Origin of the sequence: Flagellimonas lutimaris (assembly GCF_003581615.1) — a bacterium.
Taxonomy (GTDB): Bacteria; Bacteroidota; Bacteroidia; order Flavobacteriales; family Flavobacteriaceae; genus Flagellimonas; species Flagellimonas lutimaris.
The window spans coordinates 593,440-651,110 of the sequence record NZ_QXFH01000077.1 but is presented as its reverse complement, the minus strand read 5'-3'; the positions used below and the strand labels follow the sequence as shown (position 1 = coordinate 651,110).

The window sequence follows — 57,671 nt, the reverse complement described above, 5'->3', positions numbered from 1 at the left end:
AGCAAACCCACTAACCCTTCGGATGCAGGATGAGAGGTATTCACCGCAGAATGGGCAATCGCAGCGGAACCAGCACCTGCTTCATTGGAGAATGCCGCTCTTCGAAACCCTTGGACAAGTACCCCTACGAATCCGCCGGTAATGGTGGCTTTCGGGGTAAAGGCTTCCGTAAAAATGAGACCGAAGGCATCATCGACCCATTGAATATTGGAAAAAATGATGAACAAGGATGCACCCACATACAAAATGGCCATGAACGGAACCACTTTTTCCGTAACCTTAGCGATACGTTTTATTCCACCAATAATGACAATTCCCGCCAATAGTGCAAAAATCAACCCAATGATACTACCGGAAGATTCCCCCGAAAGTCCAAAACGCTCAATGATCTGTGCTGCGGCCTGATTGCTCTGAAAGGCATTTCCTCCTCCAAAAGAGGCACCAACACAAAGAATGGCAAAAACAACGGACAAAAACTTGCCCAAATGGGTCAGTCCCATTTCCTTTAATCCTCTGGACAAATAATACATCGGCCCTCCAAAAACATTTCCATCTTTATCAATATCGCGGTATTTTACACCTAAGGTGCATTCCACAAATTTTGAGGACATCCCGAGCAGCCCTGCCAAGATCATCCAAAAAGTGGCTCCTGGCCCTCCAATGGAAATGGCAACGGCTACCATGGCAATATTGCCCAGACCCACCGTCCCCGATACTGCAGTGGCAAGGGCTTGAAAGTGGTTTACTTCCCCTAAGTGACCTTCATCTTTAATGGTATCCATTAGGTCCCCCTCCACTTCATAAACTTGTGCTTTTAAATGGGGTTGATTTTTTTCAAGATCGTCATACTTGCCACGTACCACCTGTATAGCGGTTGGGAAATGTCGAATATTGACAAAACCAAAGTACAGGGTAAAAAAGAGTGCACCCAGTATCAAAATAATCAAGACCAAAGGGATATCATGACCCAAAATGGGAACTTCTGCCAGAATCAAATTTTCCCACCATTCTGCAAATGGCATAAAACCATCATTGATTTTTTCATCCAATCCTTTTTCTGATGATGATGCGAATAGTGAGGTGCTTGAAAGTGATAATAAACTGAATAACAGTAATCTGCCCATAACTTGAAATTTTTGGGAATTTCGATTGCTGATTCGAATTTATGGACGGTTGTCGGAAAGAATCTTGAAATGTCAGTAACCAAAAAACTGACAAATCTGTTGTAACCTATTCATTTTCAATATGAATGTTTTCTTTGGGAAGCTGAAGTCTAATTTTACGTTCCCTGTTTTCCGACATTTCGAACAAAGTGTTTTTAAGCGGTGTAAAATGCTTGTTCTTAGTCCAGTTCTTTTTTCCAAAAAGGCCATTGAGCAAAGCTTCCATCAACCGTTTTAACTCATTATGATCGTTAATGTCATAGTTTTTGGCACCATCGAAGTTTTTGGGTTTGATTTCGAGCCAACCTTCGGTAGTTACCAGTCTTCGCTCTGCAAAAGTTTTAAGCAGCCTATGGAGGGCAGGGGTTAGCTGTACCGTTCTGTCCCCATGACCAGGAAAACCTTTGAGGGTCACTTCGTAATTGCTGGTACCGCTGGATTTGTTACGTTTTCTAAAAAGAAGCTTTAATTGGTATGTTTCCGGAATAACGGTTTCGGTGAGTTCTTTGACCCAGCTCAAGGCTAGCGCAAAAAAGAGCATGATGAGGGATGTCTTAAAAATAGCAGAGAACAATAATAGGTTGATGGTATTGTCCATCAGTTTATATACTTGTGCAATCAAGGTAATCAGCACGGTTATGATGGCCAAAAAACCCAATAGCGGAAGTCGTCGCTTAATAAATGATTCCCAAAGTACAAAACCTAAAAAAATGAGGGTCAACAGTGCATAATAAACATCCAGTTCGTTTATGGCCGATGCCGACCGGCCAAGGAATATTTTGTGTAGGGTAGGAAGTAGTGCAAATACAAAAGGGATACCTATAATGTAGGGCCAAAACTTATTTTTTATCAATCCGGCAAAAGGTTTGGGCAAATATTTGAACCACGGTAGAGCCAATAAAATAAAAAGACTGTTCAACAAAGAAAACACACTTCTAAGACCTTCTTTAACGGGATAACTAGCCTCATTGCCATCCAAATATGTCACCTCTACCAATCCAGAAAATGCCCAACAAAGAATGGAAAGGGCCAACCACACCGGTCCAAAATCTTTCTGTTTTTTCCCAATATGATACCAAATGGACATTAGGGCCATAAAAGCAAATAGGCATACCACAAATTGCCACCATCCATAAAATTTCGAAATCTCCAGTGTGGAAGATATTACTGGGTCTTGGTATGTTAAATGAATTAGAAGCAAGTAATTGATTGTTGAATAGGTTGTCAAGGTATAAATATAGTAATACGATAGAGCAAAGGCATCAGGTATTTGTTATATAAGAGTGGTTTGAAGCCAAGATAACTGAGTTTATGGCTATATTTAATAAACATTCAATATTCCATGGATAAAATCAAAACTCTTGCATTACTAGTAGTAGCCCACCTAGGAATCTTATCAAACGCACAAGACAAAAAGGTATTCCAAAACGTGAATGCATTGGTCAAGGAAACACAGCGTGTTATTTCCATTGAGTCAGGGCAAGTGATTGACACGGCTTATTTGCGAACTTTATTTTTGCCCACGGCTCACTTTAGTATGGTCGGTAAGGAAGATGGAGCGTATAGTCAGGAAACCATGGGTCTCGATGAATTTTTGGAAACGCTGACTGACGAATATTATTCGTTGGGATACCATGAAGAATCCACTGGTGAAATTGTTGATGAATACAACGGCATGGCTCAGGTTATTCAAAGTTTTGAAGGGGAAGACTCCGATAACGAAACAGGAAAAGGGGTTAATAGCTATCAATTGGTATACTCCGAAGGACGTTGGTGGATTGCCAATATGGTTTGGGCCATGAGTTCGGATGATGGCAAGGATATTCCAAAGAAGTATTTGAAGGATGATTAACAGGAAACTTTATCTATTAAATTATAAAGGTTGTAGTATATAATTCAATTATTTTTAGAAAAATCCTACTTTTAATCCGCACAGTAAAATTTAATTAATCCTACTTTTTTAGAGCACATGAAAAACATTGACAAATTATTTTCTATGAGTCATTTATGTGCCTTTAGCTAACCAAAACAATTTATGAAAAGAGCTTTCAGTTTACTTCTGTTATTAACTTTATTTATCTCATGTTCGGAAAGTGAAGAACCTACACCTCCTGAGACACCCGAAACCCCTAATGCAGTAGAACAAGGTGCCCAATCTTTTAGTATTAGTAATAAAGATATCACTGCTAAAAATTCTACCAATCTTGCCGCCAAGGAATTTATACCAGCCTATGTTTTTGTAAGTGTAGAAACCAGTAATGGCAATAAAATTTTGGACAGACAAAAACTTGATGTTATTGAGCAGGAAGGTGATTATGTAACCGATGAAATAATGTTGGACCCCGGAACTTACAAATTAACGGAGTTTATTGTGGTAGATTCTGATGATTTAGTCATTTCCTTGGTACCAAAAGCTATCTCGGCTTTATCTCAGTTTACCGGCACTTCGCTTCCATTTAATTTCACCGTACAAGAAGCGGGTTCAAAGAACACACCCATTGAAAATATTGAGACAGCTGGTTACTCATGGGTAGAATTTGGATATGAGGAAGATGACCTTGTTTTCCCCGAAGCGGAAGATTTTTTTACGTTAACCGTTGATGATTCAGAAAACTTAACAACAAAAGTAATTTCCTTGAAATCGCTGACAGGTTCGACCTATCAAATTGATTGGGGAGATGGCACCGTCGACGAATATGTTTCAATCCTAAGCGATATAAATATAAATAATGAGCTGTCCCATGATTATGTGGAGAACGGTATTTATGAAATTAAAATTATTGGGGCCGTTGAGGTTTTGACTTATGTGATTTTAGGCGGTGTTCAAGAGGATGATTATTACACTAACATAGTATCTGTTGATTTGAATAATTTGATATTGTTAAAGACTTTTGGTGCTTATGGAGGCAAATTAACTTCAATAGATGTTTCTCAAAACAATTTATTGGAGGAACTCTGGATAGCGAGCAATAAGATTTCCAGTGTGGTTGTTACAAATAACGCTAAACTAAAATCATTATATATTGGTCATAATGAATTGACAAATTTGGACGTTTCCCAAAATTCGGATTTGGAGATATTAACTATTTCGGGTAATCAAATTTCCGAATTAGATATTTCAAACAATTCCAAACTAATTACTTTACTTGCTAGTGGTAATGCATTGACCCAAATTGATTTTTCCAATAACCTAGTTCTTGAACAATTAAATTTGGGGAATAATTTACTTTCAAGTATTGACCTTTCTCAAAACTTGAATTTAAAGGAAATAAATGTTGGGAGAAACAATTTGACACAGATAGATCTTTCTAAAAACACCAAATTGGAACGTATAGACCTGTATGAAAATCAAATAAGCTCGATTGACCTTTCTGCAAATCTAAAACTTAGGGATTTATATATCGGTGATAATTTATTGGACAACATAGACTTAAGTGTGCATAGCAGTTTCGAAAGGTTATCCATTCATAACAATAATTTAAGTAGTTTGGATTTATCCAACAACCCCTTGGTATCCCATTTGTATATTGGCAGTAATCAATTCAGTGGAGCCCAATTGGATTTGATAATTTCAGGTGTTTACGATAATGCCGTTTTAAATTCAATCAATCCGGGATATATAGATTTCCAAAACAATCCAGGTACCGATTTGATTGACCAATCTACTATTGCTAAAATCAACGAATTAGCACTGGATTATAATTGGTCATTTAATAATGGTTAATTGATTGCTCATACGACTTAATATAAAATAAGGCGCACCGTTAGGTGCGCCTTTTTACGTTCAATAAAAATATAAACTTACTTTTCAATTCCTGGAACGCCCTCTGGTTTTTTGGTTTGCCAGTGGAAAGGTTCCGCTTCTTTTTCAACAGGTGCTACTTCGTCCAGGGAATCTGCATCGTACACCTTACCGTTTTTAATCACATGAGTCAGTGTATTGGTGTTTCGGATATCATCCAACGGGTTTTCATCCATAATTAAGATGTCCGCCAATTTACCTTCTTCAATACTTCCCAAGTCATTATCAAGTCCCAGAGCTTCGGCACCTAATATGGTAGCTACTTTTAAAGCATCCATATTTTCCATGCCTCCGCTGGCCACGGACCATAGTTCCCAATGGTAACCCAATCCTTGAAGCTGGCCATGGCTTCCAACACCACCAATTCCATTATCTTTCACCAAATCCTTCATGAATTCGGCATGTTTTGGAAATATGTGTTCCTCTGGCATAAACCATGAACCTCTTCTTCGTGATTTTTGTGCCAATTCTTCATATGGGGTAAAATATTGAAGTTTTTTATCGTGGTAGGGTTGTTCGGTGGCATAATAATAGTTTTCTGCCCATGGACCACCGTAGGACACCAAAAGGGTAGGGGTAACCGCCATTTTGGACTCCGCAATGGAATGTACCACATCTTTATAAATGGGATAAATGGGCAACGAGTGCTCATGGCCTGGATATCCGTCCAACATTTGTGTCATATTGAGTTTAAAATCAAGTCCACCTTCGGTAGTTGGCATCAATTCTAATTCTTTGGCTGCCATAATGATCCATTGGCGCATCTGCCGGTTCCCTACCAAATACATTTTGATGCTCTTGGTATTGTAGTACTCACTGTACTGTTTCAACACTTCTTTGGCATGTTCCAAGGATTTGATTTTGTACGCCCAATACCCAACACCAGGTCCAGTGCTATAAACACGGGGACCGTGCATCATACCGGCATCTACCATATCGGAATACGTCAATACATCAGTAGAGGCAGTTTGTGGGTCGCGTGTTGTGGTTACACCGTAAGCTAAATTCGCCGAGTAAATCCAGATCTGATTTTTGTGAATCCCCCAGTTGGGCCACATATGGGCATGGGTATCTACAAAACCAGGTGTAATTGTTTTACCACTGGCATCTATTTCTGTCGTTCCTCTAGGTACATCTAAAGAGCCGGATGTTCCAACAGCTTTGATTCGGTTGTTGTCGATAAGGATGTCACCGTTTTCAATCACCTTATCATCTTTCATGGTAATGATTCTGGCACCTTTAAGCAATATGGTTCCTTCTGGAATATCCTTGGTATAGGTTACTTTTACCTTCAGTTCTTTTGCTGTGTACCCTTTTTCTTCTTCCTTATCCTTTTCTTCCTCTTTTTTATCATCATCTTCTTTATCTTCCTCTTTCTCCTTAAGCTTTTCTGCTTCTTTTTTGGCCGTGGCTACACTATCGGCATAAGCCTCGGCAGCAGGGATGTTATAGATAAAATGACTGGCTCCCAATGACCAGTGTACATCTTTGCTATTACCGGCCCATTCGGGGAATTCTCCTCCCATTACAGTAAGCTTTTTGGCTGGGAATGCTGCTTTTTCCGCATTGGCAACCGAAATCTTAGGGGTTTTTCCAAATTTTGGAATGGTAACCGTGTAAATGTCATTGTTGATTTTGGCCAATGCCGTGGTTCCATCTGGTGATATCTTTATTTCGGATGGGGAAGAGGATTTATCTTCGGGAGCTTGATATTGTTCTGAGCCCGGTAAGATGTTATGTCCTCCATTTTTGTCATGGAAACCAAAAGACGAAGAACCATAAGTGGTGATTCCACTTAATTTTAGATGTTCTTTTTGGTTGGTTCCATCCCATCGAATAGATAATAAGGATTTCCCTTTGCTTAAATAAATTCGGTTGTCCACTTTGGTAAAATGCGGATTGGAACGACCTTCTGCTTTGTCAATTACGGTAATTTTACCACCATTGGTAGAAATCCATGCCAAATCTTCCTGTGCACCACTAGCCCTTGGCCCAATGGCATCTCGGTAGACTTGCGCAGAACCTTTGGTGAACACAATTCTGTTATCATTGTAAGACCATGCAGGGTTATTATAAATGGCAGCTTCTTCCGTTAGTTTTTCTACTCCTCCACGTCCGTTGGCATTCACTTTATATAAGTGCCCCCCGTCTGTTTCCCATGAGGCAAAAACAATGCTTTCCCCATCTGGTGACCAGGTAGGTTGTGCTTCGGTAAAATCGTTTTTGGTCAAACGTTTAGGTGTCCCGTCGGGCAAATCCATAACGTATAATCGGTTCAAGGCTGTAAAGGCAAGCTTGCTACCATCTGGTGAAGGTACTCCATCTCGTATTTGGGTAACCAGCGCCTCTGGGGTATCCTTTATAGGATATTTAAACGAGAGTTGTGGTCCAAGTTCAATGTTCACATCAACCTCAAAGGGAATTTCTGTTGCAGTATTGGAAGTAACATTAATAGTATAGATTTTACCACCATAACTGGCAATTAAGTTTTCACTGTCTGGAGTAAAAGCCATTCCGGGCAATACGCCCAAAGGTGCAATGGATTCTTGTTCGTCACGTTGTACAGGATAGGCTAACCAACGCTCATCACCGTTTTCCAAATTACGAATTACCAGTCCCGTTTCTGTTTCAAATCGGCTACCGAATACCAACCATTTACCATCTGGAGAAAGGGTAGGGGTGAATGCTGACCCGTAACGTGAGGTAATGGTAGAAATTCCTCCATCATCCATGCTATAAGTGCCCAATTGATATTGCGGTAATTGCGCATTATAGTTCCAAGACCTCATTCTTCGGGAAAAATAAATGAGCTTGCCATTGGGGGAGAACTCAGGATCAATGGTTTTTAAATTATCGGGTTTGTCAATAAGCTGGGCTCCACCGCCTCCATCTTTGTGGTACATGTGCAGTTTAATGTTTCTACGACCACGAGCACCAACAATATACTCACCATCCGGGCTCCAATCGGCCGAGAAGAAGTTTTGGTTGTTGTCTTTTGTTATCTGTTTGGTTTCTTCCGATTCCAGCTCCATGGTCCAGATGTTATCGGAACCGCTCTTATCGGAAATAAATACGATGGATTTTCCATCCGGACTGTACCGGGGGTGTACATCATAAGCTAATCCGTCTGTAATTTTTGTTGCTTTCCCTCCCGATATTGGAATAGTGTACAAATCGCCCATCATATCAAAAATGATAGTTTTACCATCTGGACTTACATCGAGGGATAACCATGTGCCTTCTTTGGTTGTAAAGGAAATTGTTCTTTCGGGTTCTAGGGGAAGCTCTTTGGTGGCTTTTTTTGTACTGTCGTTTTCCTGCTTTTTGTCTTGTGCCAAAAGCGTTGAAAATCCAAGGAACAGGAGCAAAGCCAATAGGTAGTAATTTCTTTTCATTTAGTTAGTTTAATGATGACTTAAGCTAACAAGATATGAAAAAATGGAGTTAAGGTTTTATATTCTCAATGAATAATTGGTTTGCAATTAGATTTAATGAAAATGTATATTGAATAAAAAATGATAATTGCACTTAAAACATTCAAGTTTTATAAGATAAATGCAATTAAATCAATAAAATTTTGATTTTATATAATTCAGAAAAACACCATTGGATATTAAATAAAGTGACCATCAACTAATCCATTATATTGATATATGATAAGGCCTTCAAAAGCATTATCCCGGTATTGATTTGGTTACAGTTTTTGTTGGTGGTTTTCATTGATGACCTCTCAAAGTTGCTATTCTTACACAAATTCTCTCCATGTATACATTATAACGGTAGATTTGTGTATTTCATCATGATTGTCATTGTTTTTTGTTAAATTTCGTTAAAATCGAGCTATAGATTTTATTTAATTAACTAAAAATTGAGAACACGATTATGAAAAACCTCATTAAAACACATCGTTATTCCTTATGGCTAGCTGCCGTTATGGGTGTATTTGTATTTAATTCATGCACAGAAGATGCAGCAATGGATGATAATATGAATGCTATCCAGGAAAGCGAACAGCAGCGTTTGTCGCTCGTTTCAAGGACAGGTGACCCTATCATTATTAATGACTTATCAGAGAATGATATTTCTGTGGCGAGAGCTACCGGTGCAGCTGGAAATGATAGAGGACGTTTTAATATAACCCTAAAATTCTTGTTGCCCCCAACTGAAAGACAAGCAGAGGTGTTTGACCAGGCAGCAGCGCGATGGGAAAGAATTATTATAAAAGACGTACCATCTTTCACAGGAACCATTCCATCCTCATTTACAGGATTTCCGCCAGCTGTTGATGGCACTCTTGACGATGTGGTCATTGAAGTGGCATTGGCACCTATTGATGGTCCAGGTGGTATATTGGGACAGGCAGGGCCAAGTTTTGTAAGAACTGAAGATTTTCTCACTTTATCCGGTGTAATGTTTTTTGATGTAGCAGATTTGGACTTTTTGGAATCCTTGGATTTGTTCGAAGATGTTATTGTGCATGAAATGGGTCACGTTTTGGGTATAGGAACTCTTTGGAACACAGTTCCTTTTGGATTTGATAGAACATTACTACAAGGTCCTTTGACCAGTCCTTATTTTGCAGGACGTAAAGCCAATGTGTTCTGGAATGCCGAAGGTGGAACTGGTGAATTGCCTATTGAAAGCGATTTTGGTCCGGGAACGGCCTTTGGTCACTGGAAAGAAACAACCTTGAATAACGAGCTTATGACTGGCTTCTTGAATTTGGGAGAGAATCCATTAAGTAGGATTACTGCTGGTTCCATGGCCGATTTGGGATATGGAGCAGCCAGTGTTGGAGAATCTTATGATTTACCTAAAGGTACTCCAGGAGTTGATTTAAGTACCCTTGACGAAGCAGGTTCTGCCGAAGGCCTAAATATTGGTGCAATGGAAACGCTTTTGATGCCTATCGGTTTTGTTGAAACAAGTAAGAAGTAATAAAATTTAATTTTTATTTATGAGGCTTGTACTTGAAAAGGTACAAGCCTTTTTTATTGAATGGTATTTAACTTTTAGAGGCTGTTTTTCGATTCGAAAAAGTATGGGATTAAAGTAATCCTTTCTCTTCCAAGGTTTCTTTAAGCCTATCATGATTTTCCCAAAATCGGTCCTCGATTTTCTGCATAACAGCTTCGTATTTAGGATTTCTCTCAAGTTTTTGGAGGTTAGGGTCCAATCTCATAAACAACAGAATCCAATACTGAAAATGGTTTTTGTTTGAAAATATTTCCAATTGTTCTATGGCCTGATCTAGCTTGCCTTCATAAGCATATTTTACGGCCATACTTGCTGGTTGATAAATAGATTGGTCGTTTTCACAATACTCGGTATAGGATTTTAATAATTCATTGGCTTCTTTTTGAAATCCCATTTTCTCATATGTAAGACCAATTTTGATATCCTCCTGCGGATAAATATCCAATCCACGGGCCTTTTTTATCTCATTATAAGGCTTGTAATATCGATAAGCACTGTCGTATTCTTTCTGAAAATAATGTAGTTTGGCCACTTCTTGTAAAATGTCAAGTCGAGTGGTATCCTTTCTCAATTCACGTTTTAAGCTGTTCAATGTCTGTTTGATGTCCTTGTTTTTGGCATATCGGATATAAGCTTTTAAATAGGGAGCGTAATAATTGTTGGGATTGATTTCGAGTGATTTGTCGATATAAAATAAGGCTTCATCGGTAAACCCGGATTGAACAAGTGCATTACTAAGATGGAGATAGGTATAGCTTTGCGTAATATTGTTGTCTGCCACATCCAACTGAATACCCTTTAGTGCATATTCCAAATATTTTCCGGTATTGGGGAGGGCATTGGAGTAAATGGAAGATAAAATATTTACTACCCCCGATGAATTGGGGTTGTATTCTAAAGCTTTTTCCAAATGTGGGACTGCTAACCTATAATCTCCAATATGCATATAATACAAGGCCTTTGCAATTAAGCTTTCTGTAAGTTTGGAGTCATGCAGCAAGGCCTTGTCCGCATAATTGTTGATGGTTTCGGTATATTTTTTTTCCTTTTTGTAAAGATCAAGATAATAATAGGCAATGGCCAAATCAGCATAGACCAAGGCAAATTGCGGGTCTTCTTCAATGGCTTTTTCAAATAAAGGTATGGCTTCCAACAGGCCTTCAACAGTTTCTCGATTAAAAGGTTCTTGGGCTTGAAGATAATAATCGTAGGCCACCAGGTTGCCCGTTGGTTTTTTATCAATTTGTTCCAGTTCAGATGGGGTAACCTTGGCTTTGATGGCGTCGGCAATTTTCTTGGCCACTTCGTTCTGAACGGCGAAAATATCGACCACCTCGTGCGTATATTGCTCTCCCCAGATTCTGGTGTCGGTAGCGGCATCAATCAATTGGATATTGAGCATTACTTGGTCGCCAACTTTTTGGCCACTTCCTTCCACTATATAATTCACATCCAGTTCCGAAGCAATTTCACCGATGTTCTGATTGGAATTTCGATATTTTTCCACCGATGTCCGACTTATCACCCTTAGATCTTCAATTTTTTGAAGGTTGCTCAAGGATGCCTCCATCAACCCGTTTACAAAATACAGGTTCGTCGAATCACTACTTTCATTTTTAAACGGAAGTACTGCAATGGATTTTTCCAAGCTTGTTTTTTGTGCAATCTCTGCAGTAGAAGGATAGGAGGGCATTAAGATATATGCGATACCACCACCGATTAAAATCGCTATGGCCACAAAGGCCCATATGTATTTTTTTGGAAAAGATGTTAATGTTTTCTCTTTCTTTTCTTCAAAACCTGGTTTGCCAACTTCTCCTGGTGGGTGGCCATAGTGTTCCCGAAAACATTTGATAAAATAGGAAGTACTTCCAAAGCCTACCTGATAGGAAACTTCAGAAACCGTAAGGCCTGTTTCCTTAAGCAATTCCATGGCTTCCCGTAGTCGTATCTGACGAATAAATTGACTGGCGGAGAGTTGCGTTTGTTTTTTGCATTTCCGAAGCAGATTCGAACGGCTCATATTCATGACATTCGCCAACTCCGATACCCCAAAGTGCTCATCATTGAGATGTTCCAGAATTATAGCTTCTGCTTGTTCCGTAAATTTTAGCCCTTTTGGTTTGTCTAGCATAGTGGTTTGCAGATTAATAGCTACATGGAAGTAACAAAGATAAGCGATTCCTTATCAGGGTAAAAATGCAGGTTTTGCCGCATAATTTATATCCGTGCATCATAATTTTCACCGCCTGTGCAGAGCTTATACACAACGGAGCATAGGTGATTAGTGCTGCATCACGTTTTGGGGAACCTTTGTAGTGTAAAATTTAATGTTCAACAATTAAAACTAAAAGTCATGAAAAATTTTCAATTAAATTCAGTAAAACAATTACGATTAGTACTATTCATTTTAGTCTTAAGTCTATCCGCCTGCGGACAACAGAAACCCAAATCCGACAAGGAAGTTGTTGCAGAAACGGAGGTAAGCACGCCGGATATTACTATGCAAGAAGCGGTGGTTACCGGAAACTTGGATGCGGTAAAACAGCATATTGAAGCTGGAACCAATATTAATGAAAAGGATGCCCTTAGTGGTTCCACTCCTTTGATTACAGCCATTACCTTCGGAAAAAATGACATTGCCCAAACACTTGTGGATGCTGATGCTGATCTGTCCATTAAAAATAATGATGGCGCTACAGCCTTACATGTAGCTGCTTTCTTTGGTAGGGTAGAAGCTGTTCAGATGTTGATGGATGCCGGGGCCGATAAAACCATGAAAAACAACTTTGGGGCTACTCCACGTGAGACGGTTATGGGTCCGTTTGAGGATATAAAACCTATATATGAAATGATGCAGCAACAATTGGCGCCAGTTGGACTTCAGCTTGATTTGGCCGAGGTTGAAAAGACCCGTCCGGTAATCGCTATAATGTTACAATAATCAACAATTAAAAAAACGAAAGTCATGAAAACAGCACGTAGACACGATATTGATTGGTTACGGGTAATTACCATTGCCTTGCTATTGATCTATCATATTGCAATCATTTTTCAGCCATGGGCCATGTTTATTGGCTTTGTTAAGAGTGAACAGCCTTTGGAGGGCTTATGGACGCCAATGACCATGCTTAATGTATGGCGTATACCAATCTTGTTCTTTGTATCGGGTATGGGACTCTTTTTCGCCATGCGAAAACGTAATTGGAAACAATTGATAGGGGAGCGGACACGCCGCATTTTGTTGCCGTTCCTTTTTGGTGTAGTAGCGATAACCCCTTTGCACATGTTTGTTTTCCAAGAATTTTATAAACTTCCGTTGGGGTACTACCCACATGTGGGCCACTTATGGTTTTTAGGAAACATTTTTGTCTACGTGCTGTTGTTTTTACCAGTTTTTTATCTATTGAAAAATAAAGAAGGAGGGAAGTTCAAACAAATTTTGAACAGGCTAATGTCCAACCCAGGCGGACCCTTATTGATCTCCCTCTTTTTTATGCTGGAAGCCATTTTGGTGAAACCACAAATATTTTCCTTATACGCGGAAACCTGGCACGGTTTCTTTTTAGGAGGTTTAGCGTTCTTTTTTGGGTATTTGTTTGTGTACAGTGGTCAACATTTTTGGGACACGGTTAAAAAATGGCGATGGGGCTATTTGGCACTTGCCTTGGTGCTGTATGTTGTTAGGTATTTTGAGTTTCAATTGGAGGCGCCGGGGTATCTCATGGCTTTGGAATCCAATTGTTGGATTTTTGGGGTATTTGGTCTTTCATATCGCTATCTGAACAAACCTAGCCAACTGTTGAGCTATTTGAGCCAAGCGGCATATCCGGTGTACATCATCCATATGTTTGTAATGTATTTTGGAGCGTTGTTGATCTTACCTCTAAATATTAATCCATGGTTACAATTGTTGGGAGTGATCGTATTCACCTTTTCGGTTTGTTATATCTTATATGAGTTTCTTATCCGCAGGGTTTGGTTTCTACGACCTCTGTTTGGTTTAAAGGGAAAGCATAAGAATAGCGTAGCGAAAAAAGTGCTGGTAAGTAAATCCTGATGTCTTTGGGTAGCTTGGTCTGTTATCAAATCACATAAAAAAGTGTAAATAACGTAACAGATTTTAATTCAAGGCGTCAGATTAAACAGAGAAAAGTTATTACTTGTATCAATGAAACTACTGAAAAAGATTTTAAAGATTGTTTTTGCTCTTATTGGGATGCTCATCATAGCCATTCTTGTAATTATTGGGGTCGATGCGCAAAGAACGAAGTACTTGGATATTGACCATGTCGAGAATGGGGATATCAACTCTTATCTTATTACTCATGTGAATGTTATCCCTATGACCCAGGATACTGTCCTCACGGATAAAACGGTGTATATCAAGGATGGTACAATTGAAACTATCGCGGATAATATAAACATCGATGGTGTTGAAGTTATCGATGCGAAAAACAAGTATCTAATGCCCGGTCTAATTGATATGCACGTTCATGTTTGGGATAGATATGAATTGGGACTCTACCTTTCCAATGGGGTTACCGCGGTTCGTAATGTATGGGGAATGCCCATGCATTTGCGAATTAAGGAAGATGTAAATAATGATGAAATAATTTCGCCCATGTTCTTTACTTCTGGACCAAAACTTACAGGACCAGAGTTTATAGGTGATGATAATTTAAATTTGACAACACCAGAAGAAGCAAGGGATAAAGTGGTTTCGTATAAGGAGCGAGGCTACGATTTTGTTAAAACCTATTACGGATTAACCCCCGACTTATTCAATGCTGTTCTAGAACAAGCAAAGATATCCAATGTGGATATTGTGGCCCATCCTTCGCAAAAAGTACCGTATTCCTCTCATTTTGATCCTCAGGTAAAATCCATTGAACATACCGAAGAGTTTGTTCAACAACCGCTGAACTATGAGTTGGATACAGTTAAATTAAAAGAGGTTATTGATCTTTATGCAGAAGCAAAATACAGTGCCCATTGTCCCACGTTGGTTGTTTATAACAATATTTATCAAATGTTGATGGATGACAATATCTTGGAATCCGAGTCAATCCAATATATGAGCCCTTTAATTAAAAAGGTGGATAGCAAGGCACAGTTCGACAGATGGCACAACACCAAATTAGAGGATCCTTCGGTCACCGAGCGGATAAAAAAGCAACATGATTTTCATCTATACATCATAAAAAAATTGCATGAAGCCAATGTGAGGATTATTTGTGGTACAGACGCCGGTATCGGAGTTACAACCCCTGGGTTTTCCATTCACAAAGAATTGGAATTTTATAAAGAAGCTGGTCTTTCGAATTACGAGGTGTTGAAAACAACTACAGTGAATGCCGCCAAAACACATTCCATCATGAATAATATGGGAACGATAGAAGGGGGGAAGCTTGCCAATCTTATATTGACGAACAACAATCCTTTATCGGACCTCTCGGCATTGGAACATCCATCTACCGTTTTTGTAAATGGTAGAAAATTGGATAGAAAAACCCTCGATTACTTTGAGGAAAAGGCCAAAGGCCGCAAAAATCTATTGGCCTCGGGAATACGATATGCAGAAAATCTGATCATTGAAAAATAATGGTGTGAACAGGTAAACATGTGCTCAAAACCCATTTTAGGCCAACTCTTTCGTTTAACCATTTTATACCTCTTATCTTTGCAACGTTTTGATTTTAAAACTGTAAACAAACATTATGAGTAAAGTAAAAGAGAACGATACTGTAAAAGTACACTACACGGGTAAACTTACTGATGGGCAGGTTTTTGACAGCTCATTGCAAAGAGAACCCTTGGAAATAAAGTTAGGCGAAGGTCAATTGATACCTGGATTTGAAAAAGGACTTATTGATATGGCGGTAAACGAAAAGAAAACTATCACCATAGACAAGCAAGATGCTTATGGAGAAGTGAACGAAGCACTTTTTCAAAAAATCTCCAAGACACAATTGCCAGAAGACCTTAAACCAGAAGTTGGAATGGGCTTGGTTGGTGCCAACGCTCAAGGGCAAGAACAACAATTCAGGGTTGCCAAAGTAGAGGAGGAGGACATCATCATAGATGCCAACCATCCTTTGGCCGGACAGGATTTGGTGTTTGACCTTGAAGTGGTTGAGATACTATAATCACCAAGATTTTATAAAACATCTCTTTTAAATAAGAGCAGAAAAGCCACCCTTTGGGTGGTTTTTTTATGGGGAAACTTAAAGCATGCCTCTCCAAATTTCAAAAATCAACTTTTTTTGAATAGCCTGGAAAGTTGGGTCCACTATCGTTATATTTAAAGGTGCAAACCAATTATTAAGTCTAACCCAATTATTGGGATTCCTTAGACTTAAGTAATAACTACCTTTAAAAAATTGAAAATGAAACTTTTATCAACCTTTATCGCCCTAATTACCTTGGGGAGCATGCTACATGCCCAAGACCGATTAACTGGTGAACCCTTTACTACCCGCTCTGAAATTTTGGCACAGAACGGCATGGCAGCGACAAGCCAGCCTTTGGCTACCCAAGTTGCTTTGGATATCTTAAAAAAGGGAGGCAGTGCCATGGATGCTGCAATAGCTGCCAATGCAGTATTAGGACTTGTAGAGCCGGCTAGTTGTGGTATTGGGGGTGATGTCTTTGCCATAGTTTGGTCTGCCGATGAAAATAAATTATACGGTTTAAATGGAAGCGGTAGGGCACCTAAATCATTATCCATTGATTATTTCATGGAAAAAGAACTAAAATATGTTCCCTTATATGGCCCATTGCCAATATCGGTTCCCGGCTGCGTAGATGGCTGGTTCAAATTACATGAGAAATTTGGTCGCTTATCCATGGAAGAAATACTGCAACCCGCCATAGATTATGGCAGCAATGGATTTCCGGTATCCGAAGTGATTGCCTACGAAATGGCATCGAGTTATGAAGGGTTAAAGGATCAACCCGGTTTTGCCCAAACCTATATGCCTGCCGGAAGACCTCCGGTTAAAGGAGAAGTATTTATAAATCAAGATTTGGCCAACACCTACGAACAAATTGCTAAAAATGGTCGCGATGCCTTTTATAAAGGTTCCATTGCAAAGACTATAGATAGCTACATGAAAAAACATGGCGGATTTTTAAGATACGAAGACTTGGCAAGTCATACCTCTAATTGGGTAACTCCCGTTTCTGTGAACTATCGGGGATATGATGTTTGGGAACTCCCACCCAACGGACAGGGTACCGCTGCTTTGCAGATGTTGAATATTTTGGAAGGATATGATATCAGCGAAATGGGTTTTGGCAGTGCCGAATATCTACATGTGCTTACAGAAGCCAAAAAGTTGGCCTACGAAGACCGGGCCAAATTTTATGCAGACCCCGAATTCAACAAGATTCCTTTGGAAACACTCTTGTCCGATGAATACGCTTCGCAGCGCAGACAACTTTTAAGTCTGGATGAAGTTGCAGACAGCTATCCCGCTGGTGATATGGAAATAGAAACAGGGAATACAACCTACTTGACCGTAGCCGATAGGGACGGCAACATGGTTTCGTTCATACAAAGTATTTATTCCGAATTTGCCTCGGGTATGGTACCTGATGGATTGGGTTTTGTGCTTCAAAACCGCGGACAAATGTTCAATGTACAAGATAGGAGCCACGCCAATGCATTAGAGCCTGGTAAACGCCCCTTTCACACCATTATTCCCGCATTTATCACCAAGGATGGAAATCCTTGGGTAAGTTTTGGTCTTATGGGCGGGGCAGTACAGCCTCAGGGGCATGCGCAGATTGTTGTGAACATTGTTGACTTTGGAATGAATTTACAAGAAGCCGGAGATGCACCACGTATGCGACATAGAGGTAGTTCGCAACCCACAGGATCTAAAATGACCAATGGGGGTACTTTGTATCTTGAAAGTGGTTTTGCACCTGAAACCTTAAGGGAATTACGAAAAAAAGGCCATCGTATCGGCTTTGGTGTGGGAATGTACGGTGGTTACCAAGCTATTGGTATTGATTTGGAAAGCAAAGTGTATTCGGGGGCTTCGGAATCCAGAAAGGATGGTCAGGCGGCAGGATATTAAACCCATAGGATAATGTTAAGCTTTAAATCAACAATAGCACTAATGTTCATTGGTCTATTCTTATTATGCTCGTGTAACGGGCAAACGAAGAATAATACGGAGGATTATGTGTATAAGCAAGGAGGCCCAAACGGCATTGGAAAATGGTATATGGGTCGTGAAATAGCCCATGTAATGGGTTTTCAAGGAATGAACTGGTTGGAAAGGCCAGAGCGTGAAGAAGAAGAAAATACCTCTATCCTACTAAAGAACATGTACATAAAGCCTAAGGATATCATTGCCGATATTGGTGCGGGTTCCGGCTATCATGTCTTTAAAATGGCACCTTTGGCAAACAAAGGAACCATTTATGCAGTTGATATTCAGGATGAAATGCTGGAAGCATTACGAGCAAAAAAGGAAGCCCGGAACAATCAAAATATCAAAATAGTAAAGGGTAGCGAAAAAAGTGTAAACCTTCCGGAAAATAGTGTGGACAAGGTATTGATGGTAGACGTCTATCACGAATTCAATTACCCGAAGGAGATGATTGCATCAATAAAAAAAGCCTTAAAACCTAAGGGTAAATTATTTTTAATAGAGTATCGAGGTGAAGATAGGACAGTGCCCATAAAGGAATTACATAAAATGACAGAAGCACAGGCAGTCAAGGAAATGAAAGCCGCTGGATTAACCTTGGAACGGAATGATGATAACCTACCTTGGCAGCATTGTATGGTTTTCATGAAGAAGTAGTAAAACAGATGGTGCGAATTCATCGACTTTTCACTTAAACGCAGAAATATTAAATTAAATCCCAGAATTATACATTTCATATTTTATGACCACCGAACCTCTCATTGAACATATTAAGCAACAGGTAGACCCAAGACCGGAGGATTTACATTTGTTCACTTCAAAATTTAGAGAGGTCGTTGTTACCAAAGGCAAATTTTTATTACAGCCCGATACGCACGTAAAACACGAGTATTTTGTGGTAAAAGGGTGTTTAAGTGCTTATTATCTGGATAAGAAGGGGAACAAAAGTATCGTTCAATTTGCCATAGAGAATTGGTGGCTCGGTGATTTTGACGCCTTTTACAATGGGGTGCCCTCCAAATTATATATTGAAGCCTTGGAAGATTCCACATTATTGGCCATCAATTACAATGATTTACAAACTCTGTTTCAGCAATCTCCCATATTTGAACGTTATTTCAGGATATTGGTCACCAGTGCGTTCATCTCGCTTCGCAAACGTATTCTTTCGTCTTTGGGAAAAAGCATTAAAGAACGGTATTTGGAATTCTGTGAAAGTTATCCGAACATTGAAGGGCGTGTTCCCAACTATCAAATAGCAAGTTATTTGGGAGTTTCCCCAGAGGGGCTCAGCCGTGCCCGAAGAAAAATGAAAGCGTTAAAAAAATCCTAATTGATTTAAGTCAATCATATTGGCACTTCCGAGTTGTATATTTCTTATAAATCAAATTAGATATATGCAAAATTTACTTACTCCGTACAACAAGAATATAAAATTGAAAAATCGTGTCGTAATGGCACCTATGACCCGAAGTAGGGCAGTCAGCGACCAAAAAAAGCCGACGGATGAACTCCACGGCCTGTATTATGAACAGCGTGCTTCTGCAGGTTTAATAATCACCGAAGGTTCTCAAGTATCGGAACGTGCGGTAGGATATGTAAATACCCCAGGGATACATACCAAAGCTCAGGTGGAGGGCTGGAAAAAGGTGACCAAACGAGTTCATGACAAAGGTGGGAAAATCTTCATACAGTTATGGCACGTGGGTAGAATGTCACATCCAGATTTCCATAATGGGGAATTGCCTTTGGCACCTTCAGCGATAAATCCAAACGCACAATCATATACCCCAGATGGCTTTAAAGACACCGTAACTCCCAAGGAAATGACCAAGGAGGATATTAAAACTACGGTGGAAGATTTCAAGAATGCAGCCAAAAATGCGGTTGAAGCCGGGTTTGATGGGATAGAAATCCATTCATCCAACGGCTATCTCTTCCATCAGTTTTTTAATGGCACCTCCAATACAAGAACAGATGAATATGGTGGAAGCCATGAGAACAAAGCGCGGTTCTTTTTTGAAGTACTGGACGCGGTCAAGGAAGTAATCCCGGAAGAAAAAATAGGTACTCGATTCAATCCTTCGTTAAACGGGGTTTTCGGAATGACGATGGATAAAGACACCATACCCACCTTTGAATACATCATCAAAAAATTGAATAATTATAATTTGGCCTATATCCATCTATCCGAACCATTTACGGATGTTTCCGACATACCCTACGCGGTAACGGAAATTGCCAAACATTTTAGACCGTTGTATAATGGTACGTTAATGATCAATGGAGGATTTGACCAAGATTCCGGTAATGAGGTGATTGCCTCAGGAAATGCAGATTTGGTGGCCTACGGTAAACCATACATCTCCAATCCAGATTTGGTGGAGCGCTTTGAGCACGGTATTGAATTGGCCGAGTGGGATAAGGATACATTTTACACTCCCGGCAAAGAAGGATACACAGATTATCCTATGGCAAGTGCCGAACAAAAAGCATAAATAGATTTAATAAAATTAAAAAGACAAAACATGAAGTTTACACGAAACGCACATGCCCAGTGGAAAGGTTCGGGCAAAGAAGGAAAAGGAACATTAAGCACAACCAGTGGAGTATTGGACAGTACGCCCTATTCATTCCATACTCGCTTTGAAGATGGCAAAAAAGGCACCAACCCCGAAGAATTGGTAGGGGCGGCACATGCCGGCTGTTTTGCCATGCAGTTAAGTTTTCTATTGGGCGAAGAAGGTTTTACACCGGATAGTCTGGATACTGCTGCCACTGTAACATTTGAAGATGGAGAGGTTACCTTAATCAATCTGGATTTAAAAGGAAATATACCCAACATAGATGCCGAGCAATTTCAGCAAATTGCACATAAGGCCAAGGAGGTATGCCCAATCTCAAAACTTTTAAAAACGGATATCCAGCTCAAAGTTACCTTAGAAAAATAGTACTACGAATCCGTTGTATTGAAAGATGCTGGCTTTTCGTAAGTCAGTATCTTTTTTAGGACGGACCCTCCAAGAAAAAGAAAAAAGATATTTGTTAACCACTAAAAGCACTATATGCCACATAAAGTAAAAATTCAAGAAATAGGATTTATAACCCACGATGTACTTCAAATTCAGACGGAACGACCTGCCGATTATACTTTTGAGCCAGGTCAGGCTACCGAAGTTGCTTTGGATAAGGAAGGTTGGCGGGACAAAAAGCGCCCGTTTACGTTTACGGGACTTCCGGATGATGGTTTTTTACAGTTTACCATAAAGGTATATCCCGATCATAACGGTGTAACGGATATGCTGCAAACGCTGGAACAAGGCGACCATCTATTGTTGGAAGATGTTTGGGGCGCCATATCCTACCAAGGTCCCGGCATATTTTTGGCCGGTGGGGCAGGGGTGACCCCTTTTATCGCTATTTTTAGGGATTTGGCCCGGAAGCACCAACTGGAAGGCAATCGTTTGTTGTTCGCCAATAAGCGTGAAAAGGATATTATCATGCAGGCAGAATTTGAAAAATGGTTGGGGAAAGACTTTATCAATATCCTTTCGGATGAACAGAGCAGTAAGTATCCTCACGGTTTTATAGACATCCAGTTTTTAAAAGAACATATTACGGATAAGGACGCCAAGTTTTATCTTTGTGGACCGCCACCCATGATGAAGTCGGTACAGCAGGATTTAGAAGAGATCGGTATTTCGAAAGACCAAATGGTTGCCGAGGAGTTGTCCTAAAAGGAAATACCTATTTATGAAGAACAGAAAAGCCAACCTTTAGGTTGGCTTTTTCATATTATTATTTTCTGCTCACTACAAATAGGCCTGTAATACTTGGTTGTGCGAACGTTTTCTCAGCATTCGGATAGCTTTTTCCCTAATTTGCCTTACACGTTCCCTAGTGATATCAAATAATTCACCTATCTCGCCCAGACTTTTTGGGCTCCGTTCTCCAAGACCATAATGAAGACGTATAATTTCGCTCTCACGGTCAGGTAGAGTTTTTAATGCTTGGTTAATATCGGCGCTTAGGGAATCCTTTATCATTTTATCATCCGGACGTGTGGTGTTCTTTGATGCTATAACGTTGTAAAGGTTGGAAGATTCACCAGGCTCAAAAGGTGCATCCATGGACAAGTGCTTTCCCGAGTTTTTCATGGCCAACTTTACCTTGGCTGAACTCATATCAAGTTCATTTGCTATTTCCGTCGCACTTGGAGGTCTTTGATGTGTTTGCTCCAAAGATGAAAACACTTTCTTTATTTTACTGATTTCACCAATCTTATTAAGGGGTAACCGCACCATACGGGAGTTTTGTGAAATTGCCTGTAGTATGGACTGTCTGATCCACCAAACCGCATAGGAAATAAATTTAAATCCCCTTGTTTCATCGAAACGTTTGGCTGCTTTCACCAAACCGATATTTCCTTCATTGATCAGGTCGGAAAGCCTTAGGCCACTTCCTTGGTATTGTTTTGCGGTAGACACCACAAAACGCAGATTGGCATTCACTAATTTATTAAGTGCAGCTTGATCACCTTCCCGAATTCTTCTGGCCAGTTCTACTTCCTCGTCCGCAGTTATCAAATCAATTTTGGAAATTTCTTGAAAGTACTTTTCTAATGATTTAGTATCCCTGTTTGTAATTTGTTTGGTAATCTTTAGTTGCCTCATATATTTATTTTAGTATCACATTCTATCTATATATAACTTAATCATATTTTGCAGAAATCCTAGTAAAATTCGATTTTCTTTGAAAATACTTTATAAAAAAGCATCTTTTCATCCCGTTTTGTGTTGAAAATTTAGATTTTGTCTCATTTTATTGGCAAGAACACTACCTAATATCCTTAAATAATGTAATAGCATGCGGTTTTGCATAACCGGAGCCTGTCCTGAGCGAAGTCGAATAGGAGTGGGGGAGGGTAATGTGTGGAATGGTATTTAATAATTACTTTGGGAAGTCTCTAGTTCAAAATCTTAATAAGGTTGGCTTTATATAATTTGCCAATTGGAATTGTATGGTCTTGGATATGTATTCTATTTCCCTCAATTCTATTAATATATTTTATGGCCACCGCGAATGATTTGTGCACTTGTATAAAATCATCTGATGGTAGTGATTCTAATATATCGGATATTTTTTCGCGTATGGTAATGGTATCGGTTTTAGAAACAATTTTGGTATAATTTCCGGCAGCTTCAATAAATAAAATAGTATCTACTTCTACTTGGATATACGATTTATTCTGACGCAAAAATATACGTTTTGTTGCCCTGTCATTTTCTTCTGAACTCGCATTTTTTAAATTGGTATTTGAGCCCATAACTTTGTTTACGGCCTTTAAAAAGCGCTCTAAACTAAACGGTTTTAATAAGTAATCCGAAACATTAAGCTCATAACCTTCTATGGCAAACTCACTATATGCCGTAGTGACTATAACTTTTGGAGGCGCTGATAATGTTTTTAAAAACTCAAACCCTTTAAGCTTTGGCATATTTATATCTAAAAAGATCAAGTCCACTTGATGTGTATTTAAATACTCAAGAGCTTCCAAAGCGCTATAACAGTTTTTTTGCAACTTCATGTGTGGAAGCATTTCACAATATTCCATTATAATCTTGTGTGCGATATGTTCATCATCTATGATTAGATATCTCATTATTTTAGCTTTAGAGATAGTTTAACATTATAACTATTAGGGTTTACATCAAACGAAAGCGTATGCCTATTTGGGTAGACTAACGCTAATCTTCTTTTTAAGTTTTTTAAACCAATTCCTGATGTATTGGATTCTTGCTGTACTTCAAAATTATTTTCAATTACAAAATTCACTTCATTATCCCCTTCGGTTAAGTCAATATGAATATAGGCACCTTTTTCCAAGTTTTCCAAGCCATGCTTAAAGGCATTCTCGACTAGAATAATAAATAATAAAGGCATTATTTTAGCATCAGGATTCTCAACTTCAGTATTAAACTGAACGTCGGACTTTTTATGATAGCGTATTTCTTGAAGCGCAATATAGTTTTTTAGGTAATCTATTTCTTGTTGAAGGGTAACCCTATCTTTTTGCCCTTCATAAATACTATATCGCATCATGTCGGACAGTTTGAGTACCATTTCCCGCTCCTTGGAATCTTTCTCCATTAATCCATATAAATTGTTGAGTGTATTGAAGAAGAAATGTGGATTCACCTGACTTTTTAAATGCAGTAATTCTGTTTTTTCTTTTTCATTCTTTAAGCGAATAATTGATTTGATTTGTTTAAAAACCCAGTATGCTATTGTTATAAATAAAAGAGTAAAGTACAGGACAATAAACTCTACAAACCCTTCTAACTTGCCAAAAGTGTCATTAAACAATACAATTACCAGACCTATAATTACAAGGGATATTTTATAAATCCTGTTTATGATTTTCTTTCGTCTATCTGATATTTTCAACTTCATACGTCAAGATTAGTTAAATAAAACTCCTTCTACAAATAAGTTGATAAACAACAGATACTGAGGGATAAACACCTACTTAGTGGGGATAAGGTACGTTTGCACCCTTCTTAAGGTCTTGTGTCACAACTACTATGAAGTACATCACTTTTTGTTTTTTACAATTAAGGCTCGCCATAAGTTTGCCTCAATCAATCAAAAAACGAACAGTATGGAACTGAGAATCGACAATCTATCAAAGACGTATTCAAACGGGATTAAGGCTTTACAAAACATTTCACTAGAGATACCAACAGGCATGTTTGGTTTATTAGGTCCTAACGGAGCAGGCAAGTCAACTTTAATGCGAACCATTGCAACGCTACAAGATGCCGATTCCGGTTCCATTGTTCTTGGAGACATCGATGTATTACAACAAAAAAATGAATTGCGACAGGTATTAGGCTACTTACCACAGCAATTTGGCTTGTATCCAAAAATATCTGCGGAGGTATTACTCAATCATTTCGCGGTACTTAAAGGAATCACTAATAAAAATGAACGTAAAGAATTAGTAAAAGCACTTTTGCATAAAACCAATTTATATGAAGTGCGACAACAAAATCTTAAAGGGTTTTCTGGCGGTATGAAGCAGCGTTTTGGTATTGCACAGGCATTACTGAACAATCCTAAGTTGCTAATAGTAGATGAGCCTACAGCTGGACTAGATCCTGTAGAGCGGAATCGGTTTTACAATGTGTTAAGTGAACTTGGAGAACATACCGCAGTTATTCTATCTACGCACATCGTTGATGATGTCAAGGAACTCTGTACGAACATGGCGATTATTAATCAAGGCCAGGTTTGCTTAAAAGGGCAGCCGTTACAAATACTAGAGGGTCTAAAAGACAAAGTCTATCAAAAAACAATCGGAAAAGCAGAATTAAACACTTACAAGGAAAATTATCAGGTGATTAGTGAAAAGTTATTTCTAGGAAAACCAACCATACACATCTTAAGTGATGAGAACCCAGGGGATGGCTTTTCTCTAATAAATGCCGAATTGGAGGATGTATACTTTTCGGAAATATTCAGTAATACTAACGCTAAATCCAACTAGTTATGTGGTATCAAATTTTTAAGTTCGAAATTCAATATCGCATTAAACGACCGGACACGTATGTGTTCTTCCTGTTTCTATTTCTATTTTCTATTGTGGGCGTAGACTTTATTTTTCAAGGTTCAGAAATGGGGCTTATGAAAAAAAATTCACCCCTAGTGATTGCAAAAACAATGGGAGCCATTTCAGGCATATTCATGATTTTAGCTTCCATGATTATGGGCGTTTCTGTATTGAGAGATTTTGAATATAACATAGAGTCACTCGTTTTTTCTGCACCAATCAAGAAAAAAGAGTATTTACTGGGGCGGTTTTTAGGATCGTTTGCTGTTTTACTTTTTGTATTTACCGGTATTCTATTTGGTATGATGCTAGGCGAATTTATGCCTTGGACTACCCCGGATAATCTATTAGCATTTAATGCCTTTATTTATTTGAAGACGTTTTTAATGGTAACGCTGCCAACTTTGTTTTTTGGAGCGGCTTTGTTTTTTGTCACTGGTGCCTTAAGTAGAAACCTAGTAGTGGTATATACCCAAGGCATTATTTTATTTGTGGTTTATATGTTGACCAAAGCTATTTCCAATGAATTTTGGCAAGCCATTTTAGATCCATTTTCACTAACAACAACAACTTTTGCTACAAAATCTTGGACAGCTATAGAAAAGAGTACACAAGAGCTTCCTTTTATAGGAGCATTACTATATAATAAACTGTTTTGGATTTCTTTGGGAATTCTTGCGCTGATCTATGGTTATAAAAAATTCAATTTTAATGTTGTAAAAGAAAAGCGGTCTAAAAGAGAAAAGCAGCAAACAATAGCCAGTAAAACCTCATATGAGGTTAATGATGTGGTTATGCCTGATGTTCAAAAGCATTTTGGTTTACTTTCAAAACTGATACAGTTAAAACAATTTTCTTGGTTTTACTTTATCAGTATTTGCAAACAGTCATCATTCTGGGGTATTGTTATTTGTGGGATGATTATCATTCTTATCAATTCTGTAAATCTTGGGACTGTATATGGTGTAGACAGCTATCCAGCAACATACTTTATTGTGGAAGAACTTCAAGAAACATCCATTTATTTCTTCATTATCCTTTTGGTGTTTTATTCTGGAGAATTGGTATGGAAGGAGCGAAACGCCAAACTCAATTTAATTTATGACGCAACACCCATGTCAAGCTTTATGAAGTTGGCTGGCAAGTACATTGGATTAAACTTAATATATGTTGTATTAATGCTCGCATTAATTATTTCAGGAATTATATTTCAAACTTTGAGCGGTTATTATAACTATGAGTTTCAAGTCTATTTTTATGGTTTCTTTCTAGAGATTTTACCATCTCTAGCCTTATATACCTTCATCGCATTTTTTATCCAATCACTTGTTAACCATAAGTTCGTCGGGGTCATGCTGGTCATTGTATTCTTTATTGCCAATATAGCAATGGGGTTATTTGGGTTTGATCATGATATATACTTTTTCGGAGGTAGCTCCTTAGGGGCTTATTCCGATATGAATGGTTATGGCCACTTTTTAAAACCCTACTTGTTAATTAAATCGTACTGGTTTCTCTTTGGTATGCTGTTATTGATTATAGCATCTTTAGTATCGGTTAGAGGGATTGAAACCAACTTGGTAAAAAGAATAAGAGCAGTAAAATACAGGTTAAGCAAACCGCTTTTTAGGTTTTCGGGCCTGGTACTTTTAGCCTTTATTACTGTTGGAGGTGGTATATTTTACAACACGAACGTTTTAAATGAGTATTGGACCAATTCTGAAGCTACTGCATTTAGAGTAGCGTATGAAAAAGAACTGAAGTCCTTTGAATATATCCCACAACCTAAAATAGTAGATGTTAACTTACAATTAGAATTGTATCCCGAAACACGAGATTACACCGCAGAGGGCTATTACATTTTGAAAAACACCACGAATGAGCGCATCAAATCGATTCATATTCAGAAACGTATTGAAGGGAACGTCACATTAGACAGTGTATCCTTTGAAGACGGGTTTACAACAGACAATCAGTATAAAAAATTTGATTACTTCATTTACAATCTCAATAAAACTTTAAAGCCTGGTGACTCTATAAACATGTATTTTAAGCAAAGCTTTACTACAAAAGGTTTTGAATCAGGAAACTCGAATGTAAACATCAATAACAACGGTACATTTTTTAATAATTCAGATTTACCGAGGATAGGATATACTAGAAAATATGAACTTAACGACCCTGATGAACGTGAAGATTATAATTTACCCACACGTTCCAATAAAGCCGAACGAGACGATATTAGGGAACTCGTAAATGCAAGATCTGGTAGTGATTCCGATGGAATAAATTTTGAAATGACCGTGGGTACCTCAGAAGATCAAACAGCGGTTGTGCCTGGGAATTTATTGACACAATGGACTGAAAATAATCGTAACTACTTTCATTACAAGATGGAAATTCCAATCATTAATTTTTACTCCATGGTTTCGGCAGTATATGAAATAAAGAAAGATAAGTGGATGCCCCAACAGGATACTTTAGGAAGCACTGTTGACCTTGAAATTTATTATCATAAGGGGCATGCTTATAACATAGATCGAATGATGACCTCCATGAAAGCCTCGTTAGATTACTATAGCACAAATTTTAGTCCTTATCAATATGAACAGTTACGTATAATGGAGTTTCCGCGTTATGCGCAATTTGCACAATCATTTCCAGGCACTGTTCCATTTTCCGAATCTATAGGTTTTGTCCTGGATATAGACGACGAGAAAGATGTAGATATGGCATTTTATGTCACTGCCCATGAAATTGCACACCAATGGTTTGGTATGCAGGTAGAAGCAGCCAATGTAAAAGGGAGACATTTTATTTTAGAAACCTTGTCACAGTATGCAGCTATGATGGTTTTAAAACAAGAGTATTCCGAAGAGAAGTTGCTTCAATTTTTAGAGACTCAAAAAGAGAGGTATAAAGAAGGTAAAGATAGAGAAGCTTTAGAGGAACCTTCACTGGCTTTAGTAGAAAATCAAAAATATGTGTATTACGCCAAAGGTGCCATCAACATGTATCAATTTCAAAAGGCAATAGGCGAGGAGCAGGTCAATAAATCTTTAAGACGCTTTTTGGAAGATTGGAATACCACCAACGGTAAACTAAAAATGAATACCAATCGCTATGCAACCAGTCAAGACTTGTTAGGCTATTTTAGAGCGGTTACACCAGATTCCATTCATCATATAGTAGTTGATTTATTTGAAAGTTTTAAGCCTGTAGAATTGTAATTTTTTGCCTTATGGTACATAACTAGTTTGCGGAATTAAGATTGATATTCAAGATATAATAGGAAGGCTTGTTTGCGTCATAATTTTCAATCCATCATCAAACTTTATATCTAAGGCTGCATAAGAGTTTAAAAGAATGTTACTTCTTGACGTTTCTTTGTAGAGATAAAAACAATCAGAAAGAGCGTTGCGAAATATTACTAAATAAAATAGAATGCATACATTAAATAATGACGGTTATCAATTTTTATTTACTCCTATGTATTTGTCCTTGGTTTTAATAAGGTTTAAGAATTTCATAGTAAGAATCACAAATAAAACTTAAAACTAAACATCTAATTACATTACATAATGAATAAAGACATCTCACTTTTAAGAGCAGCCATAATAGCAGGAATTGGATTGTGACGAATGACTTTATCGGTCCCATTTGCTGAACTTAAAATTATCTCAGATTTAGTAAATCCAAATGATGCAATAGAGACCGCACCTAATATCATTAATAATTCATTCTTATTTAATGTTGCCATATTCCTATTCTTTATTACAATAGTAGCTGTTGTGTTGCTTGGTCATTATATATTTTTTTAAAGCCAGTAAATAAAAGTCTATCACTACTTACGGCTTGGTTTCGATTGCTATAAACTGGAGTTTATTTAGTAGCCGTAACAAATTTGATAAAGGTGTTTGCCTTAACAAAAGGCAATTCCTACTTTCTTTCGAATTCTCAAGAACAAATTTCAGAATTCATGCTGTTCTATATTAAATCCTATAAATACGAATGGTTCTTTGGTCTAGTTCTTTTAGGTATTAAAAGCTAGATACATCCCAAAAATAATGGGCTGGCTATTAATCATTGCTGGTATAGGTTATGTTGTTGGCCACTTAAAAGTGTTTTTGTATCCAAATCTCGATACAAGCTTTAGTATGTTTACTGCACTAGGAGAATTAGTATTTATTCTTTGGCTTCTGATTAAAGGGTCGAGGACAAAAGAGGTGAAAACAGGATAATAAACGTGCTATAACAAAGAATAATAGCAGTTTTATTGCCAAAACTGAAATAAGTAAATATAAATAGGCGGTTTTCAAGCGATTTTTTTAAGTTTTAAAATCTGCACTATTCTTATGTCACCACAAAAGGACAGACCATAAAACCTACGTATCAATACAGAACTTTCATTTTTAATCGAAATGAAGTTGCTGAGAAACACTCTTTAGAAACAACCTTGACAACATAACAAGAGGAACAGTAAATAGTGATACTCTTAGACTATTTTAAATGATTAAATTTTTTATATTACTTCTTTCTGTATTGTTGTATAATATCTCAGTCATACAAAAGAATGACAATTTAGAAGAAGATGTAAAAAAGGTGATTGCAAGGGAAATTTGACTGGTGCTGTATGGTCAACTTTTCGTGAAGTTAGAGTTGCAATTGGAGCAATAGGCTTAAAGGATGCGGATACAAATGAAATTTTAGAAACTAATGATAGCCTATTAATTTGTTCAGTGACAAAAAAACACTAATAGCACAAGTATTCTTCGTTTGGCAACCCATGGAATATTAGACATTGACTTCCCTGTTTACAAAATTTTATCAATATAACTTTTGATTACCCTTGGAGGGAAAATAATCCAGTTACAATTAGAGATTTATTAAACCATACGGCAGGAATTGAAGATATCGGCTTGTGGCAGGTTTTCAGTACTAAATCAACTTCTACTACGCCACTAGAATATCTTTTTACTAAAAACGCTTTTGTAATGAAAGTTAGAACCATATCTGGAGCTCGATTTTCTTATTCAAATATGCGATATTCATTCTTAGGTTTAATCATTGAAAAAATCACTCAAAAACCATACTCTCTGTATATAAGTCTACTTTCAGGTCATTTATTTTAATAGGATATCATAGAAACAGGACACGAAAAAGGAAGCTAGGTTGCTATATGGAGAAGATGATCAAAATAAATGTCTGAATCCTGTACCCTAGCAAAGCTCATGGCCTAGATTAGTTAAAAATCTATTATTACCTTTAACTTAATTCTAAAGAACGCGATGCATTTTCAATCAAAAGACTTACTCCATTTAAATAAATCAATAGCAGTCTTACCTTTTGTCAATATGAGTAATGATATTGATAACGAATCTTTCTGTGATGGTATTGCAGAAGAAATAATTAATGCCTTATCAAAAATAAAAGGCTTAAAGGTTATTGCAAGACGGTCTTCGTTTGCATTTAAAAATAAAAACATTGATGTCCGAGATATTGGTAATCAATTAGGTGTGGCTACTGTTTTAGAAGGAAGCGTTAGAAAATCAAACAATAGCATTCGCATAACAGGGCAATTGATAGATACAAAAAACGGTACGCAATATTGGTCTAAAAAATTCGACAGAGAATTAATTGATATCTTCGAATTGGAAGATGTAGTGAGTCTTGCCATAGCAGATGAAGTCCGAAACAATTTTGGGCATTTTGAAGTGCAGGACCATTTAATTAAACAACCTACAAATAATGTCGAGGCTTATCAATTATTTTTAAAAGGGCGTTCATTGCAATTAAAATGGACACCAGAAAGTCTAAATCAAGCAATATCATATTATAATCAAGCTATTAACTTAGATAAAAATTATGCTAAAGCTTATTATGCCAATTTACAATGCTATGGGTTATTGGCCGTTTGGGGTTATATGCCTTACCAAGAAGCTATGGATTTAGCCGTTGGCAATCTATTAATAGCCAAAGAAATAGAAACAGCACTACCCGAATATCCGCTCTCTTTCGTAGGGAAGTTTCTTTGGGGTGAATGGGATTTTAAAAATGCATATATACATATAGAAAAAACTTTAGATATTAATCCAAATTATATTGATGGATTAGAAGCTATGACAGAGCTTTCTATAGCGCTTGGCTTTTTTGATAAGGCTTTAACGTATGCAAACAGATTATTAGAAGTAGATCCGCTATCCGCAAATAACCATTACACATTAGCTAGTATTTACTACTACCAACGCAAGTTTGATAAAGCATTAGAAAATGTAAACTACGCTCTAACACTTAATACTGATTTAGCATTAGCACATCATTTGAAATGTTTCTGTTTAATATGGCTAAACAGAAGTCAACAGTTTCAATGTTGTATTCAGGACACTACGTTAAAAGAAGAGAAGAATCTATTATTTCAACTTATCAACAATAAGGATGTTGAAGTTCCGGAGCAAATGATGACAAAATGGTCACAATCTCAAAACGAAGAAACGATGCCAGTCCCCTATGATGTGTTTATTTTAAGCAATTCAAGTTATATAGACCAAGGGTTTACACGCTTAAAAGAAATGATTGAGCAAAGACGTGGGCAAGTTATAAACTATAGGCAAGAACCTTTTTTACAACCTCTACATAATACCAAAGAGTTTTCAGAGCTACACAAGTCTAATTTGTCCATTGAAGACGTTAATTGCCATCAAACAGACGATGAAAAATCATCGTCAATTATTTTAGATGCTCAACAAATAGATACGCTAAAAGAGAAATTGCGTTCTTATTTTAAAGAGGACGAACCTTTCTTAAATCCACAATTAAGTTTAAAATTCGTGGCTGATGTGTTTGAATTAAATACCAATAAAATGTCATACGCAATAAATAAAGCTTTTCATCTTAATTTTAATGACTTTGTGAATTCGTATCGCTTAAATCATTTTAAAGCATTAGCCATAGACCCAAAAAACTCACATTTAACTATTCTTGGCTTAGCTTATGACAGTGGTTTTAATTCTAAAAGCGTGTTTAACACCTACTTCAAAAAAACAGAGGGCATTACACCTAGTAAATGGGTAAAATCTAATACTAAATAACGAAAAGTCACAGGTCTTTTACCTCAGTTTAAAACACACTAAATTAATTTTTAGACGCTTTACCTTTTCTTAATGTTTAGGTTTGAAAATTATTTTATTCCCATACGCTACTAGAGTTAGCCTAAAAAATTTAAAATTCAAACAGTTTTCATTTTAATACTTGAATTGGTTCGAGATTATAATCTCGAACGTTTACAGTCTTCTTATACCTCAAATTTGCTCCATCAAATAATAATAAATCAATTAAAATGAAAACAATCAAAAAACAAATGGTATCAAGAATGGCTTGTGTAGCCTTTGCATTAGTATCAAGTATAACATATGCACAAAACGCAGATTCTAAAACAACAACAACACAGCGAGATGGCTTTATTATTGAATTTTCAGTAGGTGGAGGTCTAATCAGTTTAGAAGATAGTGAAGGTATTCAAACATTCGATAAATCTCAGGGAACGTTTGTTTTTCCAGATTTAAAGTTGGGCTATATGTTAAATGAAAAACTCGCCATTACTGCCGCTATGCCAGGAAATGTTTATGAATTTCAGGATAATGACAGGCATTTTGGAGGTTTCATCCCATCGCTTCAATACTGGGTAAAAGATAGATGGTGGATTCAAGGAGGATTTGGTTTAGCAATCGATTCGCCAGCACTTTATGATATTAAAGACAATGTAAATGACGATTGGAATTTTGGTTGCGCTGTAATGGCAAGTACAGGTTATGAAATTTATAAAAAGAAAAACTTCGCACTTAATGTACAGTCTAAATTAGTTTTGGGCCGTGCGTCTTTAGAAGGAGATGCACACAGAGATGCAGTTATCTTTAATGTGGGGTTAGGCTTTAGCTGGTTATAAAAATTTATCTATTGCCATATATTCTATTATTGTGTGCCATTAGGGCAAAACTGTAACAATTACCCTTTTACAGAGTCAGAATTAGTATAAAATAATAAAAATAAATAATCTATGATTGCAAATACAGAACAGAAAAATTTAATTAAGACCGCTAGAATAACTGGCTTATGGTATTTAATGATGGCTATTACAGGAATTCTAGGGTTTATGGTTTTTCATTCTCAAATATTTGTGTCTGGTAATCCTGAACAAACGCTAACAAATTTAGTAGAATTAGAATCTACAGCAAGAATTCGATTGCTATTAGAATTTGGTATAGTAATTTCTCAGGCTCTTACCGCAGTTTGGTTTTTCAAATTATTTAAAGATAATTATGAATGGGAAGCTTGGACTCTAGGTATATGGGGAATGGTAAATGCTTTAGCCATTATGATAAGTGCAATTTCAATCGCCTCAGTAATAGGTATTGCAAATTCTGAAATAAGTGCTATGGAAGACAAAGTTTTACTAATTCAGGTTTTTCAAAATATTATTTCGAATGCTTGGGGTATTGGTGGCCTATTTTTCGGGTTATGGCTATTTCCAATGGGATACATAGTTATCAAATCTAAAAGGTTGCCTGTCTGGTTAGGAAGAATAATTATTTTAGGTGGTATAGGCTATCTAATTTCTACAGTTATACACTACGCAGGAATTGATTTTAGCTTCAATAGATTTCTTACTCTACCCGCAACCATTGGAGAATTTTGGATGATAGGTTATTTACTAATTTTTGGCATAAGACCTAGTAACGAGTAAAATTAAATTAAAACGGAACACAACAGTGGATATAAGTAATTGCTTTTCTCTCCTACTTCTGAAAATCCTCACGGATTTTCAGTTTGGTTTATACTTGCAACGTTAAGTGCTTATCCGCGAAACTACTCATAGCCGAAATCGTTAAAGCCAATATGGACCAACATATGAAAACAAAAATCACAATCTTACTATCAATACTAATTTTGATTTTGTCATGCCAACCATCAATCGAAGAAACTGTTGATTTAAATGTTCAAAATTGGATTCATGGTTCCGAAAACTGTGAAGATAATATTGACCCACCAATTCAGGTCGTTAAGTACAATAGCAATACTTACATTTTACGTCAAAACAAGTGTACAAATTACGAAGCACCTTTTATGTTTCTGTTTTTTGGAGAAAACAAAGCGCTATTAATGGATACTGGAGCTACTCAAGAAGATGACATTTTTCCTCTTTATGAAACTGTAAATAAAATTATTAACGAATGGTCTAAAAAGAATGGAGAAGTTGAATTAATAGTTGCTCATACTCATAAGCATGGAGACCACTATGCTGGCGATGGACAATTCAAAGGAAAACCGAACACTTCTGTAATCGGTCTTGAGGTTAACGATGTACAAGATTTTTTTAAGATAGCAAACTGGCCCGAAGAAGTTGCAGATTATGATTTAGGAAATCGCATGATGAAGATAATACCAATTCCTGGACACCAAGCTTCTTCAATTGCGGTTTATGATACTTCGACGAAAATTCTCTTGACTGGAGACACCTTTTATCCTGGTAGACTATACATAAATGATTGGATTGCTTTTCAAATGAGTATTGAAAGACTTGTAAAATTCACCGACATTAATGAGGTTTCAACCATACTTGGAAATCACATTGAAATGACTCAAACTGCTGGAATTGATTACCCCATGGGAAGTATTTACCAGCCTAAAGAACACCAACTTCCGTTAAGTGTGTTCACATTAAAAGAACTTTCACGAGCTCTTACAAAATTAGGAGATACACCGACAAAAAAAATTCATGATAGTTTCATAATATATCCAGTCAATTAAAACATACTAAGAAATGAAAAACCCAATAATTAAATTCTCAGTGTTGTTGGCTTTAATGTTTTTAAGTGCTTGTAAAACAGAAAATGCCAATACAAAAGAAAATGATACTTTGACCATAGAAAACCCATATCTTGGTCAGAAACCACCAGGATTAACTCCAATTCCTTTTGCGCCTGGATTAATTTCTACAGAAATTTATGAATATGATGGTGCATTTTCTAAAGATATGAAGGCCTTTTATTTTATTAGAAGAGGTGAGGAAAATAAAAAATCAGCTTTTTATGAATACAAATACAATGAAACAAATAGGAAATGGGAAAAATCAGAAATAGCTTCTCCATGGATAGGAAGACCAGTAATATCCCCAGATGGACAAACCATGCATTTAGGGGACAATTATCTAAAAAGAACGGAATCTGGATGGTCTGAATTACAAAAACTAGAACCTCCTACTGTAAGTAATGATTCTATGTATATAATGAGACTTTCTTCCTCTGCAAACGGCACATACTATTTTGACACCTATAAAGAAAACGATCCAACGTTTCCAATTCGCTATTCACGTGTAATAAACGGTAAACATGAAGAGCCCAAGGCATTACCCAAAGCAATAAATACAGGAACTTTTTTAAGCCATCCTTTTATAGCTCCAGATGAGTCGTATTTATTATTTGATGCTGAAAGGGAAGATGGTTTTGGTGAATTTGATATTTATATCAGTTTTAAACAAAAAGATGGCACTTGGGGTGATGGAATTAATTTGGGAGATAAAATAAATACTAACGCTTGGGAAGCTTCAGCAAGTATAACGCCAGATGGTAAATACCTTTTCTTTAGTAGAAATATAGGTTCAGACGATTTTGAAAATGTAGATATTTTTTGGGTAGATGCAAAAGTTATCTATGCTCTTAAAAAGGAATAATGAAAAGGAAAGGTTTGTTCCAATTTCAAAATACGAACTTTTGTAACCCGCATTTTAACCAACTTTGCTGTTAACAAAAACAATTATGAAAGCAATAGAATGTCTAAAGTATGGCGATGTAGAAAACTTGGTGCTAAGTAATGTTAAAAAACCATCGGCAAAAGATAATGAAGTACTTATAAAGATACGTGCTACTTCAGTAACTACAAGCGATGTTCTTATTCGGAGATTGAACGAGCCTTTGATCCCCAGGTTTATACTTCAACTCATATTTGGTTTTGGTCGTCCAAGAAACCCTGTGTTGGGGATGGTAACAGCTGGTATTGTTGAGCGTAAAGGTAAAGATGTAACATTGTTTGAAACCGGGGATGAGGTTTTTGCTTATGGTTCTATATCACCTACCAAACGTCGTTTCGGTTCTTATGCAGAATATATTTGTTTGCCGGAAGATTGGAATCTGGCACTAAAACCTGTGAATCTTAGTTTTGAGGAAGCTGCAGCGATTCCTTATGGTGGTTTACTTGCGTCCCATTTATTAAAAAAGACGAGTATAAACAAGGGCGACAAAGTTTTAATCTATGGAGCGTCAGGAAGTATAGGCACAATGGCGATACAATTGGCCAAGCATAGGGGTGCTCATGTTACTAGTGTATGCAGTGGTAGAAATTTCGAATTAGTAACCTCTTTAGGTAGTGTTAAGGTGATTGATTACACCATAGAAAATGCTGAAGCACAATTAGAAACATATAAATATGTGATTGATGCTGTAGGCAATTCGAAATCATCGACACTAAAAGAAAAGAGCAAAAAAGCATTGACTTCGAATGGCAAATATATATCCATCGATCATGGGACTCCATTAACGCCAAAAGAAGCTTTTTTTAATTTAAAAAGGTTAGCAGAACAAGAGAAGATTACCCCTGTTATTGATAGCATATATCCTTTAGAAAAAATTGCCGAAGCGCACAAATATGTGGAGATGGGGCATAAAAGAGGAAATGTGGTGATCACTATTTAGCTGGCTATGGATTTTCTCAATTTATAAATCATCAACTCGTGCTGAGCCCAGTCGAAGCATCAAAAAACGAACAGTACATGTTTTTCAAATCAAAAGAAGGAAAAGAAAAAATCATAACCCTTTACAATCAAAAGTTAAATGAGCTGAATATTGAATATTCCGAAAAATTGTTAGTAACCAAGTTTGGGGCTACAAATATTATTATAACTGGCAACACAAAAAATCCACCTCTACTCCTAATTCATGGCACAGGAGGTTGCGCACCTTTAATTTTAGAATCATTCCCTAATTTATCTACAACATATTGTGTTTATGCCATTGACGTTCTCGCGCAACCTAACAAAAGTGCTGAGAATCGATTAGACATGAAGTCGTTGGATTATGGAAAATGGTTGACTGAAGTTATCCATATACTGGGAATAAAGGAGGTTACTTTAGTTGGATTTTCTTTTGGTGGTTTTATCTCTCTAAAGACCTTAGAATTTAACGAAACACTAGTAAAACACGTTTTTTTAATTGCTCCAGTCTATATTGTAAATGGAAATCCAATTAAAAACATACTGAATGTCTTTGTACCCTTAAAAAGCTTTATTAAAAAAGGAAAACAAAAGCATATAAAAAAAGTAATGCAAACACTGTTTTCAGAATATGATGATTTTGGGTTAACATTTATGGCAACTACTTTTCAAAACTGTAATATGGATTTTTCTCCGTTACCGATAATGTCCAAAAATGATGGAAATAGAATAAAAACACCAATTACCATTTTCGCTGCTGAAAAAGATATCATGTTTCCAGGCAGAAAAATGATAAAAAGAGCAAAACGAATTTTCCCATCACTAAATGAAATAGTCTTATTGGAAGATTCGAAACACGTTCCGAGTACTAAAAATTTTAAAATGATTGAGGACTTCGTGTTACAAAGTGAAGTTTTGTATTAAAACATAAAGAACGGTGCTCATGAACCTTCGATTTGGATAAAAACGAAAGTTTGTACAGCACTTCCTAAAATTTTTCCAACTTAATGTTAAACTATTTCAGGAAGATGCTAATCTTTGGGATAGTCTTGGAGAAGCTTATTTTAAACTTGGCGATAATGAAAAGGCCTTAGAACATTATCAAAAGGCACTCGCCATGGATCCTTACATGGAGTCAGCGCAAAATATGATTAAGAAAATAGAAGAGAAAAATTAAAATTAATAAAAATGATTTATGGACGAAAGGGCCTATTGGGTCTTCCGTTTTTTGCGCTAGTTGGAGGGTTGGCCCAAAAGCAGAAAATCCTGTGAGCCACGATTGCTTAAGAAAAGATCGTTTAAGCCATCGCCGTTCAGATCCACAAAATCGATATCAAAACCTCTTCCGCCAATGCCCTCTGGAATAATCTCGTCAGTTGCTTCTATGAACTTTCCTTCACCATCGTTAAGATAAACGCTGTATGGTGTGTTGCCGCCAAATTGGGCCCCGTTTGTATTTCCGGTCATGATATCCGGATTACCATCACGGTCGATGTCCAAAAAGGCCACTCCAAAACAACGATTGTTGTCTTTGGGTAAATGGGAAGCGGTAATATCCGTGAAAAAGCCTTTTCCGTCGTTCAATAACAATCGGTTTTGCCTCAGGGCGTTATCCACAAAAGCCTGAACATTGCCGTATAGAATGTCCAGATCACCATCTCCATCAATATCCGCTACATCTACTTCGCGGGTTTCCTCGGGTTCACTGCGGTAGGGGAGCCTATCGGAAGATTGATCTTCAAAAAAACCATTTCCGGTATTGATCAATATTCTATTGGCATCCTCATTGCCCACGAGTACATCTTGGTCCCCGTCGTTGTCCACATCGGCAAGGGTAAGGTCTTGTGTTACATCCATAAATGCACCAAACCGTTCGAGGGTCTCATCTTTAAAATGGCCCGTTCCGTCATTGATCAGGATATTGTTCTGGCCATTGTTTCCGATCAAAACATCGGGGGTACCATCGGCATTGATATCAAAAACCACTACGGAATTGGAAGTTCCGGTCACTGGAATCCTGTCCCCACCATCCCTAAAAGTGCCATCGCCATTGTTCAAGTAGAGCTCATTGGTCTTATCATCCTCACTGACCACGATGATGTCCAGGTCGCCATCCAAATCAAAGTCGGCAATACCAATATCCTCACTATCGTGGGCAACCTGTGGTATCCGCAATGCACTCTCGTTAGTGAAGCTTCCTTTTCCATTGTTAACGAGCAGAATGTTGGGCCTGTGCTCATTGGCAATCAAAATATCCATGTCCCCATCGTGGTCCAAATCAGCGATTCCGGCATCCATGCTGAGCAATTGTAGGTCTTTGTAAGGCAAATGTGTTTTTGTAACGTCTTTGTAGAAAGTAGTTGAACCAGCAGGGTTTCCTTCATTTTGTTGACCATGACCGGTCTGTAAAACAACAAGGGCAAAGGGCAACAGTATAATGTTCTTATACATAGGTATTTTTTAGAGATTCGCTACTAATATAAGTTATTTGCACCTCGGCTATCTATAAAGTCTATCAGACTTTACTGACCACCACTTGTACTTTAATGTTCTGCATTATGTAACTTGAGCATTGGTCCGGTATAAAAAGTGAAGGCCTTATGGACCTTTTCTTTTTTGAGCGAGATGATGCGTTGGCAAAGTTTGTACTGCACATACTGAAAAATTTCTCCTAAAAATATTCTTTTAAAAAGGTAATGGAACACCTATTATACGAGTCGACAGTAGGAGGGAAGGGGTATGTATGTAATAATTAATTAACAGATTTAACAACTAATTCGAATAGATGCATGTCATCGTGGGCAGTTCCACTTTCAGGATGTACTGGGTTTTCCGCTTCATATTTTAAAACGACGACTAAATCCAAGGACGGCACCACGCCAATAATCTGACCTCCAAAGCCACTGGCTAAAAATGCGGGATGGCCACCAACCAAGGTAATATACCATTGATAGCCATAGCTGTATCGTCCGTAAATATTAGTTTCATGATCTCTGGTAGAGGTCTCTACCCAAGTTTCAGAAATCAGTTGCTCCGTATCCCAACGCCCTTTATTTAAGTATAAAAATCCGAATTTGGCCATATCACGTGCTGTTAAATACAAAGAAAAACTAGCACATTCTATACCATTTGGGTCTTGTCGCCAAGATTGAGGCAAGGGTTCGATATACTCTTGCCAGGTTGTGTAAGTAAGTGTTTCGTCAAGTACTTCAAAGTTCATTCCCATAGGTTCAAACAGTCGCTCTTTGGCTAATAGTCCCGGTTTTTTGCCTGTTTTATGTTTTACCAAGGCGGTTAAAAAGTGCGAGTTTCCAGAGCTATAATAAAATCGTGTTCCCGGTTCAGTAACCTGGCCACGTGCTAAAGCCTCTGTTACCCAATCATCAGAAAAAATCCAGTCAATCCAAAGCGGACCACTTTCTGCCCAGGACAAGCCCGTTGTCATTGTGAGTACATGATGTAATTTAATGTTGTTGAATTCAGGATAAGCAGGCATCAAATCCGCCATATATTCATCTGGCGAATCAATCATAGCGTCATCCATAAGTAAACCAACAAGTGCCGAAGCATAGCTTTTAGTAGCTGACCAAAGGTTGGTGCTTTCATCAATACCTCCACCACCATAATAATTTTCATAAACCAAGTATCCGTCCTTTACTACTAACAAAGCTCTAGCTAAAGGGTCGTTCTCAGCGAATTGATTGGCAATAGCCATTTTTTCAGAATTCATATTATAATCCTCCAACGGGGCAGTCATCCAACCATCGGTTGGCCAATAAGTTCTTTCGTTACTGGGCCAATCATAGCCATTTTGTGAAACAATAATAATTGAATCATCACTTGTACTGCACTGCGTAAATAGAAACAGACAAACAATTATTGCAAGGTTTACTAGTATGTTACAATTTCCAAACCTATTCATCATCTTTTAGCTATATGATTTTTGATCATTCATTAATCTTGACATTGTATGAATTATCATCAAAAAGCCACATGATATTTATCACATTGGTATACAGGATAATACATTATAATTATCAAATGGTTAAAACACTGCTGTTGACTAAACAATACATCTGTTCTATAATGTTCTCGCGTTATGTTTCTTTGCTTTGGAAAAGCAAAGCTTGGTTCCTCAAACCTTCTGAAAAGTTGAGCTAAAAGCTTCCTTTTAAAAAAGTAATGCAACACTTATTAACTGACCGACGATAGGAGGGAAGCGTAATGTGTGTGAAATGGAAATTAACTGTTTATAATTTTGTTAAAACTTTCAATTTTTCAAAAACAATAACCTTATACATGGTACTAACAGGCACTTTATTATTTTCAATTACCAAATGTGTTCTGGTTGCTTTAGTAATTCTATTTAAATTGGCAATGTATGATTTATGTGTGCGTTGAAAATTTTCAGGTAATAAGGTAGTGATATTAATAAGTGTTTCAGATATGAGATACATTCTAGAATCCGTAAAAATTTTCAAATAATTTCCAAAACTTTGGATGTATTGAATTGATTCAAATGAAACATTTAAGGGCAATCCATCATGTTTTATTTGAAGTTCTTCTTTTTTCTTATTTTCTTTAGGTTCCGCTATTTTTGAAGTAGAAACCTTGCTGATTGCTTTCAAAAAGCGTTCGAGTTTTATAGGTTTCAATAAATAATCTACCACACCATAGTTATAACTTTCTAAAGCATACTCAGAATAAGCTGTAGTTAAAATAACTTTAGGGGGATGTATCATAGAACGTAAAATTTCCATACCATTGAGCTCTGGCATTTCTATATCAAGAAAAATGAGATCCACTTCATTTTGCTGAATAAAATTTACGAACTCAAGCGAATTCCCCGAACTTAATACTACTTCAAAGTTGTCAACCTTTGAACAATATTCCTCTAACACTTTACGCGCCAAAGGTTCATCATCTACAATTCCAATTTTGATCATTCCTTATGCCGTTATGTTAATAGTTAAATTTACTTGATATTCATTTTCCATTTCATTGATTTCTAATACATGAGCATTCGGATATAATAAATTTAAACGCCTCCTCACATTTTCTAGTCCCATTCCTTTTCTTTTTAGTTTCGCAACCTTGTTAGGCTTCGTATTTACAACACAAAAATGAAACTCGGCGTTTTTTATAAAAGTAACCACATCAATGCTGCTTTGTTCATTTGTGGTTTGAACACCATGTTTAATGGCATTTTCAACAAAAGGGATCAATAACATTGGTGCTATTTTATAGTTCGATAGTTCTCCTTCAATTGAAAACTCAATCGCACATCGTTTGTTGAGCCTTTTTTCTTCGAGCAATAAATAATTCTCAATAAACTCTAACTCTTCTTTGACTAAAACGAATTCTTTTTTAGCACTCTCTAATTGATACCGCATTAGTTCCGAGAGCTGCATCACAACATTAGGAGTTTCTGTTGATTGCTGTCTAGAAAGCGCATAAATATTATTTAGGGTATTAAATAAAAAATGTGGGTTTACTTGCTCCTTTAAATAGTTGATTTCTAAATCTTTTTGCAATTTCTCTTTTTCATTATTCTTTCTTTGAATACGCATATTTCTTCTTAAAAAAAACGCTGCCATACCCGTTCCCGTTGTATAAAGAAAAAAGAAAGACAGTTTAGAAAGTAGTGCCCAATCGTTCTTAAATCCTCCCTTTATATATCCTCCAAACAGTATGATGCCAACCAGTAATATTCCATACGAAAAGTAACGTTTCTTATCTAAGAAAAAAGGAATGAGCATAAAATGATTGATCCAAATAATACCCATGATGTACAAGGTATATTTTAGACTATGCAAGAAAAAACCATAATCGGGTCCTAATTTGTCTTTGATGATCCAGTTGCTTAATAGTTCTAGGATTAACACCAAAACAAAGGCTCCTAGGTTAATAAGTATTGTATCCCTTAAAGATTTGCTTATCATAAACTCCTTGTTAGACTGTTAAAAGTACTACGCTTCAATTCAAACTCCCATAAATTCTTATAAAAGACATTTATCAATGACAAAGTGATTTCATCATTCAATTGTTCTGTTTGTCCAGTTTTCAATTTTCAGCAGCATTTAAAATCTAATTTTATCAGGAAATTATAAAAAACAACGATGAGAATTAAAACAGATATTCGACTATTTTTTCTGGTACTAATGCTTGTTAACGCAAGCTTTGCCCAGCAAAATAAAATAACAGCTGAGGCTACAGAAGTAGAAAGAACCCTGTCGTTTCGAGATATTCCAAATCTCAAAGAACCCTATATAAATACAACTCCCGAGAAAAGAAATGATGGAATAAAAGTTGGCGCATTAAAGCTAAAGAGTAGTGATAGAGAGGCAATTATAAAAGTCTCTCAAGAGATTTTTGATGGTAAATATGGTAATTATGATGCGTTGCTCATTTCGCATAAAAACAGATTAGTTTTTGAATCCTATTATAAAAAAGGACGTATCGATTTGCCTCATGGACAAGCATCAGCAGTGAAAGCATATACCAGTTTGGTTTTGGGAAGGGCCATTCAACTGGGATACCTATCCATGGAAGATTTAAACAAACCTTTGATTCACTTTCTCAAAGATCTGAATCCTAAAAAGTTCACCAGAGGAGCAGAAAAGATCACTCTCCATAAAGCATTGACAATGCATGGAGGACTAACTATCGATAGTGAGAAATGGAAAGAGGTTGAAAATGATTCTATTCGATTAAAAGGACAAGGGTTGGTTCAGACACTACTTGAATATAGCACGCCAATTACTGATGAGTCTCAAACCTATTTATATGGCAATTTCAATCCCATGATTGTGATGACGGTTATTGACGCCGTTGTACCAGGAACAGTTGAGGACTTCATTAAAAATGAGTTCCTTGATAAACTTGGTATTACTGATTATAAATGGTCAAAACACGTAAGTGGATTACCAGAAGCAGGATGGCGTGCCAGTATCATGCCTCGAGATATGATTAAATTTGGCCATTTGGTGCAAAACAAAGGAAAATTGAATGGGAAACAATTTATTTCTGCCACATATCTTGAAAAAGCCACTAGTAGCATTGTTCGACCTGCAATAGATTGGATGCCTAAGAATTATCTTTATGGATACTTTTGGTATTATACACCTGTAAATGTCGGTAATAAAACTTATGATGCCACACTTGCTTGGGGAGGTGGTGGACAACGTGTTATAGTTGTGGAAGAACTTGACTTAACCATTATCATCAATGGTTATGATCGAGATGATGATAAAATCATGAAACCCATTTTTGAAGTTGTCATCCCTGCTTTTGCCAAATTATAATTCACATAAAACAATAGTGTCAAACAGTAATTATGACTGAGACATGCGAAGTATTGATGCATTCCTTTAAAATAAAATAAATATGGGATGAATAATTTCGTATAAAAATACGAGCAACTAAAATTTATCTAGTAGATGAATTTTATGAGACTGCGAGATGGTGCGGTGAGAATTAAACTGCTAATGTTTATAGAATTTATTTTGAAGGCGAGATGAAGCGCTGAACTTATTAGCAGAATTTCTTTTTACATAATATCGTTGTCGATATGAGCCTAAAGGCTATCATATCTGATATTATATCAAATGCAAGCATGCGCCGTTTTACACATTAGACGAATCTGTATCATAATTTACATTATGTAAAATAGAATATTTCAGGAGTAACGAAATACTCCTCTTATAACCTTATTTACCCAAAATCATTAAAGGTATATTTACTTTACGGATAACTTCTTTTAGTGGGCTTGGTCTAAACATAAAACTTTTACCGCCTTTCTTGGGTATGCACAATAACTGCGTGTTGGTTCGGGAAACATAGTTTACAAGACCATCCAACGCATTGGCACCTTTGCTAAATTTATAAGAAACTGTTTTGTTCCAGGGATATATGCGGTTTTTGGATTCATCTTCCTCGGAAATACCAAAATGACGCACTGGCTTTTCACTATCTCGTTTTAAATCCTGTAGTATCTCCAGATCATTGTCTTCTAGTCCAGCTCCAAAAATTCCCAGATTGATATCTTCAAATGAATGGAATTTATCATCCTCGCCAAGGATCAATACATTGGTGTCGCTTACATTGTCAATGACAAAATCCGTGATGCTTTCAAAGAAACCACCCATACTAGACCTGTGTTTGCCTAATACCAAAATATCCGGTTTTTGAAGCGCCAAATAGTCCCGAACCCTATTTTTTACATTACCATACTCCAGTTTGTAGCTTATGGGCAGGTTTTCCTTTTCACCCATATTGGAAATAAGGTCCTTCAATTCTGCCCGTGTAGAACGGTCATCTTGGTTCAAGGTACGTATGGCTGAGAGTTGGCTATCTCCTTTAATAATATTAGTAGTGGGTTTTACATGGAAAACCTCAATGGCTCCATCAATTCGTTTGGCCAATTCCACCGCACTGCTTAAGACAAACTCAGAGCTTTTGGACATATCGAGCAATACGGAGATGTTATATTTTTTTTGGTTCCCTTTCATAGGTGTAGATCTTAGTCGTTTCTTTTAAAAATAACACCAAAACCTTTAGTTTTCAAAGGTTTAACTTTTACTTAGTAAATAAATACGATTTTAATAAGTTAAAAGCTTTAAAATCAAATAATTACTAATAATTTAAAAGAAATATTTAATTTTTCTTATCAAATTTAGCGAAATATTGTAAGGTGCGTATCGTAACGGTACGTCCAGCCAAGTGCCTCTTTTTACTATGGATTTATGGTGTGAGAACAGGTCAAATGAGTATTTTCCATGGTATCCCCCTATCCCGGATTGTCCCACACCGCCAAACGGCAAATCTTTATTACTGATGTGCACTACAACATCATTAATGGTACCCCCGCCAAAGGAATATTGACGCATCATACGTTTTTGGAATTTTTTATTGTTGGAGAACACATAAAAAGCCAACGAATTGGGAAAACGCGAGATATACTCGTCCAATTCACTTTCATCTTCATAAGAAATTATGGGAAGAATGGGGCCAAACACCTCTCCTTCCATTATGGTACTGTCCTCTTGGGGTTCGTCCACTAAAGTGGGTTCCAAATATTGGTCATCATCATTATAATTGCCACCAAACAAAAGGTTTTGTCCTTTAAGCATTGCTTTAAGCTCCTCATAATGCTTGCTTGTGGTAATCCGTGCAAAATCATTGGAAGCTTCAATGTTTTCGCCATAAAACTGGTTGATGTTTGCTTTAAGTCCGTCCACCAATGCCCTTTTAACGTTTTTATGCACCAGAATATAATCCGGGGCAATACAGGTTTGTCCTGCATTAATCAATTTGCCCCAGGCAATACGTTTGGCCGCCAGTGTTATGGCTGCGGTTTCGTCAACAATACATGGATTTTTTCCGCTTAGCTCCAAGGTGACCGGTGTTAAGTGTTCCGCTGCCTTTTTGTACACGATCTTACCCACGCGGGTGCTGCCCGTAAAAAAGATATATTCCCATTTTTCCGCCAATAATTCGGTAGAGACCTCTACTCCACCCTCTACCACCGTAACATATTCGGGCGGGAATACTTTTCTGATAATCCGAGCGATAATTTTTGAGGTGTTCGGGCTGAACTCCGAGGGTTTAAGGATTGCCGTATTACCTGCAGCCAAAGCACCTATTAAAGGTGACATGGTAAGCATAAATGGGTAATTCCACGGTGAAATAACGAGCACCTTGCCATAAGGTTCGGGTTGAATCCATTCCTTTGATGGGAAATTTAGAAGTGAAGCCCCTACCCGATTCGATTTACTCCAACTTTTAACGTTTTTGATAGCATGTTTCAGCTCGGCCAAAACCAATTGGGTCTCTGTGGCCAGACTTTCAAATTTTGGTTTTTTAAAATCGGCGTATAACGCATCACAAACGGCATCTTCTTGATCTAACATCTCCTGTTGAAGCTTTATAAGATACTGTTTTCTGTGTGCGACTTCCTTTGTTTTCTGCGTAGCAAAAAATTCATTTTGGGCCGCCACCAATTGTTTTACCATAAACTGATTCTTTCCTTAAATATAACCAAACTGCTAACAGCATCCTATTAAAACAAAAAAGCACCGGCATACACCGGTGCTTTCCCATATTTTTTAAAAAGACTACAACGTAATCTCCTCGGTAGCTCCATTTGGATATATAATGGTAGCGATATTATCGCATTCACCATTTCCGAAATCCACCGTTACTGCCAATCCATTTTTGGCCACGACCATACTTCCACTGGTTAGATTTTGGCAAGTAGAATTTCCTTGAAGTTCATCTAAGATTTCCACGGCATACGTATTTTCATCCATTTCCACAGTCCACGTGCCAGAAAGTGAAAATAGAACGCTTTGGGTATTTTCATCAAAGGAAATGCTTAATGTTTTGGTGCCCATTTCGGTAATTGTATAACCATCTTCGAGTTCGATGGACATATTGCTGGTTACTGTAAAAGAACCCGTAGTCTCGGTACTATTGGCGGTAATTTGGTAGGTTCTGGTACCATTTAGTTTGATGGTTCCCACATAAAAGTCCGTAAACGTTGCCGTAAAGGAAGCGTTCCCCTCTCCTGCTTCGTAGGTTACGCTTACCGTCCCATTTACATTGTCCGTTCCGTTGAGTACACAATTGTTAAAAGTTGCATCGAACCCAGAATCGGTATAAGTTGCACTGTAGCAATCATCTTTTGCCGTTGACTCATTTTTGGCGGTGGTATTTCCATTGTAGAGCTCTGCTATGGCAAAATCTGCTGCGCCTGCAATTTCGTCGGTGGTTAAAATGGTCTGTAACTCTGTGGAGGTAATGGTTTCACCATCTCCCGGCATGGCATCCTCACTACAGGACTGAAAACCAATGAGGGCGGTTACAACAAAAGCAATTGATAAGATTCTTAGGCTAAGCTTCTTCATTTTATTTGGTAATATAGTTATGATGGAGTAACGATTTATCCAAGAATTTATTCTATTCAAATAAAGCTGATCGATGAAATGCGGAGATAAGTGAAATATTATTCTCGAAATTGTATTATTTTCAACAAAACTAAAAAAGGGATGCCATGAAAAATATCGGTACAATTATACTTTGTTTCTTCACTATGCTATTTGCAGTTTCATGTAGCGATGATGATGGTGGTAGTGGAGGATTTTCCAGCGCAGAGCTTGTGGGGACATGGGACTTAGTGGCTGTCAATGTGAGTACGGCAGTCGATATTGATGGGGATGGAACATCTTCATCCAATTTAATGGATGAAGAAGGCTGTATCACGGGAACTATTGTTTTAAAAGATGATACCACGTATCAATATGAACAATCCAATTTCACCATAACACCAATAACCAATGGTCAATACGCTCTCCAGTGTTCTGGGATTACACAAGCTACAGGGGCCTGGGGTAGTGACGGCATTCAAGTGGCATTTCAGGGTAGTACCATATTGGGCACCTTGCAGTTGAGCAATAATACCATTATTAAGCAAGAAGGCGACAATTTGCCGGGAGTAGCCTCTTATGTTTATGAACGCAGGTAGATTGTTTTAATTAGGACGGTCTAATTCCTCCAATATTTTTTTGAATCCCAGTGCAACACCATTGGTCCATCCAAAACCATCTTGAGTTGGATACTCCCCCCCACCTGAAAGTAAGGATAGGTCTTCCACATTATATTTCTCCATCATTTTTCCGGTATTGGCGTATACTCTTTCGTTGAGCGTAAGCCAACGGGTCATAATTTCTTTGGCTTCATCCACATAACCATAATTCAATAACCCATTAACCGTTAGCCACTGTAACGGAGCCCAACCATTCGGGGCATCCCATTGTTGTCCGCTATGTTCCAAGGTAGTAACCAGCCCCCCTTCTTTTAAAAAGGTATTCATAATCACATCTTTCACTTTTTCTGCTTGTTCTGGACTGGCAATTTCAAAAAACAATGGCGTAACACCGGCCAAGGTAAGTTTTGATGTCATGTTTTTATCTTCAAAATTGTAATCGTGATAAAATCCAGTGGTTTCGTTCCAAAAATAATCTTGAATGATAGCTTTCCTACTAGCTGCCAATTCTGAAAAGTGGTTTTGAACTTCCTCCTCCCCTTTGATGCCATTTGCTTTGGCTAGGCTTTTTTCCATAAAGTAAAGCAAACAGTTAAGGTCTACAGGCAGTATGGAAATGGTTTCCGTGGAAGCAAGCCCTCCCGCTTCACCAAACCATCTGGAGCTAAAATCCCAACCTGATGCGGCAGCAGAGCGTAAATTTTTATATAGTCGCTGCTTTAAAGAGTCAGATGTTAGATTTTGGGCCAGCAAGTAATCTTCTTTATAGGACTCTGGCCTAGGTGTATTGCCCGAATCCCAATAGCGATTTAATGTCATGCCCCCATTGAGATTTACCACTCGTTTTATTGGTTTAAGGCTATCCCCTGTAGCCTCGCCCTCAATCCAGTAATTGTATTCCTTGGTCATCTGTGGTAGGTACTTTACCATTAAATTTTCATCGTTACGAGCAATGGCATCTACCATTAATGCGAAATATGGTGGTTGGGAACGTGTTTTATAGTAATCACGGGTACCATTGGGTATAAATCCTAGGGAATCAATTAAAAAGGCAAAATTATCCACCATGCTTTGGGCGATTTCCTCTTCCTGATCCACCAATAATCCTTCTAAGGTGAAATAGCTGTCCCAATAATAAATTTCCTGAAAGCGACCACCTGGAACAATATAATTATGAGGAAGAGCTATTCGGGAAGAATGGGCAAACACACTATCTGGATTTCGCTTTAAAATATCCCACATATGGGAAATATGGCTATACATATTTTGGGTGCTGTCCAGTTCAAATTGAAGTCCTTTTAGAGACTTGTTCTCAAAGTTTTCAAGAACAAAATTCTCTAAGTTAAAACCTTGATTATCTTTACTTTTAATATATTCCTCTTCAAGTATTGCTATATCTTTTTTAGGCACTAAATCCACAAAGGTTTTTGAATCTTCAAATATAGCCGACATCTGCACCTCTTTGAACAGCTCTGTTTTATATAGGCTTACAGCTTCTTTTTTGGTTTGTTCCGATTGTTTACAACCTATGATGAACAATAACAGGAGTGTTCCCAGCAACCATTTTTTCATTGTATTCAATTTAAATTAGGCTAAATATATAATAATAAGAGCAATAGAAACACGTTAAATCGTATACGATTTTTATTTTAGTGTTATGGGACCAAGAGTTGTACTACGCGACAAAATTAAAGAACATTTGTTACTACAAATTCAAAAAGGGAATTTAAAAGTGGGTAAAACTGTGAATCTAGCGGCTCTTTCGAGAGCAACGGGTATCAGTGTGACCCCTATCCGTGAGGCATTGAGTCAGTTAGAGCATGCTCAGGTGTTGCAAGCTATTCCCAATCGGGGATTTGTAGTGGCACAACTTTCAAAATCCGAGGTCAAGAACCTCATAGAAATCGTGGCCCGATTAGAGGTGATGGCTTTGGAGCATTCGGAGTTCAATCCAGAAGAAATGACCATTTTGAAGCAACTGCAATCGGAAATGGAAGCTTCGGAGAACCTTGCTGAGGGGCTTACGGCACGATTTAAATTTCATAATCATTTGGTGCAGCACGCTACCAACAAAGTGTTGCTGCAAATTTTGAAAGACCTCAAGCTAAGGCTTCATTTTTACGAATATGATTTTATCCAAGACTTTGAATTCTTTAAAATGCTGAACAATCAAACCCGTTCTGTGGTGGAGGCCATTCAAGAGGACAATGTACCTACAGCAGCATTAATATTGCGTATGCATTGGATGTCCATTCTTGAGCACATCGAAGGACAAATCAACGTTAAAAAAGGTTAATCTTCTGATTGTCAAAATAAAATAACCCTAATTTCGTTTTTAGGTAAAATAATTCACAATGAATTTCTTAAATAAGGAAATAGAATCACGTACCAAGCGAAAAAAGTCAAAATCACTCGTTAAAAGACAGATTTCCTGCGGTACCTTTCAAGATTTGGAAACTTTGGATGTGGACAATCATAAAAGAACAACGCCAAGAAACTAACCTCTCTCCTATTCTGCCAGCTTCTTTTTTACAAAATCATGATCTGATGGTAAATTCGCGTTAAAAAGTACCTGTTCATCCTTTGGTTTTACCAATTCAATATCAGTATTCATCAAAAATATTTTCGGGCTCCTGTTGTTGGAATCCTCTAGGAATTTCAAAGCTTTTTCTAACCCATTTGTTTCCCAAATGCAAGCCAAAGGTTCTGGTTGCCCCATTTCTTGGTTAAAAAAGGCTGTTGCATCTTTTTTAGGGTTTCTTAGTTCAATTAAATGCTGCAAAGCTTCTGAATTCATAAAAGGTAAGTCACATGCCAACACCAACCAAGCCACATCTTTATGAGCTTCGTATGCACTTAAGATGCCATTAAAAGGTCCTTTAAATTTATCTTGATCTAGTATGGTTTTGAGCCCTGAAGGCACTTCATCAAGCTGTTTTTCTTGAACGCTTAGGAATACATCGTCACACAACCCTTTTAAAAGCTGATACAGGTATTCACGCTGCGGAAGACCGTGATAATCCACAAGCCCCTTGTCCTCCCCCATTCGTGTGCTTGCTCCACCAGACAGCACCAGTCCAAATAATTTGGATTGATTTGCAACTGATGTATTGGGTTTTGGCTTCACAATGTTATGTTAATCAAGAAATGCTTTACACACTTGGAGGTGGAATCAATGCGATTTCGTCGTAAGAATTTATCTTCTCATTATCCGAAACATAATTCTGATTGACCGCAACGGTCACTTTGGATATGGATTTGAGTTCAGGGTATGTATTTTCAAGAAACTTTTTGAGCTCCCCTACGGTATTTGGAATTTTTCTCCCACTCAAGCTTGCTGTTGGAACAGATAAGGTGGGCGTTCCAATAATATCCTTAGTGGCGCCGAACAAAAGTATAGTCATAGTATCAACCTATTAGTGTTATTGTTTGTTTTGATTTTGGTTAGATAGGTTGGTAGATTTTGTTGGGGTGAAAATATTAAAAATTGCTTGGACCACTATCATTTTAACAAGTGTAAATTTCTTTTAACTTTTCTTTAGTTTAATTCTAGGCTTCGCAGATACTTTTCAACCAAATTAAGCGTTCTGCTTGCAGAACCTTAACTTTAATATGAAAATGAAAAGTATACTTCAATACACATTCCTATTATCCTTTAGCCTTATTTTATTTTCTTGCGGAAACGCAGATGACGATGTCAGTTTTAATATAAATGACAGGGAACTTGGCCTTGGCGAAGAGCCTGATGATTGCCTAGGTTTTGGTGAAAATGAATTGTTATTGTCCATTCAAGATGAGTTTACCACTTTGCCCGGAAAAGTTTCCGTGCTTTTTAGGGTTTCTGATTTGATGGGCAATCCGATTTCAGGATTATCTGCTGACCAATTTTCTATTTATGAACAAGGTCGAAACGATGATTGTTTCAATTCCATATCCTCTTCGGAATCCTTTGCCCGAATCTCCCCAAACTCACAAGTGTTCAATAATAACACGCTCTTAGTATTGGATTTGAGTAATAGTGTGTTGGAAGGTAGTTTGGACGAATTGAAGGCGGCTACCACGAGTTTCATCAATAATGTGATGCCTACGCCTGCTTCAGAATCTTTCAAAATGGCGATTTATTGGTTTGATGGTGAAGACGAACTTCATTTATTGAACCCATTGACGTCATCAGCTACCGAATTGACAGCTTCCGTAGACGGTATCACAACGGATATCAGCAACGACCCATCCACCGATTTGTATGGTGCCGTGATAAAATCAACAAACATTGCCGAGGATTTGCTCGATGAAAATTCAGAAGTAATCAACGCTGCATCAGTGGTCTTGTTCACGGACGGAACCGACCAAGCATCCCGCTACAGAGAATCCGATGCCTTGCGAGCTGTTGAAGAAGCAGATAGAAATATATCGTTCTTTACCATTGGGCTTGGGGCCGAAATAGACACCGAAGTTTTAGAGCAAATCGGTAAAACAGCCAGTGTTTTTGCTAGCAATTCGGAAGAATTGGAAAACACCTTCAACGATATCTCCGAACGTGTAGAGGAGCAAGCCGGAAGCTACTACCTTTTTGAATATTGCACTCCAAAACGTGATGGTAGCGGCGAAAGTAACTTAGTGATTCAACTGACACATAATAGTCTACAGGGCGCAGTACAGACCAAGTTTAGCGCTAAAGGATTTGAAGGCGGATGCGAGTAAGTAGAGTCCTATGCCAACCTAAATAATTTTTGGATTATATGTATCTTGTTCAGCAATTAAACTAAACAGATATATGATGACCCAAAGAAAAACGATTTACACTTTCGTTTGCACTTTACTTTTAGCTTTTACAAGCAGTCTTTACGCCCAGCACATTAGCCCATTAGAAGGTAGATGGGACTTGGAAATGGATTTTATGGGGAAAACCTCCCCTTCTTGGCTGGAAATTAGACATTCTGGAACCGCCACGCTTTTGGGCCGTTTTGTTTTTGCTTTTGGTAGCGCAAGACCTATTGCCGAAGTGGAAACTTACGGAGACAACAAGTTTACCTTTAGTATTCCGAATCAGTGGGAGCCCAAGGGCAGCGATATGATTTTTCACGGTGAATTGGATGGTGATGTATTAAAAGGCACCTTAATCTTTACTGATGGTTCTATCATCAATTGGACGGGTGTGAAAGCTCCAGAATTGGAATACACCGAAAATCCAAAATGGGGAAAAACTATTGACGTGTTCAATGGCAAAGACCTTTCGGGTTGGCACGTGGATGGTGAAAAAAACCAATGGGTGGTAAAAGATGGTGTGCTGACGAGCCCAGAGTCTGGCTCTAACCTGATTACCGATGAAAAATTTCAAGATTTTAAACTGCACGTAGAATTCCGTTACCCAGAAGGTAGCAATAGTGGTATTTACCTTCGAGGACGTTACGAAGTTCAAATTGTGGATAGCGAAGGTTTGGAACCTTCCGATATTTACCTAGGTGGCGTTTATGGCTTTTTGGAACCGAATGAGAATGCCTCTAAACCTGCTGGTGAATGGCAGACGTATGATATTACCTTGATTGGACGAAGAGTAACGGTAACCCTAAACGGTAAAACTGTTATTTCCGATGCTACCATTCCCGGAATTACAGGAGGCGCATTGGACAGTAAAGAGGGTGAACCTGGACCATTTATGATTCAGGGAGACCATGGCCCAATTGAATACAGAAGTTTTGAAGTAACTCCTTTGAAAAATTAGGGACTAAGATTTAAAATAAAAAAAGCCCGATTTTTATAATCGGGCTTTTTTTATTGTACATCCAAGGAAACGAGCTGAATGTTTCTCCATTTAACACGGATACCTCCTCCATCATGTATTTGAAGTGCAATGGCTCCTTCGCCCTTGCCGATTTTTTCGTCTTTCAGGTGTACCATTTCCACCCCGTTTAGCCATGATGTGACTTCGGAGCCTTCCACTCGAATTTTCATGGTGTTCCACTCCCCCATTTTTAAGGCCTTGTCTTTTTCCGGGCCTGGTTTTATCAACCAACCACGACCATAAGATTCGTAGATTCCTCCCGTATCTTTTCCTGGAGGGGCTACCTCTACTTGCCATCCCGTTACTTTAGTGCCTTCAAAAGTAGAACGGATAAAAACACCACTATTGCCATCCGCCTCTTGTTTAAACTCCAAGGTCAACTCAAAATCTTTATAGAATTTTTCTGTTGACAAATAGCCGTAATCTGCCTTCGGACCACTTTCGCAAATTAACTCTCCATCCTCCACAAACCATTTTTCTTCACCGTGATTGACCCAACCATCCAGGTTTTCACCATTAAAAAGAGTGATAGATTCTTGTGCGAAAGTCAATTGTGCTGCCAATAGGCATAGTCCTACTAAAATTTGTTTCTTCATTTTTATGTACTAAAGGGTTATTGAATATTTTTCTGAAATTTACTGACCAGTAATCAATCCATTTCCTGTATCCTGTTTATTTAAAGGTTTGGACAGGTCAATAAGAAAACCATTGATTACGGCATGGGTCAACTTTTCATCCTTTTCTAAAAAGAAGGTGGGATTGATACCCGGCTGCATTCTAAAACTTTTTAATTCAAAGTCCTTATTTACCATAATCAAAGGCAGGTGAACAAATTCACTTTTTTCTGGTTTTTCAGTTTCAACGTAGGCTACCCCATTTTTTAATAAATCCATGGCATCTCCAATCTGCTCTACCTTGGCCATCTTTGGTGGCACGATTTTATATCCTTGTGCATCAAAGGTTTTGTAGGCGTAATAGGTAGACAAATCACCTTGGTCCGCTACGGAGCTGTTGTAATAAAACTGGTTATGTCCCTCTAAATCCACTTCGTTATTAAAAATCCCCAGGTCTAGAATATAATCATCTCCTAAAAGTTCGTAAGTGACGTTTTCAATTTTCAGATCAAATAGTTTTCTGTCGTTACGTGGAATCTTTTCATAGTCTTCAATTGGAATATTTTTGAAAGATTCATTGGCAATTGTGTACAGGGCAGAAAGGATGGACACATAGTTCAGTTTTCTGATTTCTTGCTTTTCTGGGTCCCCGGGATAACCTCCAGATTCAATTAGGATTAAGCTTGTGCCCCATTTTGCAATATTGTCGCCAAAAGCACGAGGTTCAAAATCATCACTATACCTTCCTACTTGCCCTGGAGCATAGTTTTGGATGATTTCGTTCATGTAGACTATTACTTTCATGGCATTGGCACGCACTTCATTGATGTCCTTCTCATAATTATAGGCCGTAGCCAAATAGGAAATCGTGGCAGGTTTTTCTGTACTTTCAGCATTGTAGTATGTACTTTGGTCGTGAAGATTAAAACCAAAATCCGCATCCAAACTATCGCGCAGCCGTTTTAATGTCTGTCCTTCCGGTGATTGCAATCGCAAAGCATCGCGATTAATATCAATACCCAATGCATTTCGTCTTGTAAATACTTCTGCGCCATCAGGATTGAGCATAGGCAAAAAGTGAAGCTTCAATTTGGAAAGAATCGCTTCTTTTTCTTCTTGGAATTCCGGGGCATTCAAAAAATTCAGGATATCAAAAATAGCTTGTGTGGCCGTGGGCTCATTACCATGCATTTGTGACCAAAGAAAAATGTTACTATCTCCAGATCCAATACTGATCAAATGTAAATCTCGACCTTGAATGGACTGTCCTACTTTCTGGACTTCAAACTTTGGGTTGGCCTTGAATTTTTGAATCAAAGGCTGAATATCGGCGTGTTTTATTCTACGCTCCCCTATGCTCGGTTCTTTATAATCCTCATAGGTCTCATATAATTGGGAGGTCAACTCATCTTGTGCATGCACAGTAAAAGCGAGCAGTATAATTATCAAAGGAATCAGTTTCTTCATGATCTTTATTGTTTTGTTGGAACAGGTTTAAAGTTAAATTTTTTAGTGGCTTTTCTAACCTTTTCTACGAAATCCATTCCTGGATCTGTTTTTTTAGTTCGATAACCATCATCTACCTCAAGCCAAAGTGGATGACCTTCAAATAAAGTATATTCTTGGTGGCCGATCACGTAATCGATATTATATTTTGAAGCCAGATACTTTACCAAATAAATATTTGATTTTAATTGTTGTTTGGTCAACGGCATCCCTTTCGTCCCCCCAACATTTTCAATGCCAATGGCACAATGGTTCAACCCAATGGTATGGCGTGCCATGGTGGTTTCAGGCATTAATCGATAAATGGTTCCATCTTGATCTACCAAAAAATGGGAGGACACATTTAGCCCGCTTACATTCACCAAATCGGGTCGCCAATTGGGCAGAGTGGAACGGTTGAAGGCTTCGAACGATTTTTTTAACGATGGAATTGCAGTCCAGTGAAGTACCACCATTTTCGGAGTAATTTCTGGGGTATCTTGGTCTAACTTATACCTATTTAAGAGGTATTCCTTGGTCAGCTCAATACGTTGTTCGTCAAAAATAATGGGAATATCCACAATTTCCTTTTTAGTGGAACATGCTCCCAAAGCTAACGCAAATACAATTAAGCTAATCTTTTTCATTCGTAATATTTAAAATAGAGTCGGTGGGGACGGCATAGCAGATTATCAGTTTTCTTCTACCCCATTCTCTTGCTTTTTTCACATTTTTTCCCATGTAGATGTCGATTCTGTTCCGCCA

At 37.6% G+C, this 57,671-nt stretch carries 51 protein-coding genes and 2 pseudogenes (2 of these 53 only partly in view); 32 read left to right on the top strand and 21 right to left on the bottom strand.

Features of this window, described 5'->3' with window-relative positions:
• Both D2V08_RS17115 and D2V08_RS17110 read right to left on the bottom strand, forming a co-directional pair.
• Positions 1-1,124: the 5' portion of an alanine/glycine:cation symporter family protein gene (locus tag D2V08_RS17115; RefSeq protein ID WP_119609644.1), read on the bottom strand. 487 nt of this gene lie to the left of the window's left edge; only the first 1,124 of its 1,611 coding nucleotides appear in the window; it begins with the start codon at positions 1,122-1,124; its stop codon lies off the left edge, out of view.
• Positions 1,125-1,230: 106 nt separating this feature from the next.
• The gene (locus tag D2V08_RS17110) at positions 1,231-2,364 is read right to left on the bottom strand and encodes a hypothetical protein (protein WP_147374179.1); all 1,134 of its coding nucleotides are present in this window, start codon (positions 2,362-2,364) and stop codon (positions 1,231-1,233) included.
• A gap of 141 nt (positions 2,365-2,505) precedes the next feature.
• On the opposite strand from D2V08_RS17110, the gene D2V08_RS17105 reads away from it, so the two are divergent.
• Both D2V08_RS17105 and D2V08_RS17100 read left to right on the top strand, forming a co-directional pair.
• Positions 2,506-3,015 carry a hypothetical protein gene (locus D2V08_RS17105; protein WP_119609642.1) on the top strand — a complete coding sequence of 170 codons (510 nt, stop codon included), beginning with the start codon at positions 2,506-2,508 and terminating at the stop codon, positions 3,013-3,015.
• 183 nt (positions 3,016-3,198) lie between these two features.
• A complete protein-coding gene (locus D2V08_RS17100) occupies positions 3,199-4,887 on the top strand; it encodes a leucine-rich repeat domain-containing protein (RefSeq protein ID WP_119609641.1) in 1,689 nt (562 codons plus the stop codon).
• A gap of 77 nt (positions 4,888-4,964) precedes the next feature.
• Here D2V08_RS17100 and D2V08_RS17095 read toward each other — a convergent pair whose 3' ends face one another.
• Positions 4,965-8,360: an amidohydrolase family protein gene (locus tag D2V08_RS17095; protein ID WP_119609640.1), complete on the bottom strand. Its 3,396-nt coding sequence runs from the start codon at positions 8,358-8,360 to the stop codon at positions 4,965-4,967.
• A 487-nt stretch (positions 8,361-8,847) separates the two neighbouring features.
• Here D2V08_RS17095 and D2V08_RS17090 point away from each other — a divergent pair, with 487 nt between their 5' ends.
• Positions 8,848-9,903 (top strand): leishmanolysin-related zinc metalloendopeptidase, encoded by a 1,056-nt coding sequence (locus D2V08_RS17090; RefSeq protein ID WP_119609639.1) that lies wholly within the window; start codon positions 8,848-8,850, stop codon positions 9,901-9,903.
• Positions 9,904-10,012: 109 nt separating this feature from the next.
• Here the strand turns inward: D2V08_RS17090 and D2V08_RS17085 are convergent, their stop codons facing one another.
• Positions 10,013-12,076, bottom strand: a complete 2,064-nt coding sequence (locus D2V08_RS17085) for a helix-turn-helix domain-containing protein (RefSeq protein WP_119609638.1) — start codon at positions 12,074-12,076, stop codon at positions 10,013-10,015.
• Positions 12,077-12,298: 222 nt separating this feature from the next.
• On the opposite strand from D2V08_RS17085, the gene D2V08_RS17080 reads away from it, so the two are divergent.
• The 10 genes from D2V08_RS17080 (at position 12,299) to D2V08_RS17035 (ending at position 21,844) form a co-directional block, all read left to right on the top strand.
• The gene (locus D2V08_RS17080; RefSeq protein ID WP_119609637.1) at positions 12,299-12,886 is read left to right on the top strand and encodes an ankyrin repeat domain-containing protein; all 588 of its coding nucleotides are present in this window, start codon (positions 12,299-12,301) and stop codon (positions 12,884-12,886) included.
• Between the two features lie 24 nt (positions 12,887-12,910).
• Complete coding sequence (locus D2V08_RS17075; protein ID WP_119609636.1) at positions 12,911-14,002, top strand: acyltransferase family protein; 1,092 nt, start codon at positions 12,911-12,913, stop codon at positions 14,000-14,002.
• A gap of 111 nt (positions 14,003-14,113) precedes the next feature.
• Complete coding sequence (locus tag D2V08_RS17070; RefSeq protein ID WP_119609635.1) at positions 14,114-15,547, top strand: amidohydrolase family protein; 1,434 nt, start codon at positions 14,114-14,116, stop codon at positions 15,545-15,547.
• 115 nt (positions 15,548-15,662) lie between these two features.
• Positions 15,663-16,091, top strand: coding sequence for an FKBP-type peptidyl-prolyl cis-trans isomerase (locus D2V08_RS17065; RefSeq protein ID WP_119609634.1), 429 nt, complete (start codon positions 15,663-15,665; stop codon positions 16,089-16,091).
• A 240-nt stretch (positions 16,092-16,331) separates the two neighbouring features.
• The gene (ggt, locus tag D2V08_RS17060) at positions 16,332-18,029 is read left to right on the top strand and encodes a gamma-glutamyltransferase (RefSeq protein WP_119609633.1); all 1,698 of its coding nucleotides are present in this window, start codon (positions 16,332-16,334) and stop codon (positions 18,027-18,029) included.
• Positions 18,030-18,041: 12 nt separating this feature from the next.
• Positions 18,042-18,764, top strand: coding sequence for a class I SAM-dependent methyltransferase (locus D2V08_RS17055; protein WP_119609632.1), 723 nt, complete (start codon positions 18,042-18,044; stop codon positions 18,762-18,764).
• Between the two features lie 85 nt (positions 18,765-18,849).
• Positions 18,850-19,440: a Crp/Fnr family transcriptional regulator gene (locus D2V08_RS17050; RefSeq protein WP_119609631.1), complete on the top strand. Its 591-nt coding sequence runs from the start codon at positions 18,850-18,852 to the stop codon at positions 19,438-19,440.
• A gap of 64 nt (positions 19,441-19,504) precedes the next feature.
• Positions 19,505-20,605, top strand: a complete 1,101-nt coding sequence (locus D2V08_RS17045) for an alkene reductase (RefSeq protein WP_119609630.1) — start codon at positions 19,505-19,507, stop codon at positions 20,603-20,605.
• Between the two features lie 30 nt (positions 20,606-20,635).
• Complete coding sequence (locus D2V08_RS17040; RefSeq protein ID WP_119609629.1) at positions 20,636-21,058, top strand: OsmC family protein; 423 nt, start codon at positions 20,636-20,638, stop codon at positions 21,056-21,058.
• 114 nt (positions 21,059-21,172) lie between these two features.
• Positions 21,173-21,844: a ferredoxin reductase domain-containing protein gene (locus D2V08_RS17035; RefSeq protein WP_119609628.1), complete on the top strand. Its 672-nt coding sequence runs from the start codon at positions 21,173-21,175 to the stop codon at positions 21,842-21,844.
• A gap of 75 nt (positions 21,845-21,919) precedes the next feature.
• Here the strand turns inward: D2V08_RS17035 and D2V08_RS17030 are convergent, their stop codons facing one another.
• From D2V08_RS17030 to D2V08_RS17020, 3 genes are all read right to left on the bottom strand, one after another.
• The gene (locus tag D2V08_RS17030) at positions 21,920-22,780 is read right to left on the bottom strand and encodes a sigma-70 family RNA polymerase sigma factor (protein WP_119609627.1); all 861 of its coding nucleotides are present in this window, start codon (positions 22,778-22,780) and stop codon (positions 21,920-21,922) included.
• Between the two features lie 293 nt (positions 22,781-23,073).
• Entirely contained in the window at positions 23,074-23,769 is a 696-nt protein-coding gene (locus tag D2V08_RS17025) for a LytR/AlgR family response regulator transcription factor (RefSeq protein ID WP_313790111.1), read from the bottom strand.
• The gene (locus D2V08_RS17020) at positions 23,769-24,560 is read right to left on the bottom strand and encodes a sensor histidine kinase (protein WP_119609625.1); all 792 of its coding nucleotides are present in this window, start codon (positions 24,558-24,560) and stop codon (positions 23,769-23,771) included. Before D2V08_RS17020 ends, D2V08_RS17025 begins: the two co-directional genes overlap by 1 nt.
• Positions 24,561-24,768: 208 nt before the next feature.
• Between D2V08_RS17020 and D2V08_RS17015 the strand changes: the two genes are divergently transcribed.
• The 13 genes and pseudogenes from D2V08_RS17015 to D2V08_RS17915 form a co-directional block, all read left to right on the top strand.
• The gene (locus D2V08_RS17015; protein ID WP_119609624.1) at positions 24,769-25,656 is read left to right on the top strand and encodes an ABC transporter ATP-binding protein; all 888 of its coding nucleotides are present in this window, start codon (positions 24,769-24,771) and stop codon (positions 25,654-25,656) included.
• Between the two features lie 137 nt (positions 25,657-25,793).
• The gene (locus D2V08_RS17010) at positions 25,794-28,949 is read left to right on the top strand and encodes an ABC transporter permease/M1 family aminopeptidase (protein WP_245980615.1); all 3,156 of its coding nucleotides are present in this window, start codon (positions 25,794-25,796) and stop codon (positions 28,947-28,949) included.
• 411 nt (positions 28,950-29,360) lie between these two features.
• On the top strand, positions 29,361-29,540 hold the full coding sequence (locus D2V08_RS17930) for a DUF4386 family protein (RefSeq protein ID WP_119609622.1): 180 nt from the start codon (positions 29,361-29,363) through the stop codon (positions 29,538-29,540).
• A gap of 228 nt (positions 29,541-29,768) precedes the next feature.
• Positions 29,769-29,960, top strand: a pseudogene (locus D2V08_RS17925) (DUF4386 family protein); the annotation flags it as partial.
• 585 nt (positions 29,961-30,545) lie between these two features.
• Positions 30,546-30,851, top strand: a complete 306-nt coding sequence (locus D2V08_RS17920) for a serine hydrolase (protein ID WP_119609620.1) — start codon at positions 30,546-30,548, stop codon at positions 30,849-30,851.
• Between the two features lie 156 nt (positions 30,852-31,007).
• The gene (locus D2V08_RS16990) at positions 31,008-32,807 is read left to right on the top strand and encodes a helix-turn-helix domain-containing protein (RefSeq protein WP_119609619.1); all 1,800 of its coding nucleotides are present in this window, start codon (positions 31,008-31,010) and stop codon (positions 32,805-32,807) included.
• 248 nt (positions 32,808-33,055) lie between these two features.
• Positions 33,056-33,661: a hypothetical protein gene (locus tag D2V08_RS16985; RefSeq protein WP_119609618.1), complete on the top strand. Its 606-nt coding sequence runs from the start codon at positions 33,056-33,058 to the stop codon at positions 33,659-33,661.
• 111 nt (positions 33,662-33,772) lie between these two features.
• Positions 33,773-34,459, top strand: coding sequence for a DUF4386 domain-containing protein (locus D2V08_RS16980; RefSeq protein WP_119609617.1), 687 nt, complete (start codon positions 33,773-33,775; stop codon positions 34,457-34,459).
• A 164-nt stretch (positions 34,460-34,623) separates the two neighbouring features.
• A complete protein-coding gene (locus D2V08_RS16975; RefSeq protein ID WP_119609704.1) occupies positions 34,624-35,523 on the top strand; it encodes an MBL fold metallo-hydrolase in 900 nt (299 codons plus the stop codon).
• 13 nt (positions 35,524-35,536) lie between these two features.
• The gene (locus tag D2V08_RS16970) at positions 35,537-36,445 is read left to right on the top strand and encodes a TolB-like translocation protein (RefSeq protein ID WP_119609616.1); all 909 of its coding nucleotides are present in this window, start codon (positions 35,537-35,539) and stop codon (positions 36,443-36,445) included.
• An 85-nt stretch (positions 36,446-36,530) separates the two neighbouring features.
• Complete coding sequence (locus tag D2V08_RS16965) at positions 36,531-37,463, top strand: NAD(P)-dependent alcohol dehydrogenase (protein WP_119609615.1); 933 nt, start codon at positions 36,531-36,533, stop codon at positions 37,461-37,463.
• 38 nt (positions 37,464-37,501) lie between these two features.
• Entirely contained in the window at positions 37,502-38,404 is a 903-nt protein-coding gene (locus D2V08_RS16960) for an alpha/beta fold hydrolase (protein WP_245980614.1), read from the top strand.
• Positions 38,405-38,555: 151 nt separating this feature from the next.
• Positions 38,556-38,657 (top strand): annotated as a pseudogene (locus D2V08_RS17915) (hypothetical protein); the annotation flags it as partial.
• Between the two features lie 56 nt (positions 38,658-38,713).
• On the opposite strand, the gene D2V08_RS16950 reads toward D2V08_RS17915, so the two are convergent.
• From D2V08_RS16950 to D2V08_RS16935, 4 genes are all read right to left on the bottom strand, one after another.
• The gene (locus tag D2V08_RS16950) at positions 38,714-39,931 is read right to left on the bottom strand and encodes an FG-GAP repeat domain-containing protein (RefSeq protein WP_119609614.1); all 1,218 of its coding nucleotides are present in this window, start codon (positions 39,929-39,931) and stop codon (positions 38,714-38,716) included.
• A gap of 301 nt (positions 39,932-40,232) precedes the next feature.
• Entirely contained in the window at positions 40,233-41,405 is a 1,173-nt protein-coding gene (locus tag D2V08_RS16945; RefSeq protein ID WP_119609613.1) for a serine hydrolase domain-containing protein, read from the bottom strand.
• A gap of 325 nt (positions 41,406-41,730) precedes the next feature.
• Positions 41,731-42,426, bottom strand: a complete 696-nt coding sequence (locus tag D2V08_RS16940) for a LytR/AlgR family response regulator transcription factor (protein ID WP_119609612.1) — start codon at positions 42,424-42,426, stop codon at positions 41,731-41,733.
• Between the two features lie 3 nt (positions 42,427-42,429).
• Entirely contained in the window at positions 42,430-43,422 is a 993-nt protein-coding gene (locus D2V08_RS16935; protein ID WP_119609611.1) for a sensor histidine kinase, read from the bottom strand.
• Positions 43,423-43,599: 177 nt separating this feature from the next.
• On the opposite strand from D2V08_RS16935, the gene D2V08_RS16930 reads away from it, so the two are divergent.
• Positions 43,600-44,784 (top strand): serine hydrolase domain-containing protein, encoded by a 1,185-nt coding sequence (locus tag D2V08_RS16930; RefSeq protein WP_119609610.1) that lies wholly within the window; start codon positions 43,600-43,602, stop codon positions 44,782-44,784.
• A 405-nt stretch (positions 44,785-45,189) separates the two neighbouring features.
• On the opposite strand, the gene D2V08_RS16925 is transcribed toward D2V08_RS16930, so the two are convergent.
• The 3 genes from D2V08_RS16925 to D2V08_RS16915 all read right to left on the bottom strand — a co-directional run bounded on the left by D2V08_RS16925 (position 45,190) and on the right by D2V08_RS16915 (position 48,387).
• The gene (locus tag D2V08_RS16925; protein WP_119609609.1) at positions 45,190-45,990 is read right to left on the bottom strand and encodes a universal stress protein; all 801 of its coding nucleotides are present in this window, start codon (positions 45,988-45,990) and stop codon (positions 45,190-45,192) included.
• Positions 45,991-46,122: 132 nt separating this feature from the next.
• Positions 46,123-47,493 (bottom strand): aldehyde dehydrogenase, encoded by a 1,371-nt coding sequence (locus tag D2V08_RS16920; RefSeq protein WP_119609608.1) that lies wholly within the window; start codon positions 47,491-47,493, stop codon positions 46,123-46,125.
• A 102-nt stretch (positions 47,494-47,595) separates the two neighbouring features.
• Positions 47,596-48,387, bottom strand: coding sequence for a hypothetical protein (locus D2V08_RS16915; protein WP_119609607.1), 792 nt, complete (start codon positions 48,385-48,387; stop codon positions 47,596-47,598).
• A gap of 146 nt (positions 48,388-48,533) precedes the next feature.
• Here D2V08_RS16915 and D2V08_RS16910 point away from each other — a divergent pair, with 146 nt between their 5' ends.
• Positions 48,534-49,004, top strand: a complete 471-nt coding sequence (locus tag D2V08_RS16910; protein WP_147374178.1) for a hypothetical protein — start codon at positions 48,534-48,536, stop codon at positions 49,002-49,004.
• 6 nt (positions 49,005-49,010) lie between these two features.
• Here the strand turns inward: D2V08_RS16910 and treF are convergent, their stop codons facing one another.
• Complete coding sequence (gene treF / locus D2V08_RS16905; RefSeq protein ID WP_182835584.1) at positions 49,011-50,597, bottom strand: alpha,alpha-trehalase TreF; 1,587 nt, start codon at positions 50,595-50,597, stop codon at positions 49,011-49,013.
• 85 nt (positions 50,598-50,682) lie between these two features.
• Here treF and D2V08_RS16900 point away from each other — a divergent pair, with 85 nt between their 5' ends.
• Positions 50,683-51,321, top strand: coding sequence for a GntR family transcriptional regulator (locus D2V08_RS16900; RefSeq protein WP_119609605.1), 639 nt, complete (start codon positions 50,683-50,685; stop codon positions 51,319-51,321).
• A 58-nt stretch (positions 51,322-51,379) separates the two neighbouring features.
• Positions 51,380-51,526 carry a hypothetical protein gene (locus tag D2V08_RS17425; protein ID WP_182835583.1) on the top strand — a complete coding sequence of 49 codons (147 nt, stop codon included), beginning with the start codon at positions 51,380-51,382 and terminating at the stop codon, positions 51,524-51,526.
• Between the two features lie 8 nt (positions 51,527-51,534).
• Here the strand turns inward: D2V08_RS17425 and D2V08_RS16895 are convergent, their stop codons facing one another.
• Both D2V08_RS16895 and D2V08_RS16890 read right to left on the bottom strand, forming a co-directional pair.
• Positions 51,535-52,152, bottom strand: coding sequence for an NTP transferase domain-containing protein (locus tag D2V08_RS16895; RefSeq protein ID WP_245980613.1), 618 nt, complete (start codon positions 52,150-52,152; stop codon positions 51,535-51,537).
• Between the two features lie 25 nt (positions 52,153-52,177).
• Positions 52,178-52,429 (bottom strand): MoaD/ThiS family protein, encoded by a 252-nt coding sequence (locus D2V08_RS16890; protein WP_119609603.1) that lies wholly within the window; start codon positions 52,427-52,429, stop codon positions 52,178-52,180.
• 214 nt (positions 52,430-52,643) lie between these two features.
• On the opposite strand from D2V08_RS16890, the gene D2V08_RS16885 reads away from it, so the two are divergent.
• Both D2V08_RS16885 and D2V08_RS16880 read left to right on the top strand, forming a co-directional pair.
• Entirely contained in the window at positions 52,644-53,726 is a 1,083-nt protein-coding gene (locus tag D2V08_RS16885; RefSeq protein ID WP_119609701.1) for a vWA domain-containing protein, read from the top strand.
• 73 nt (positions 53,727-53,799) lie between these two features.
• Entirely contained in the window at positions 53,800-54,747 is a 948-nt protein-coding gene (locus D2V08_RS16880) for a 3-keto-disaccharide hydrolase (protein WP_119609602.1), read from the top strand.
• A gap of 50 nt (positions 54,748-54,797) precedes the next feature.
• Here D2V08_RS16880 and D2V08_RS16875 read toward each other — a convergent pair whose 3' ends face one another.
• The 4 genes in view from D2V08_RS16875 to D2V08_RS16860 are tightly spaced (at most 39 nt apart) and all read right to left on the bottom strand, a layout consistent with a single transcriptional unit that may run on beyond the window.
• Positions 54,798-55,403 carry a 3-keto-disaccharide hydrolase gene (locus tag D2V08_RS16875; protein WP_119609601.1) on the bottom strand — a complete coding sequence of 202 codons (606 nt, stop codon included), beginning with the start codon at positions 55,401-55,403 and terminating at the stop codon, positions 54,798-54,800.
• 39 nt (positions 55,404-55,442) lie between these two features.
• Positions 55,443-56,888, bottom strand: coding sequence for a M14 family metallopeptidase (locus tag D2V08_RS16870; RefSeq protein WP_119609600.1), 1,446 nt, complete (start codon positions 56,886-56,888; stop codon positions 55,443-55,445).
• Between the two features lie 5 nt (positions 56,889-56,893).
• On the bottom strand, positions 56,894-57,553 hold the full coding sequence (locus tag D2V08_RS16865) for a peptidoglycan recognition protein family protein (RefSeq protein WP_119609599.1): 660 nt from the start codon (positions 57,551-57,553) through the stop codon (positions 56,894-56,896).
• Positions 57,540-57,671, bottom strand: partial view of a 3D domain-containing protein gene (locus D2V08_RS16860; RefSeq protein WP_245980612.1) — the 3' portion only. The gene runs 312 nt beyond the window's last position; the window shows 132 of its 444 coding nt (coding positions 313-444); the start codon falls outside the window, past its right edge; the stop codon is at positions 57,540-57,542. Before D2V08_RS16860 ends, D2V08_RS16865 begins: the two co-directional genes overlap by 14 nt.

Excerpts from the sequence above, each read along its gene's own strand:
- D2V08_RS17045 (WP_119609630.1), top strand. The coding sequence starts at position 19,505 with ATGCAAAATTTACTTACTCCGTACAACAAGAATATAAAATTGAAAAAT.
- D2V08_RS16935 (WP_119609611.1), bottom strand. The coding sequence starts at position 43,422 with ATGATAAGCAAATCTTTAAGGGATACAATACTTATTAACCTAGGAGCC.
- D2V08_RS16875 (WP_119609601.1), bottom strand. The coding sequence starts at position 55,403 with ATGAAGAAACAAATTTTAGTAGGACTATGCCTATTGGCAGCACAATTG.
- D2V08_RS16945 (WP_119609613.1), bottom strand. The coding sequence starts at position 41,405 with ATGATGAATAGGTTTGGAAATTGTAACATACTAGTAAACCTTGCAATA.
- D2V08_RS16900 (WP_119609605.1), top strand. The coding sequence starts at position 50,683 with ATGGGACCAAGAGTTGTACTACGCGACAAAATTAAAGAACATTTGTTA.
- D2V08_RS16910 (WP_147374178.1), top strand. The coding sequence starts at position 48,534 with ATGAAAAATATCGGTACAATTATACTTTGTTTCTTCACTATGCTATTT.
- D2V08_RS16870 (WP_119609600.1), bottom strand. The coding sequence starts at position 56,888 with ATGAAGAAACTGATTCCTTTGATAATTATACTGCTCGCTTTTACTGTG.
- treF (WP_182835584.1), bottom strand. The coding sequence starts at position 50,597 with ATGAAAAAATGGTTGCTGGGAACACTCCTGTTATTGTTCATCATAGGT.
- D2V08_RS16930 (WP_119609610.1), top strand. The coding sequence starts at position 43,600 with ATGAGAATTAAAACAGATATTCGACTATTTTTTCTGGTACTAATGCTT.
- D2V08_RS17030 (WP_119609627.1), bottom strand. The coding sequence starts at position 22,780 with ATGAGGCAACTAAAGATTACCAAACAAATTACAAACAGGGATACTAAA.
- D2V08_RS17085 (WP_119609638.1), bottom strand. The coding sequence starts at position 12,076 with ATGCTAGACAAACCAAAAGGGCTAAAATTTACGGAACAAGCAGAAGCT.
- D2V08_RS17425 (WP_182835583.1), top strand. The coding sequence starts at position 51,380 with ATGAATTTCTTAAATAAGGAAATAGAATCACGTACCAAGCGAAAAAAG.
- D2V08_RS17070 (WP_119609635.1), top strand. The coding sequence starts at position 14,114 with ATGAAACTACTGAAAAAGATTTTAAAGATTGTTTTTGCTCTTATTGGG.
- D2V08_RS16940 (WP_119609612.1), bottom strand. The coding sequence starts at position 42,426 with ATGATCAAAATTGGAATTGTAGATGATGAACCTTTGGCGCGTAAAGTG.
- D2V08_RS17075 (WP_119609636.1), top strand. The coding sequence starts at position 12,911 with ATGAAAACAGCACGTAGACACGATATTGATTGGTTACGGGTAATTACC.
- D2V08_RS16920 (WP_119609608.1), bottom strand. The coding sequence starts at position 47,493 with ATGGTAAAACAATTGGTGGCGGCCCAAAATGAATTTTTTGCTACGCAG.
- D2V08_RS16965 (WP_119609615.1), top strand. The coding sequence starts at position 36,531 with ATGAAAGCAATAGAATGTCTAAAGTATGGCGATGTAGAAAACTTGGTG.
- D2V08_RS16925 (WP_119609609.1), bottom strand. The coding sequence starts at position 45,990 with ATGAAAGGGAACCAAAAAAAATATAACATCTCCGTATTGCTCGATATG.
- D2V08_RS16990 (WP_119609619.1), top strand. The coding sequence starts at position 31,008 with ATGCATTTTCAATCAAAAGACTTACTCCATTTAAATAAATCAATAGCA.
- D2V08_RS17055 (WP_119609632.1), top strand. The coding sequence starts at position 18,042 with ATGTTAAGCTTTAAATCAACAATAGCACTAATGTTCATTGGTCTATTC.
- D2V08_RS17095 (WP_119609640.1), bottom strand. The coding sequence starts at position 8,360 with ATGAAAAGAAATTACTACCTATTGGCTTTGCTCCTGTTCCTTGGATTT.
- D2V08_RS17050 (WP_119609631.1), top strand. The coding sequence starts at position 18,850 with ATGACCACCGAACCTCTCATTGAACATATTAAGCAACAGGTAGACCCA.
- D2V08_RS16885 (WP_119609701.1), top strand. The coding sequence starts at position 52,644 with ATGAAAAGTATACTTCAATACACATTCCTATTATCCTTTAGCCTTATT.
- D2V08_RS17065 (WP_119609634.1), top strand. The coding sequence starts at position 15,663 with ATGAGTAAAGTAAAAGAGAACGATACTGTAAAAGTACACTACACGGGT.
- D2V08_RS16985 (WP_119609618.1), top strand. The coding sequence starts at position 33,056 with ATGAAAACAATCAAAAAACAAATGGTATCAAGAATGGCTTGTGTAGCC.
- D2V08_RS16865 (WP_119609599.1), bottom strand. The coding sequence starts at position 57,553 with ATGAAAAAGATTAGCTTAATTGTATTTGCGTTAGCTTTGGGAGCATGT.
- D2V08_RS16975 (WP_119609704.1), top strand. The coding sequence starts at position 34,624 with ATGAAAACAAAAATCACAATCTTACTATCAATACTAATTTTGATTTTG.
- D2V08_RS17930 (WP_119609622.1), top strand. The coding sequence starts at position 29,361 with ATGACTTTATCGGTCCCATTTGCTGAACTTAAAATTATCTCAGATTTA.
- D2V08_RS16915 (WP_119609607.1), bottom strand. The coding sequence starts at position 48,387 with ATGAAGAAGCTTAGCCTAAGAATCTTATCAATTGCTTTTGTTGTAACC.
- D2V08_RS17090 (WP_119609639.1), top strand. The coding sequence starts at position 8,848 with ATGAAAAACCTCATTAAAACACATCGTTATTCCTTATGGCTAGCTGCC.
- D2V08_RS17020 (WP_119609625.1), bottom strand. The coding sequence starts at position 24,560 with ATGAAGTTGAAAATATCAGATAGACGAAAGAAAATCATAAACAGGATT.
- D2V08_RS17025 (WP_313790111.1), bottom strand. The coding sequence starts at position 23,769 with ATGAGATATCTAATCATAGATGATGAACATATCGCACACAAGATTATA.
- ggt (WP_119609633.1), top strand. The coding sequence starts at position 16,332 with ATGAAACTTTTATCAACCTTTATCGCCCTAATTACCTTGGGGAGCATG.
- D2V08_RS17015 (WP_119609624.1), top strand. The coding sequence starts at position 24,769 with ATGGAACTGAGAATCGACAATCTATCAAAGACGTATTCAAACGGGATT.
- D2V08_RS16880 (WP_119609602.1), top strand. The coding sequence starts at position 53,800 with ATGATGACCCAAAGAAAAACGATTTACACTTTCGTTTGCACTTTACTT.
- D2V08_RS17100 (WP_119609641.1), top strand. The coding sequence starts at position 3,199 with ATGAAAAGAGCTTTCAGTTTACTTCTGTTATTAACTTTATTTATCTCA.
- D2V08_RS17040 (WP_119609629.1), top strand. The coding sequence starts at position 20,636 with ATGAAGTTTACACGAAACGCACATGCCCAGTGGAAAGGTTCGGGCAAA.
- D2V08_RS17035 (WP_119609628.1), top strand. The coding sequence starts at position 21,173 with ATGCCACATAAAGTAAAAATTCAAGAAATAGGATTTATAACCCACGAT.
- D2V08_RS17080 (WP_119609637.1), top strand. The coding sequence starts at position 12,299 with ATGAAAAATTTTCAATTAAATTCAGTAAAACAATTACGATTAGTACTA.
- D2V08_RS16980 (WP_119609617.1), top strand. The coding sequence starts at position 33,773 with ATGATTGCAAATACAGAACAGAAAAATTTAATTAAGACCGCTAGAATA.
- D2V08_RS17010 (WP_245980615.1), top strand. The coding sequence starts at position 25,794 with ATGAAAAAAAATTCACCCCTAGTGATTGCAAAAACAATGGGAGCCATT.
- D2V08_RS16890 (WP_119609603.1), bottom strand. The coding sequence starts at position 52,429 with ATGACTATACTTTTGTTCGGCGCCACTAAGGATATTATTGGAACGCCC.
- D2V08_RS17105 (WP_119609642.1), top strand. The coding sequence starts at position 2,506 with ATGGATAAAATCAAAACTCTTGCATTACTAGTAGTAGCCCACCTAGGA.
- D2V08_RS16950 (WP_119609614.1), bottom strand. The coding sequence starts at position 39,931 with ATGTATAAGAACATTATACTGTTGCCCTTTGCCCTTGTTGTTTTACAG.
- D2V08_RS16970 (WP_119609616.1), top strand. The coding sequence starts at position 35,537 with ATGAAAAACCCAATAATTAAATTCTCAGTGTTGTTGGCTTTAATGTTT.